This window comes from Rugamonas sp. FW305-51, from assembly GCF_058786935.1.
In genome coordinates this window covers 114155-170788 of sequence record NZ_JBYSZG010000002.1, presented here as the reverse complement: position 1 = coordinate 170788, position 56634 = coordinate 114155, and the positions used below count along the sequence as shown (strand labels likewise).

Genomic DNA, 56634 nt, shown 5'->3' with positions numbered 1-56634 from the left:
AAAGCCAGCAGCGCGCCGCCGCCGCCCAGGCCGCCGGCCTGTTCAACGCGGAAATCGTGCCGATGACCACCGTGATGGGCGTGGCCGACAAGGCCAGCGGCATGCTGCTGAGCCGTGAAGTGACCATCTCGGCCGACGAAGGCATCCGCGCCGACACCACCTATGAAGCCGTGTCCAAGATCCGCAGCGCCGTGCCCGGCGGCGTGGTCAGCGCCGGCAATGCCAGCCAGTTCTCGGACGGCGCTTCAATGGCCGTCGTGATGAACGCCAGGACGGCCGCCGCCAAGGGCTTGCAGCCGCTGGGCATCTTCCGCGGCTTCGCCGTGGCCGGCTGCGAGCCCGATGAAATGGGCATCGGTCCCGTGTTCGCCATTCCCAAGCTGCTCAAGCAGGCGGGCCTGTCCGTGGCCGACATCGGCCTGTGGGAATTGAACGAAGCATTCGCCGTGCAGGTGCTGTACTGCGCCGACAAGCTGGGCATCCCCATGGATCGCCTCAACGTGAACGGCGGCGCCATTGCCGTCGGCCACCCGTACGGCGTGTCGGGCGCCCGCCTGACGGGCCATGCCCTGATCGAAGGCAAGCGCCGCGGCGTCAAGTACGTGGTCGTGACCATGTGCATCGGCGGCGGCCAGGGTGCTGCCGGCCTGTTCGAAGTGGTCTGATCCGGCTCGACGGGCGCCTTGCGGGGCGCCCGTTTCGTATCGGCGTTATCGGCCACATCCGCCGTATTTGCCGCATTTGCTATCCAGCTTCGTTATCCGTTCACCGATAAAGGCACTGCGCCATGCAATCCACGATTTTGTCGCGCCGCGACATCGAGTTCATGCTGTACGAATGGCTCGATGCGCAGGCGCTGGGTCAACGCGCCCGTTTCCAGGACCATAACCGCGAAACGTTCGACGCGGCCATCGACACGGCCGAACAGATCGCCACCGACCTGTTCGCGCCCCACAACAAGAAGAGCGACCAGCAGGAACCGCACGCCATTGCTGGCGACGGTTGCCTGCGGGTGCAGATCATTCCGGAAGTGAAGACCGCACTCGACGCCTTTTCCGCCGCCGGCCTGATGGCGGCCGGCCAGGACTTCGAACGGGACGGCATGCAACTGCCGGCCGTGGTGGAAAAGGTGCTGTCCGCCTATTTCACGGGCGCCAACGTCAGCACGGCCGCCTATATCTTCCTCACCATCAGCAACGCCAACACCTTGCTCAAGCACGGCACGGCGCGCCAGGTGCGGCGTTTCGTCGAGCCCATGTTTGCCGGCAAGTTCTTCGGCACCATGTGTTTATCCGAACCGCAAGCCGGCTCCAGCCTGTCCGACATCACCACCCGCGCCGAGCCGGACCCCGTGGCCGGTGACGAAGGCGAGCGCCAATACCGCCTGACGGGCAACAAGATGTGGATATCGGCCGGCGAGCACGACCTGGCCGGCAACATCGTCCACCTGGTGCTGGCCAAGATTCCCGGCCCGGACGGCAAGCTGGTGCCCGGCGTCAAAGGCATCTCCCTGTTCGTCGTGCCCAAGTTCCTTGTCAATGACGACGGCAGCCTGGGCGAGCGCAACGACGTGGTGCTGGCCGGTCTCAACCACAAGATGGGCAACCGGGGCACCAGCAACTGCCTGCTCAATTTCGGCGAAGGGAAGTTCAAGCCGGAAGGCAAGGGCGGCGCCATCGGCTACCTGGTGGGACAGCCGGGCCAGGGCCTGGCCTGCATGTTCCATATGATGAACGAAGCCCGCATCGCCGTCGGCCTTGGTGCGGCCGTGCTCGGCTACACCGGCTACCTGCACGCGCTGGACTACGCCCGCAATCGGCCCCAGGGCCGCCATCCGGCGCAGAAAGATCCGTCCCAGCCCCAGCTGCCCATCATCGAGCACACGGATGTGCGGCGCATGCTGCTGGCGCAAAAGGCGTACGTGGAAGGCGGCCTGGGCCTGGTGCTGTACAGCGCCCGCCTGGTCGACGAGCAGCGCACGGCCGACACGCCGGGAGCGCGCGAGCACGCGGGCCGTCTGCTCGATTTCCTGACCCCGATCACCAAGAGCTGGCCCTCCCAGTGGTGCGTGGAAGCGAACAGCCTGGCCATCCAGGTGCACGGCGGCTACGGCTACACGCGCGAATACAATGTCGAGCAGTTCTACCGCGACAACCGGCTCAACGCCATTCACGAAGGCACGCACGGCATCCACGGCCTGGACCTGCTGGGCCGCAAGGTCACGCTGCAGGACGGCGCCCTGTTCAAGTCCTTCGCCGGCGAACTGCGCAAGACGGTACGCAAGGTACGCGGCAACGTGGCCGTGCCCAGGGAAGACCGCGCCAACCTCACGGTAGCGCAGGCGGAACGGCTGGCGGCGGACCTGACGGCCCACGCGGCCGCCCTGGAAGCGGCCTGGGCGCGGGTGGAACAAGTGACCCAGACCCTGTATGCTGCGGGCGACATGAACAAGACCCTGGCCAACGCCAGCGCCTACCTGGAAGCGGTCGGCCACGTGGTCGTGGCCTGGATCTGGCTGCAGCAAGCCTTGCTGGCGGCCAGCCGCCTGCCCGGCGCCAGCGGGGACGACGCCGATTTCTACAGGGGCAAGTTGCAAGCCTGCCGCTACTTCTTCCACTGGGAACTGCCCAAGGTGGAAGCCCAGCTGGTCTTGCTGGAAAGCCTGGACACCACCACCCTTGATATGCAGGACAGGTGGTTTTAACTAATTCGATACGAAAAACATATGATCAAGCACATCGTGATGTGGAAGCTGAAAGAGCACGCAGAAGGCGCCGACCGCGCCGCCAACGCGGCCCGCATGAAATCCATGCTGGACGGCTGCGCCGACCTGACGCCGGGCATCCTGGCCTTCGAGGCCGTGGTGGCCCAGCCGGGGCTGGAAGCGACCTACGACGTGATCCTGTACTCGGAATTCACGGACAAGGCCGCGCTGGACGCTTACCAGAACCATCCAGGCCATCAGGCACTCAAACCCTTTTTCGGCGCTGTGCGCGAAGCGCGCCAGTGCATGGACTACGAAATTTAACGCCTCAAACAACGATAGGACGATAAACTCATGCGTACAACTCAAGAATTGTTTTCCCTGGCCGGCAAGACGGCACTGGTGACGGGCGGCTCGCGCGGCCTGGGCCTGCAAATGGCGCTGGCGCTGGGCGAGCAGGGCGCGAAAGTGGTGATTTCCTCGCGCAAGCAGGCCGACCTGGACGAAGCGCTGGCCTTCCTGGCGCAGCATGGCGTGAGCGCCCACGCCATCGCCGCCGACCTGTCGCAGGACGCGGCGGCCGAGGCGCTGGTGACGGCCGCGCTGGCGCAGCTGGGCCATATCGACATCCTGATCAACAACGCGGGCGCCAGCTGGGGCGCGCCGGCCGAAGACCACCCCGTTGAAGCGTGGGACAAGGTGATGAACCTCAACATCCGCAGCATCTTCCTCGTGTCGCAACAGGTGGGCAAGCGTTCCATGATCCCGCGCAAGTACGGCCGCATCATCAACATCGCCTCGATCGCCGGCCTGAGCGGCAACCCGCCCGGTTCCATGCAGACCATCGCCTACAACACCTCCAAGGCCGCCGTCATCAACTTCACGCGCACGCTGGCGGGCGAGTGGGGCATGCATGGCATCACCGTCAACGCCATCGCGCCGGGCTTCTTCCCATCCAAGATGACCAAGGGCATCCTGGACAAGCTGGGCGCGGAAAAGCTGGCCAAGGGCGCGCCGCTGCAGCGTATCGGCGACGAGGAAGACCTGAAAGGCACGGCCGTCCTGTTTGCTTCCGACGCGGGCAAGCACATCACCGGCCAGACCCTGGCCGTCGATGGTGGCGTGTCGGCAGTCTGAGAGACGGCCATGACGAACTATCAACGCATCGTCCTGGCCGCCCGGCCGCGGGGCGAAGTCCAGGAGTCCGATTTCCGCCTGGAGACGGTCGCCGTGCCGGCATTGCAGGATGGCGAAGTACTGGTGCGCAACCACTACCTGTCGCTGGACCCGTACATGCGCGGCCGGATGAGCGCGTCCAAGAGCTACGCCGCCTCGCAGGCGCTCGATGAAACCATGATAGGCGGCACGGCCGGCGAGGTGGTCGCTTCGCGCCATCCCCGCTACGCGCCCGGCGATTTCGTGGCAGGCATGCTGGGCTGGGCCGAAATGGGCGTGGCCGAAGGCGGCCAGTTGCGCAAGCTCGATACGACCCAAATCCCGCTGTCGGCCTACCTGGGCGTGGCGGGCATGCCGGGGATGGCGGCCTGGTACGGCATGAACCAGATCCTGCAGGCCAAGGCCGGCGAAACGGTGTGCGTATCGGCGGCCAGCGGCGCCGTGGGCAGCGTGGTGGGTCAACTGGCCAAGCTGCGCGGCTGCCGCGCTGTCGGCGTGGCCGGCGGCAAGGACAAGTGCGACTATGTGGTCAACGAACTGGGCTTTGACGCCTGCGTGGACTACAAGGCCGGCAAGCTGGACGCCGACCTGGCCGCCGCCACCCCCAACGGCATCGACGCCATCTTCGAGAACGTGGGCGGCGCCGTGTTCGACGCGGCCCTGGCCCGTACCAATGCCTTTGCCCGGGTCGCCCTGTGCGGCGTGATCGCCGGCTACAACGGCCAGGAATTGCCGATCCGTAATTCGCGCCTGCTGCTGCTCAACCGCATAACGCTGCGCGGCTTCATCGTCACCGAGCACATGGAATTCTGGCCGCAAGGCTTGACCGAACTGGCCATGCTGGTGGCGCAAGGCAAGCTCAAGTACAGGGAAACGGTGGCGCAAGGCTTGGCCAGCGCACCGCAAGCGTTCAAGGGCCTGCTGCAAGGCCATAACTTCGGCAAACAACTGGTGAAACTGATCTAAATGAAAAATTTCGACGGAAAAGTAGCGGTCATTACAGGCGGTGCCAGCGGGTTGGGCCGTGAGTTTGCCAACGTGGCGGCCCGGCTGGGCATGAAGCTGGTGCTGGCCGACGTGCAGCGCGACGCCCTCGACCGGGCCCGCGACGAGCTGGCGGCCCAGGGCGTGCTGGTGCTGGCCCAGGTATGCGACGTGCGCAAGGGCGAGCAAGTCCAGGCCCTGGCCGACGCGGCCATCGCGGCGTATGGCGCCGTGCACCTCGTGTTCAACAACGCGGGTGTCGGTTCCGGCGGCCTGATCTGGGAAAACACGGAGGCCGACTGGGAGTGGGTGCTGGGCGTCAACGTATGGGGCGTGATCCATGGCGTGCGTATCTTCACCAAACTGATGCTGGAGGCGGCCGCCCGCGATCCCCGGTTCGAAGGCCACATCGTCAACACGGCGTCGATGGCGGGGCTGGTCAACGCCCCGGCGATGGGCGTGTACAACGTCTCCAAGCACGCTGTCGTGGCGCTGTCGGAAACGCTGTACCAGGATCTGCAGCTGGTGCAGGCCCCCATAGGCGCGTCCGTGCTGTGCCCGTACTTTGTGCCGACCGACATCAGCCAGTCGCACCGCAACCGGCCGGCTGACGTGCGCATGACGCAGGGGCCAACGGCCAGCCAGCTCGCTTCGCAAGCGATGACGGACAAGGCCGTCACGTCGGGCAAGGTGTCGGCGGCCGAGGTGGCGGAAACCACGTTCAAGGCCATCGCGGACGGCCAGTTCTACATCTATTCCCATCCTGGCGCACTGGCCGGCGTGCAGGAGCGGATGGAAGACGTGCTACAGCAGCGCAATCCGGGCGATCCCTACAAGGCCGCACCCCAGGTGCGCGACGCCTTGCGCGCCAAAATGCTGGCAGGTGCTACCCCCAAGTAGAGGCTGCATGTGACAATCGTGGCTGGTTCAACTATCATTCAAAAAATGAATAACATGACTAGCCACACGATACGCTTCGGTTCCTGGGATGCGCTGAGCAACGACGCCAAGGCGATCCGCTTTGAAGTGTTTGTGGCGGAACAGAACGTTCCCGCCGAAATCGAGCTCGACGATATGGACGCCGTCTGCCTGCACGCAGTAGCCTACGGTGCCGATGGCGTTCCCATCGGCACCGGCCGGCTGCTGCCGGACGGCCACATCGGCCGCATGGCCGTGCGCAAGGCGGCGCGCGGCAGCGGCGTCGGTGGCGCCTTGTTGCAGGCGCTCATGGCGCAGGCCCGCGCACGCGGCGACCGGCGCGTGGTGCTGAGCGCGCAGACCCATGCCGCACCGTTTTACGAGCGTCACGGCTTCAGCATCGCCGGTGACGAGTTTTACGAAGCGGGCATCGCCCACATCGATATGCAGCTGACCTTTGCCTGACCGAACTTTGCCTGACGAATGGAAGGGAGTTTGTCATGACTCAAATTGCAGATGACTACGATCCGGACCTGGATCTCGTGTTCGAACGCACGGTGGAGCTGCGCCCCGAACAGATCTGGGCCGCCTGGACTCAGCCGGAGCACGTGGTGCACTGGTTCACCCCGGCGCCATGGAAAACACTATCTTGCGACATAGAGCTGCGTCCGGGCGGCATCTTCCGCACCGTCATGTGTTCGCCCGATGGCGAGCAGCACCCGCACGTGGGCTGCTTCCTGGAGGTGACGGAAAACCGCCGCCTGGTGTGGACGGACGCGCTGGCGCCCGGCTACGGGCCCGCGGCCACCCCCTTCATTACGGCCTACATCACGCTCGAGCCCGATGGCAGCGGCACCCGCTACCATGCCCGTGCCCGCCACAAGAACAGCGAAGACATGCTGCGCCACGTCGACATGGGCTTCGAGCATGGCTGGGGCCTGGCCCTCGACCAGATGGTAGCTTACATGAAGGCGCTGTAACGGCGCTTACTGGATCAGCATTTCGTGCAACACGGCCGGCGCGTCCGCGTACAGCTTGACGACGGTCGAGGTGCGGGTGCCATAGCCCGGGGTTTCGATCCGCACGGCCGACAGCACCCGTTCCAGGTCCAGCGGCACGCCCGTTTCCGGCAGGCGCATGTCGGGGGCCGGCGTGGTATCGGCCAGCATTTCAAAGAACGCTTCATCCGGCGCCCCCAGGCACAGCAGGCTGGCGAATTGCGCCTTCGTCTTCAGCACCTTGGGCCAGGGCGCGTCCAGCAGCGCGTTCGACAGGCCGTAGATGCCCGGTTCCAGCGGCTGGCCGTTGCGCGGGTCGTCCTGGCCCTTGTTGGAGAACCAGATCAGGGTGTCGCGGTCGCCCAGCACCAGGTTGAACCCATTGTAGGCCTGGGAGTCGCCGCGGATGGCGTCCACGTAGTCCTGCGGCGACATGCTCCCGGCCAGGTAGTCGGATACCAGATGGCCGCGCGACGGTGCATCCTCGCGGTGCTCGGACGGGCAGCGGATGTTGGTGATGGCGGCGAAGCGGGGCGCAGCGCCATCCTGGCCGGACTGCGTGATGCCCATCCAGCTGCCGCCGGCCTTCAGGTCGCGGCCCGCGTAGATTTGCGGATGCTCGGGCCACACACCGGCCGGCGCCGTGGCACGTTCGTAGAATTCATCGCGGTTGGCGGCCGCGATCAGCGGCACGCCCGGCACCACCCGCCAGGCAAAGACGATCAGGCACATGGGATCACATCCATAAAGACTTCAACATGGCGCGGGCCGCTGGTAAGGGCCGGCACGCCTGCCTGTTCCACCGCCGCGGCCAACGCCGCGGCAAATTCATCGCCGGTGGATGGGTAGACTTCCATCCACGTCTGCAAGCCTTGCTTGGCTTCCGGCCTGCGCTTGAGCTGGCCGCCGATGCCATGCTGCCGCGCCAGCGCCGCCTGCATGGCCGACACGCGTTGCAGCAAGGCCGGTGCGTCCGCTTCCCGCACCTGGTAATAAATGTACAGATCGCGCATGTCAGAGGTCGAGCGCGTCCAGCAGGTAGGGCATGGGCAGGAATTGCAGTGCCACGCCATCGGCCGAACCGAGACACACGGCAGCCTGTTCAATGGCGTCCAGCTTCATCTCCACCAGCGCATCCACGCCGCCCAGGCCGTTGGGCGCGGCGTTGACGATCATGCCGCAAGGCTGGCCGGGATCGGCCACGGCAAACACTTCCATGCCGGCCACTGCCTGCGCATCGGCGATGCGCACCAGCGTGGCACGCCGCTTGAGCTTGCCCAGATACTGGCTGCGGGCCACGATTTCCTGGCCCGGGTAGCAGCCTTTCTTGAAGTTGACGCCGCCCAGCAGTTCGAAGTTGACCATCTGCGGCACGAACTGTTCCTGGGTGGCGGCCGTCACCAGCGGCACGCCGGCGTGGATGCTGGACAGCTGCCATGCATCGTTGCCGCCCACGGCCAGTTTGGCGGCCAGCACGGGCCACACGGCAGCGGCCGTCTCGGCGCTGGTCAGCCACTGGTAGCGCGGGGCGCCAAAGGCGTCGGCCATGCGGATCAGGGTGCCCATGGCATGGTCGAGTTTGCCATACGGCTGCGCGGGCAGGGCGTCGAACCAGGTCGACAGCACGGCATCGGCCTGCGCGCCGCCTACGCCCAGCACGACGGCATTGGCCGGCTGTTCGGTCGCGTCGCTCAGTTTGGTCTTGGCGCGCAGCACAAACATCTGCAGGCGCTTTTGCAGGGCCGGCTGGATGGCGCGCGGCAGTTGCAGGAAGATCGTTTCCGCATTGCGCCACATCAGGAAGGTGGCCAGCAGCCGGCCCTTGGGGGTGCAGTAGCCGGCCAGGCGGGCCATGTCCGGAACCAGGTGTTCCACATCGTTGGTCAACTGATTGTGCAGGAAGGAGGCCGATTCCTCGCCGTTCAGCGCGATCAGGCCAAGGTCCGTGAGCGGCGCGGCAAAGCCGTTCGCCAGCTCGGCGGCCGTCAACTCGCGGCCGAAATCGCGGAACTGCTGCGGGGCCGCTTCCGTGCCGCGCGCACCCTGCTGGGTGAGAAGTTGATTCCAAGTATTCATAATTTCCAGAAGTTTGACGATGAAAGCATTATCATTACGGGCTCATTATAGTGATCTCGCGAAATTCGCGCCGGAGCAGGCGCAAATTTCTCGTTCCCCGAGGCTGGCAAGCCGGGCGATTCTGGTCCACTATGCGGATATAACCTGTGACATATAGAAGATGGCGTTCATTAAAAAACTCATTAGCCTCAGCGTGATTGCTGCGATTGCGGCAGGCGGCTATTTTGCCTGGTGGTCCCAAAGCCCCATCACGCCGGACGACAGTCCGCCCGTGGAATTCACCATCGCGCCCGGCAGCGGTGCCCATGCGGCCGGCCTGCAGATGGCCGACGCCGGCGTGCCGATGGAACCCTTGCTGTTCAACTTGCTGGCGCGGGCCACCTCGTCCAGCGCCAGGCTGAAGGCGGGCGCTTACGAGCTCAAGCCCGGCACCACGCCGCTGCGCCTGATGGAACAGCTGGTCAAGGGCGAATTCGCCCAGGAAGCGCTGACCATCATCGAAGGCTGGACCTTCCGCCAGATGCGCCAGGCCATGGCAGCCAGCAAGGGCTTGAAGCACGATACGGCTACCCTGACCGACAAGGAGTTGATGGCGCAGATCGATGCCGATTTCAAGCGCCCCGAAGGCTTGTTCTTCCCCGATACCTATCTGTTCCCCAAGGGTTCCAGCGACCTGCTGGTGTTCAAGCAGGCCCATGCGGCCATGTTGACCCGGCTCGCCGACGCGTGGAACAAGCGCGACCCGGCGCTGCCCTACAAGACGCCGTACGAGGCCCTGACCATGGCCTCCATTGTTGAAAAGGAAACGGGCCAGAAATCCGAGCGCAACATGATCGCCGCCGTGTTCGTAAACCGTCTCAAACTGGGCATGCTGCTGCAGACCGACCCCACCGTCATCTACGGCATGGGCGAGAAGTACGACGGCAAGATCCGCAAGAAGGACCTGGAAACGGACACCCCCTACAATACCTACACCCGCGCCGGCCTGCCGCCTACGCCGATCGCCTTGCCGGGCGTGCAGTCGCTGACGGCGGCGCTGGCGCCGGCCAAGAGCCCGGCCCTGTATTTCGTCTCGCGCGGCAACGGCACCAGCCAGTTTTCCGACAACCTGACCGACCACAACCGGGCGGTCAACCAATATCAACGATAGGCAGTATCGCTACATGACTCAACAACGCGGCAAATTCATCAGTTTCGAAGGCATAGACGGCGCCGGCAAATCCACCCACATCGGCTTTGCGTCGGACTACCTGCGCGCGCGGGGGATGGAACTGGTCAGCACGCGCGAGCCGGGCGGCACGCCACTGGGCGAAAAGCTGCGCGAACTGGTGCTGCACGAAAAAATGCACCTGGAAACGGAAGCCTTGCTGATGTTCGCCAGCCGCCGCGAGCACATGGCCCAGGTGATCGAGCCGACCCTGGCGCGCGGCGCCTGGGTCATTTCCGACCGCTTTACGGATGCCAGTTTCGCCTACCAGGGCGGCGGCCGCGGCCTCGCGCGCGACAAGCTCGACGCGCTCGAGCAATGGGTCCATCCCCATTTGCAGCCCGACCTGACCCTGCTGTTCGACGTGCCGCTGGAAGTGGCCCGCGCCCGGCTCGACGCCACCCGCGCGCTCGACAAGTTCGAGCAGGAAAAGGCCGACTTCTTCGCCGCCGCCCGCAGCGAATACCTGCGCCGGGCCGCCCAGTTCCCGGGCCGCTTCCGCGTGATCGACTCGACCCAGACCATCGCCGCCATCCAGCAGCAGCTGGCGGCGCTGCTTGATGCATTACTTTAACTTTAAAAGCATTGCATAAGCGTTTGTTTTAAAACAAAATACTACTAATGAGCAATTCCATTTACCCATGGCAGGAAGACGCCTGGCGCCAGCTTCAGCTGCTGCGCCAGCGCATGCCGCACGCCATCCTGTTCCATGGCGCGGCCGGCATCGGCAAGTCCGACTTCATCGAACGCTTCGCCCAGGGCTTGTTGTGCGAGGCGGTGCTGCCGGACGGCCATGCCTGCGGCCAGTGCGTTTCCTGCGGCTGGTTCTCGCAGCAAAACCATCCCGACTACCGCCGCGTGCGTCCCGAGGCGCTGGAAGACGAACCGGTGGCCGAGGGCGAGGAGGGCGGCGACGCCGACAGCAAGAAGACGGCCAAGTCGTCCAAGGCGCCATCCAAGGAAATCAAGATCGAGCAGATCCGCAACCTGGCCGATTTCATGAACATTTCCACTCACCGCCAGGGATTGCGGGTGGTGGTGCTGTACCCGGCCGAGGCGCTCAACATGCCGGCCTCGAACGCGCTGCTCAAGACACTGGAAGAACCGCCGCCCGGCACCGTGTTCCTGCTCGCCTCGAACAGCCTGGACCGGTTGCTGCCCACCATCCTGTCGCGCTGCCGCAAGTTCGCCTTGCCCATGCCGTCCCACGAGCAGGCGCTGGCCTGGCTCAAGGCCCAGGGCGTGGCCGACGCCGACAGCTGGCTGCGCGAGCAGGGCGGTTCGCCACTGGCCGCGCTGGCCCAGGCCGAAACGGGCAACCGCGACGACATGGAAACGCTGCTGCAGCTGCTGGCCCGCCCCAGCGTGGAAGGGGCGTTGAAAACAGCCGACAAATTGCAGAAAGTCCCGCTGGCGGCCCAGGTTTCTTGGATGCAGCGCTGGCTTTATGACATGTTTTCCTACAAACTGGCGGGGAATATCCGCTACTATCCGCGCTACCGCAAGGAACTGGCGGGCCTGGCCGACAAGATCCACGTCAGCCGCCTGCTGGCCGCGCTGAAGGCGGCCAACGAGCGCCGGGCGACGGCCGACCATCCCCTGTCGCCCAAGCTGTTCATTGAAGACATGCTGCTCGATTATGCAGCTTGCTGTGCCTGAAAGGATATGAATGACCGGCAGCCCTGTTGACCCGAGCGCCGTGCCCATCGCACGGCCTACGGTATTGTCGCTCGCGATCAAGGAAAAAGCGGCCCTGTACGCTGCCTACATGCCGTTCCTGAAGAATGGCGGCGTATTCGTGCCCAGCCAGAAGCCGCACAAGATCGGCGACGAGATCTACCTGATCCTGGCGTTGATGGATGACCCCAACAAATACCCGATCGCCGGCAAGGTGGCCTGGATCACGCCGGCCGGCGCCCACAACAACAAGGCGCAGGGCATAGGCGTGCATTTCCCCGACGATGAGAGCGGCCAACGGGCCCGCCTGCGCATTGAGGAAATCCTGGGCGCCGCCCTGCGCTCGTCGCGCGCCACCCATACGCTCTGATTGCCTGATTTTTCACCCATGCCTGCTTTCCGTCACCGCCTGGCCACACTGGCCGACTTGCCCGCCATTGTGGCCATCTACAACAGCACCGTCGCCTCACGCGAAGTGACGGCCGATACGGAACCGGTCTCGGTCGAGTCGCGCCTGCAGTGGTTCGAGGAACACGAGCCGCAACGCCGTCCCCTGTGGGTGATCGAGGCGGCCGATGACAACGGCGCCAGTCCTGCCATGCTGGGCTGGATCTCGTATTCCAACTTCTACGGCCGCCCCGCATACTCGGGTACGGCGGAAGTGTCGATCTACATCGATGAAGCGTGGCGCGGCAAGGGCGTGGGCCGTTACGGCCTGGAGCAGGCCATCGCCTTTGCGCCGCGGATCAAGGTGCATACCTTGCTGGGCTTCATTTTCGGCCACAATGCGCCCAGCCTGGGGCTGTTCCGCAAATACGGCTTCGATACCTGGGCCAACTTGCCCCGCGTGGCCAACCTGGACGGCGTGGAACGCGACCTCATCATCCTCGGCAAGCGGGTGGACTGAATCCGCGCGGTGGACGAGGGCGGGCGGGGCTGACCGGGGCCGGCGTGACGCGGTACAATCACGCTATGTATATCGATTCCCATTGCCATATCAATTTCCCCGAGCTGGCCGCTCGCATGCCCGAGATCCTCGCCAAGATGGCGGAAAACAAGGTCAGCCATGCGCTGTGCGTGTCGGTCGACCTGCCCGATTTTCCGCAAGTGCTGGCGTTGGCCGAACAGTATCCCCACATCTACGCTTCGGTCGGCGTTCATCCTGACTATGAGGACACGCCGGAGCCATCCGTCGAAGACCTGGTGAAGCTGGCCGACCACCCGAAAATCATCGCCATCGGCGAAACGGGGCTCGACTATTTCCGCCTCACGGGCGACCTGGAGTGGCAGCGCGAGCGCTTCCGCACCCACATCAAGGCTTCAAGAATCACTCGTAAGCCCTTGATTATCCACACCCGCTCGGCCAGCGAGGACACCATCCGCATCATGCGGGAAGAGGGCGCCGGCACGGAAGCGGGCGGCGTGGCCGGCGTCATGCACTGCTTCACGGAGTCGCTGGAAGTGGCGCGGGCCGCCATCGCCATGGGCTTCTACATTTCCTTCTCCGGCATCGTGACCTTCAAGAGCGCCAAGGAGTTGCAGGCCGTGGCGCTGGAAGTGCCGCTGGAACGCATCCTGATCGAGACGGACTCGCCTTACCTGGCCCCTGTGCCCCATCGCGGCAAGATGAACGAACCGGGCTTCGTGGCCCACGTGGGGGAATTCATCGCCAAGCTGAAAGGCGTGCCGGTCGAGCAGGTGGCGCAACAGACGACGGACAACTTCTTCAAGCTGTTCAACGTCGCACCATGATCGTCCGCGCCCCATGGGCCTATGCCCTGGCGCCGGTCAAGTTCCATCTCGATAACTGAACGGCCGCGCCTGGTGGTAAGATCGGCAAGTTTCTACAATCGCCATCCGTATTCTCACCATCAGGTTTCCTCATGTTCCTATCCAAGCGCCGTTTTCTGCTGGCCGCGGCCATGTTGCCGCTGGCCGTATCCACCACTTTCGCTGCGGAGGATGACCGGGCGGTCGACTTTTTCCGCGCCGTCCAGCTCGATAACGTCAGCGTCGTCAAACGCACACTGTCCCAGGGCCTGGACCCCAACGTGCGCGAACCGGAGCGGGGCGAGACGGGCCTGATCGTGGCCATGCGCTACGACGCCATGAAAACGCTAGCTATCCTGCTGGCCCAGCCCGGCATCCAGATCGAGGCCCGCGCCCCCAACGGCAACACGGCGCTGATGATGGCCGCCTTCCGCCAGAACAAGCCTGCCGTACTGACGCTGCTGGGCAAGGGGGCGGCCGTCAATCAGCCCGGCTGGACGGCACTCCATTACGCCGCAGCGGCCAACAGCACCGACATCATCAACGTGCTGCTCGAGCACCACGCCGCCATCAATGCGCCGTCGCCAAGCGGCCTGACGCCGTTGATGCTGGCCGCCCGCGAAGGCCAGGAAGCGGCCGTCGCCCTGCTGCTGGAGCGGGGCGCGGATGCCACCCTGAAAGATGGCGCCTACCACCAGACGGCGGCCGAATTCGCCACCAAGGCGGATAAACCCTGGATTGCCAGCACCATCAAGCAATTCGAGGCCGGCAAGCGATGACTTATGCCGCGCGGCGTTTGCCGTAGACGAGCAGGCCCGCCAGACCCAGCACGAACATGCCCCACGTCGCAGGTTCGGGCACCGGCGCCGGATTGTTGGACACATTCAAATTGTCGAGCGCGATTCCGCTCCAGCCGTTGCCCCCTTGCTGGTCGATTTCGATGCCCGTGATGTTGTTGAAGGTCGAAAAATCGAAGTGATTATATGCAGCGCTGGTGCCATAGGTGGCGTAGTTGGGCAGGTTGTCGAGCGTGACGGTCTGGCTGATCGTGCCGCCGCCGCCCAGCGTCGCCTTGATCACGAAGGAAGTCTGGGCGGGCGAGGTGATGCCGTCGTCATGCGAATTGTCGAGATCGAGCCCGTTCAAATTGAAGGCCTGGCCATCCGTGCGTTTGATCGACAGATGGGAGCCTGTGATCAGGCCGTCCGTACCGTTGTACGCGCAATTGCTGGCCAGCCCGCCGCAAAAGGTCACGGTATTCCAGTAGCCCGTATACCAATGCCCGTAATTCTGGTCATCGAAGCTGTAGCTGCCAACGGTGGAAGGGCCGGAAAAATACGTGTACAGCTCAGGGAAAGAGGATTGCGAACCGGGCATGTTGGTACCGGCCAGCCCATTGAAGTCGATGACTTCCGCGTGAGCGCTCAAGCCCGTCAGAGCCGTAACGGCGCAGGCCACTAGCAGCCGGTGAAATTGGTTTGTCTTCATCTGTAACCCCTGGAAATATTGGTTAAAAAATATTATTCTAAATTGTCGCGATCATATTTGCTAGTTAATTTGACAACTCTTGAATTGAGTGACATTTCGGGGTCAGTTCTCGCCTTGGCTTGGTTCGAATCTTGACGATAATTGCGCAAGTGCATTGCCGCCAGACGCCATGCGCAATAACCAAGGACAACTATGCTGAACGAACGCGAGATCGAAAGCTGCTACCTGGGGCAGTTCATTCCAGTCCACTACCATCACAACATGTTGATGGATCAAAACCGCATGCATGGTTTCAAGTCGGCCATCGACTATGCGGTACAGCCCGGCGCCAAGGTACTGGAGCTGGGCGGCGGCACGGGCGTACTGTCCTGGTTCGCGGCAGCCAAGGCGGACAAGGTCTATTGCGTGGAATTCAATCCGGACATGGTCAAGGAAGCGCGCAAGATGCTGGCGCTCAATCCCAACGGCCAAAAGGTCGAGGTGATCCATGCCGATGCCTTCGAATACCTGCCGCCCGAACCGGTCGATGTGGTGATCTGCGAGATGATCCACGTCGGCATGCTGCGCGAGAAGCAGGTCGAAGTCATCGAGTCCTTCAAGCGCCGCTATGCCGCGCGCTTTGGCGGTCCGCTGCCCGTGTTCCTGCCGGAAGCGGTGATCATGGCCGTGCAGCCGCTGCAGCAGGAATACGATTTCGAAGGCTTCTACGCGCCCATCGTCCAGTTCCAGGAGACGACGGCCATCTATCCCGGTACGGTGGAAATGGCCCAGCCGGCCGTCTACAGCATCATCGACTTCAACCAGCCCAACGAGCTGATGTACAGCTGGCAGGGCAAGTTCGTCGTCGAGCGCAATGGCCAGATCAACGCCATGCGCTTTGTGACCAAGAACATCCTGGCCGTGGTGAGCGAGCGCTCGACCACCATCGACTGGCTCAACCATTACATGACGCTGCCGCTGGCCGTTCCCGTGCGCGCCTGCGAGGGCGACGTGCTGCAGGTGAGCTTCCAGTACCGTGCGGGCGGCTCCATTCCATCCCTGCAGGCGTCGCTGACGGCGGAAATTATGTACGAAGCGGCCCAGCAGCCGGCGCAGCGCATCCCGGCCTACGCCTGATCCGGGCCCGACGGGGCAGAAAAGTCCCCCGGATGGCGCCCGGGGGCGTATATTTCGTCTTTTACACTCAGCCAGCAAGACGAACAGATATGGAACAGCAGGAAAATAACGACCAGCGCTACCTCGTGCAGCAGAATAAGATCAGCGACGGCGAAAGCAAGCCGCCCGTGTTTGCCAAGGTCATGCGCAGCAAGACCGGTGTGTTTGAAGGCGTCTCCTTCATCAAATCGAAGGAAAAGGCGAGCGTGATGACGATCGCCGAAGCCAACCAGGCCATCGACTGGGCGACCAGGAAGAAACCGAACGCGCGCGAATACGTCACCAAGATCATTTGCGTCGGCCAGTAAGCTGCCCGGCGCCAGGCTGTACGTCCCGGCGGGGCGTGCGGCCTTCCCCTGCTTATCCCTCCGCTTATCTCGCGTTTTCCACCCTTTGTCGCATCCCGCCGCAGCCGGTCGCATGGCGATTGCCCGCGCTTGTGCGCTGGCCTACAGTAGCGCTGTCGTTTGATCCATTGCACTGGGAGCGTCGTCATGCTGAGTTTTATCTTGTGGTTGGTGTTGCTGGTCCTGTGCTGGCCGCTGGCCTTGCTGGCCCTGGTACTGTATCCGTTCGTGTGGCTGCTGATGCTGCCGTTCCGGCTGGTGGGCATCGGCGTGGAAGCCGTGTTCGAACTGTTGCGCGCCATCGTCATGCTGCCGGCCCGCATCTTGAAAGCTTGAGGGGTAGTGCCGGGCCTTGAATTTATGGGCGAGCGCCATACCTGAGTTCTCCATTGCTGTTAGAATTTCAGCACGACCTCGCCGTCGTCGGCAGTCGTCGTTCAAGGAGAATGTGATGACCCGCAAGACCCCCATCGAGCGTTACCGCAACATCGGCATCAGCGCCCACATCGACGCTGGCAAGACCACTACGACCGAACGCATCCTGTTCTATACAGGCGTCAACCACAAAATCGGCGAAGTGCATAATGGCGCCGCGACGATGGACTGGATGGAGCAGGAGCAGGAGCGGGGCATCACCATCACCTCGGCCGCCACCACCGCCTTCTGGAAGGGCATGGCGGGCAATTTCGCCGAGCATCGCATCAACATCATCGACACGCCCGGTCACGTGGATTTCACGATTGAAGTCGAACGCTCCATGCGCGTGCTCGACGGCGCCGTCATGGTGTACGACGCCGTGGGCGGCGTGCAGCCGCAGTCGGAAACCGTGTGGCGCCAGGCGAACAAATATGCCGTGCCCCGCATCGCCTTCGTCAACAAGATGGACCGGGTGGGCGCCGACTTCTTCCGCGTGCGCCAGCAGATCGCCGACCGCCTCAAGGGTGTGGCCGTGCCGATCCAGATCCCGCTGGGGGCGGAGGACAACTTCCACGGCGTGGTCGACCTGGTCAAGATGCGCGCCATTAACTGGGATGACGCCAGCCTGGGCGTCAAGTTCACTTACGAGGACATCCCCGCCCACCTGCAGGCGCTGGCCGCGGAATGGCACGAGAAGATGGTGGAGGCGGCCGCCGAAGGCTCGCCCGAGCTGCTCGAAAAGTACCTGAACGGCGAAGCGCTGACGGAGGAGGAAATCAAGTCCGGCCTGCGCCAGCGCACCATCCGCAACGAGATCGTGCCCATGCTGGCCGGCAGCGCCTTCAAGAACCGCGGCGTGCAGGCCATGCTGGACGCGGTGGTCGAATACCTGCCGTCGCCGCTGGACGTGCCCGCCATCACCGGCCACGATGTGCACGACAACGTGATCGAGCGCCATCCCGACGACGCCGACCCGTTCTCGGCGCTCGCCTTCAAGATCATGACCGACCCCTTCGTGGGCCAGCTGACCTTCTTCCGCGTCTACTCCGGCGTCGTCAATTCCGGCGACACGGTGTACAACCCGACCAAGGAGCAGCGCGAGCGGCTGGGCCGCATCCTGCAGATGCACGCCAACGAGCGCAAGGAAATCAAGGAAGTGTACGCGGGCGACATCGCGGCGGCCGTGGGCCTGAAGGCGGTGACGACGGGCGACACCCTGTGCTCGCCCGATCACATCATCGTGCTGGAGAAGATGTCCTTCCCCGAGCCCGTGATTTCCCAGGCCGTCGAGCCCAAGACCAAGGCCGACCAGGAAAAGATGGGCATCGCCCTCAGCCGCCTGGCGCAGGAAGACCCGTCGTTCCGCGTGCGCACGGACGAGGAATCGGGCCAGACCATCATGTCGGGCATGGGCGAGCTGCACCTGGAAATCCTGGTGGACCGCATGCGGCGCGAGTTCGGCGTGGAAGCGACGGTCGGCAAGCCTCAGGTGGCCTACCGCGAGACCATCCGCAAGGCGGTGCAGGATATCGAGGGCAAGTTCATCAAGCAGTCCGGCGGGCGGGGCCAGTACGGCCACGTGGTGCTGTCGCTCGAGCCGCTCCCGGCCGGCAAGGGCTATGAATTCGTCGATGCCATCAAGGGTGGCGTGGTGCCGCGCGAGTTCATTCCGGCCGTCGACAAGGGCGTGCAGGAGACGCTGCAGAACGGCGTGCTGGCCGGCTACCCGGTGGTGGACGTGAAGGTCACGCTCACCTTCGGCTCCTACCACGACGTGGACTCGAACGAGAATGCCTTCCGCATGGCCGGTTCGATGGCGTTCAAGGACGGCATGAAGCGGGCCGACCCCATCCTGCTGGAGCCGATGATGCACGTGGAGGTGGAAACGCCGGAGGAATTCATGGGCAACGCCATGGGCGACCTGACGGCGCGGCGCGGCATGGTGCAGGGCATGGACGAGATTCCCGGCGGCGGCGGCAAGATCATCCGCGCGCTGGTGCCGCTGGCCGAGATGTTCGGCTACTCCACCACCTTGCGTTCCCTGTCGCAGGGGCGGGCCACCTACACCATGGAGTTCCAGCACTACGCAGCCGTGCCGCCGCACATCCTGGACCAGGTGGCCGTGTCGTCGCGTTCGCGGCACTGACAATCAGGCGGACAACAAGCCGGCACGGTGCTGCGCGCACCGTGCCGGCTTTTTTGTGCGGCTACTCGAACACCTTCAATTTGAGCTGGACCGAAATGGCCCCGTACAGCCGGTCCTTGTAGGTCGGTACGATCGCCACGTTCACGCCCACGCTCTTGTATTCGGCGCTCAGGGTGGGAATGGCGGCCAGGAACCAGCCGCCGTTGCGCATCTTGGGGTAACCACTGAAGCCGCCGGCCACGGCGCCCAGCCGCACGGGCCCGATCGCGAACGGCTGGTAGTACACGCCCGCGTAATTGGAATAGAACCGGTCGCTGTTGTAGAAGCGGCCAGCCGTCACCGACGCCACGGTCGAAAAACGGTATTCCGCGCCCAGGCCGGGATTGCTGTCGTTCAGGCCCTTGTCGCGCTGGAAGTGGTAGGAATAGAAGCCGGGGTTGAGCCACACTTCCTTGAGCGGCTGGTTGGCTATGGTGCTGAACAGGTCATCCGCATGGACGGGCAGGGTGCCTGCCAGCAGCAGGATGGCGCAGGCATGGCGGCAGGCACGCAGGCCGGGGGTAGGGGTCATCGTTTCACTTTCGTTCAAATCGCTGTCGCGGGGGCGTGCTGATTATAGCCAATTGGCGAAAGATCACACCTCGCAGCCGTTGCCGCGCGCAGACTTTGATCTGGCTTAGACCGGCTTTGATTGCCGCATGGAAAATGGGTATTCCTTCATTCGGAGACACCACCATGAAACCTACCCGTCTGCGCCGCCATTTCCAGCTTGCCGCCGTGGCAGCCGCCATACTCCTCAGCGGCTGTGCCAGCACCACCAAACCGGGCGTGGTTGGCGTACAGCGCCAGCAACTGCTGCTCGTGTCGGCCGACACGGTCGAGCGCATGGCGCTGGTCAACTACACGCAACAAAACCAGCGGGCCAAGGCGGCGGGCCGGCTGGTGGCCAACGGTGCTGAGCTGGAGCGCATCAAGCGCGTCGCCGGCCGACTCGAGAAGCAGGTCAGCGTATTCCGTGACGACGCCGCGCAGTGGAACTGGCAGGTCACGCTGATCGACGCGCCCATCCTCAACGCGTCCTGCGGCCCCGGTGGCAAGATCACCTTCTACACGGGGCTGGTGCGCCAGCTCAAGCTCAATGACGACGAAATCGCCGTCATCATGGGCCACGAAATCGCCCACGCGCTGCGCGAGCACGGGCGCGAGCAGGTATCGAAGGCCTACGCCCAGAATGCGCTGACCCAGGTTGCGCTGACCGCCGCACCGGGCAGCGCCGCCCAGATCGAGGCCGCCAACCAGGTGGCGCACTATCTGTACGAGCTGCCCAATTCGCGCCAGAACGAGTCGGAGGCCGACGGCATGGGGCTGGAACTGGCCGCGCGGGCCGGCTACAACCCGAATGCCGCCATCTCCGTCTGGAAGAAAATGAGCGCGGCCAGCAACGGCAAGCAGCCGGCCGAATTCCTGTCCACCCACCCCTCCAACGACACCCGCATTGCCGATCTGGGCGCGCTGATGCCGAAAGTGACGCCGCTGTACGAAGCATCCCGCAAGAACTAGCGGGCGCAAGGCGGACGGCGAGGGGCTGGGCTAGCCTCCCTCGCCGTTGCGCTTCAGATGGTGATGCGCCAGCCGCGCCGTTCAAGGCCGTGCATGGCCAGCCAGAACAGGCCCGTAAATGCGGCAGCGAACAGCAGCGACGGCAGGAACGGCCCGGCCAGCGGCGTGAGCGGCAGGCGGAACACGGCGTCGTACAGCGGCTGCATGGCGCCGCTGCCCTCGAGCAGGCAGGTGGCCAGCCATGCGCCCGCGTAGGCGGCGATGGCGTTGATGCCCAGGCAGCGTCCCAGGTCCGGCCAGCCGTGGCGGTCGATCAGGCTATGCGCGAGGCCCACGGCCAGCATGCCCAGGCCGCCCATCCACAGCACGAACGACGAAGTCCACAACTGCTTGTTCAGCGGCAGCCAGAGCGACCACAGGGCGCCCAGCGCCGTCGCCGTCACGCCGCCCAGCAACAGCGCGCGCAAGTCCCGCGCCCGCAGCCAAGCGCCCGCGCGCATGCCGAGGATGACGGTGGCCAGCGACGGCAAGGTGCTGAGCACACCCTCCGGATCGTGGGCCTGGCCGGTGACGGGATTGAACTGGTAGGCCAGGCGGCCCAGCAGCGCCGTGTCGATGCGGTCGGCCAGGTTCAGTTCCGGCGCCAGCGAGCCGCCGGCCGTGAGCAGGGCACAGTAGCCGAGCAGGATGCCGGCCAGGATGGCCCATTGCGTCCGCGCGCGGGGCACGTAGATGGCCAGCAGGCCGGCCACCGCAAAACAGACGCCTATTCTTTGCAGTACGCCCAGCAAACGGAACTCCCTGCCGTGCAGCAGCAGCGCGGCGGCCGCGTGCAGGGCCAGGCCCAGCAGGACGATGCGCACGCCCCGCACCAGCACGGCCCGCGCCATGGGGGCGGCCGGCGCGCGCGCTTCGACCTTGCCGCCCAGCGCAAGCTGGAGCGAGATACCGACGATGAGCATGAAGAACGGGAAAATGAAATCGGCCGGCGTGGCGCCGTGCCATTCCGCGTGTTCCAGCCATGGATAGACGTGGGACCAGTCGCCGGCGTCGTTCACCAGCAGCATGGCGGCGACGGTCAGGCCACGCAGGGCGTCGATGGAAGAAATGCGGGAAGTAGGTGGCATGGGCAGGACAATCGGAAAGTGGAGGTGGAATTACAGCTGCAAGCTGATATGCAGGCGGTTGAGGGCCGGGATCAGCGCGACGACGGCGCAGGCGTAACCGAGCGCCGCCAGCATGCCGGGCCAGCCGGCGTTGAGAGCGTCCGGCAACGCTACGTGGAAAATCTGCATTACCGCATACACGACGTACGGCACGATATAGGCCAGCAGCGGATGGGCCGCGGCGGGGCGGAGCAAGGCGGTCCAGCGCTGCACCTTTTGCAGATCGACCAGCCAGTACAGCCAGCCGAACACGGCCACGCAGATGGCGGCGCTGTACAAGGCCCAGGCAGGCGTCGCCGCGATTTTTGAAACGTGAAAATACGGCCGCAACGCGCTCCCGCAAGCGAGCAGTATCGAGGCGAACAGCACGGCACCCCGGTAGCGGCCGGCCATGCCGGGCCGCTGTCCCGCATCGAAGAAGATGAGCGCCGTGAGCGCGCCGCACAGGGCGATGGCCGTATGGACCGCATTGCCCACCTGTCCGGCCAGCAGGGCCAAGGCGGGCGCGTGCTGCGCCAGGCCCGATTGCGCGGCGCAATAGAAGCCGATGCAGGCGGCCAGCGCGCCGGCCAGCGGTGCAATCCGGCCCCGGCCCCACAGAAAGAGCGCGCTGGCAAACAGATAGGCCCAGCCGATCAGGCCCAGGATGCCCCACCATTGCGGCGCCAGCCGCGCCAGGCCATCCGCTCCGCCGCGATACAGCAGTCCCAGCCCCACCAGCGTCGCGATACCGGCCACGCGCAGCGCGGCGCCCAGCTGCCGGCGTTCGAACGTCCGGCCGTTCCAGACCAGGATCGCCGCGCCGTAGAACAGCAGCGACCACAGATGGATGGACATGCCCATCGCTTGTTCGTTGTAGCCGCTTTCTGCATTGACCATGAACACGCCCAGCACCAGCAGGCCCAGTGTGCGGGCCAGCACGTGGCGGCCCAGCTGTCCGGCCGTATCGCCCGCCGCCAGGCGCCGCGCGCTCGCGAACGGAATCGACATGCCGACGATGAACAGGAAGGCCGGGAACACCACGTCGGCCAGCGTCATGCCATCCACGCCCGCGGGCGCGTGGTCCAGCCAGGCGGGAACGCCACGCACGCCGGCCAGCGCGTTCACGAAGATCATGAGCACGATGGTCAGGCCGCGAAAGGCATCGAGCGCCAGCACCCGCTGCCGGGGCAGGTCGGCGGCCATGGCGAACGCGGGCCGGCAGGGATGGCATGGCTGGCTGGCGGACGGCATGGATACTCCCTTTTCAATACGAGCCGCATGCGGGCGGCGCCGCGCATGGTTGACCTGCCCGGGTATTATCCCTACTCTTCCTTAACGCCTGCGAAACGCAACCTTAAGATTTCCTATAGTTTCAGGTGCCGGCAACGGTTGACAGGCGGCCGCCAGGATGCGTACATAGCCGCCTTCACGCGCAAGTGGAATACACAGATGAAAATATGCCTGGTCGAAGACGACCTTGAACTCGGCAAGGCCCTGCAATCGTCGCTCCAGGACGAGGGCCAGGACGTCATGTGGCTGCGGCGATCCGCCGACGCCCGCCAGCGGATCGCCAGCGATTCCTTCGACGCGGTGCTGCTCGACCTCGGTCTGCCCGATGGCAACGGGATCGACCTGCTGCGCCAGTTGCGGGCCGACGGCAAGACCCTGCCCATCCTCGTCATCACGGCGCGCGACAGCCTGGAAGACCGGCTCCATGGCCTGGACCGGGGCGCCGACGATTATCTGGTCAAGCCGTTCGCCGTCTCCGAGCTGCTGGCCCGGCTGCGCGCCGTGGTGCGCCGCGCGACCGGCTGGAGCGAATCGGGCGAACCGGTCTGGAAGATCAAGGACCTGGCACTGGACGAGCGCCGCCGTGTGCTCACGCGGGCCGGCGCCGCCGTGGACCTGTCCAAGACCGAATTCGCCCTGCTGCTGGCCCTGATGCGCTATCCGGAGCGGGTGCTGACCCGGCGCGAGCTGGAAACGCGCGCACTGCCGCAAGGCGAGGGCCAGACGCTGGACGTGCACATGTCGCACCTGCGGCAGAAGATAGGCGACGGCTACATCCGCACCGTGCGCGGCGTGGGCTACGTCATTGACAAATGAAGGGCCTGCCCGAACGCTCGCTGTTGCGGCGCCTGCTGCTGGGCTTTTCGGCCGTGGTGCTGGCCATCTGGCTGGCCAACCTGGGCTGGGACGTCTACGAAACGCGCACCACCAAGCAGCGCGACATGCAACGCGAGCTGCGCGCCAGCGCCTTGCGCATCCTGGTGCTGATGCAGACCATGGATGCCCGTCCGCCCGCCGAAGTTCGGCCGCTGGTGCGCCAGATGGAAGGACTGCACTACGCGCTGTACCGGGAACTGGGCTGGTACATTCCCGCGCTGCAGACGCAGGTGTGGCGGCGCGGCCAGCTGATGTACGCCTCCGGCGATGCCGGCCTGCCGCCCACGCTGCCGGACGTGGCGCCCCAGCGCCAGCCGCTGCGCGACGGCTGGGTGGCGGCCGTCGAAACGGATCCCGCCACGGGCGTCACCGTGCGCATGGCGACGGAAGTGATCGGCGAATGGCTGCTGCAAACGTCGAGCATCGGCTACTACCTGGCGCCCTTGCTGTTCAGCCTGCCGTTCCTGTTGCTGCCGGCCTGGTACATCGTCCGGATCGGCCTGCGGCCGCTGCGCACCATCGTGGCCGAGATCGAGGAACGCCCGGCCACCGACCTGACGCCGCTGGCGCCGTCGCCGTTCCGGGAACTGTCGCCGCTGGTCGGTTCCGTCAACCGTCTCATGAAACGGCTGGCCGAACGGCTGGAACGGGAACAGGAATTCCTGGCCGACGCGGCCCACGAGTTGAAGACGCCGCTGTCCATCATCCAGATCAACGCCGAATCGCTGGCCCATGCCCACACGCCCCAGCGCGTGCAGGAGGCGGGCGCCGGGCTGCGGCAAGGCGTGCAGCGGGCCACGCACACCGTGCACCAGCTGCTGGCCCTGGCCAGGTCCGGCCCCGACAGCGACGCCGCGCCGCTGCAGCCGCTGGACCTGGTCCAGCTGGTGTGTGACCGCCTGGCCCTGGCCGGCCAGCTGGCCGCCGCGCGCGGCATCGAGATCGAATTGCAGGCGCCGGAGCTGTGCGCCATGTGCCTGCACCGGGAAAGCATGGCGGCGCTGGTCGATAACCTGGTCGGCAATGCGGTCAAATATTCGCCCGACGGCGGGCAGGTCACCGTGCGGGTGGCCGCCGATGGGGGCCTGATCACACTGTCCGTGCGCGACGAGGGACCGGGGATAGCGCCCGCGCTGCAGCGCAAGGTATTCGAGCGCTTCTACCGGCTGCCGGACCAGGACCAGCCCGGCAGCGGCCTGGGCCTGGCCATCGCCGAGCGGGCCGCCAGCCGCAACCGCGGCCGTATTTCGCTGGGCAACCGGGAAGACGGCCCAGGCCTGTGGGTGCAGGTGGTGTTCGATGCCACAGCGGCCATCGGATGATGTTGCGAATAAGCAAATTCCACTATAATCGTTCCGCACCTACCACCTCACCAGAAGCCCCGACACCATGAGCCGTTTACCCCGCTGGAGCACCTCGCTGATCCTGACTTTGCCGCTGCTGCTGGCCGGCTGCCAGGCCACGATGGAACGTATCGCCGACTGCAAGGCCGGCGACTGGAACAGCATCGGCCACAAGGACGGGGTATCGGGCGAAGTGCAGAATTTCGCCGAACGCAAGGATTTCTGCGACAGTCACGACGCGGGCAAGGGGCAGGGCGATGCGGCGGCCGGCTATCTGGCCGGGTGGGCGCAGGGCAACTGGGACTTCTGGTCCGGGCGCGGCATGGGCGATGGCCGCCAGGCGCTGCCGCCATCCAATTTCGACCGTCACGCGGCCAGCGCCGAAGTGCAGAAGCAGCACACGCCGCTGAACCGCGCCGCCTACGACGCCGGCTGGGCGATCGGTAACGCCGACTACTGGAACGGCGTGGGCAAGCGCGACGGCACCGAAGGCAAGCCCGCGTCGGCCAAGGACGCGGCCCGCAATGACGCGGCCCAGCGGGGCATGCGCTTTGACGACGCCAGCTATGCCAGTGGCTGGCAGACGGGCAACCGCACCTACTGGCAGGACGCCGGTTTCACGGACGCGCGCAACGGCGTGCCCGATACGGAGTTCAGGTCGCGCGCCGCCGCCGCCCGCAGCGCCGGCGTGCAGGTGCAGGAAGACGCTTACCGCACCGCCTGGACCGGCGAGATTGTCAATTACTGGAAGAACCTGGGCACGCAGGACGCCGTGTCGGGCAAGGACTTCAACCTGCGCCGCGCCGAGGCGCACAAGAAGGGCCTGAAGATCTACGAGACCGAATATCGCCAGAGCTGGGAAAACCGCCTGACCGAATACTGGCGCAAGGCCGGCCAGGACGACGGCTACGGCCGTCCGTTCCAACTGGAGGACCGCATCGCCAACGCCGCGCGCGACGGCGTGTTCGTCATCCCGCGCACGCGCGAGCTGTACACGGCCGCCTGGGATGAACAGAACGCCCGCTACTGCAATCCCGACAACGCCTTCGACCTGGGCCGGCGCGGCGCCGGCATGGCCTTCGACGTGTGCCGCGATCAGGTACGCAACCAGATGAAGCGCGCCTATCTCAGCGGCCAGGATTACGAAGTGGCGTCCATCAAGTACAACCGCGCCGTCAGCGACGTGGACGGGCTGTCCGGCCGGGTGCGCGAAGCGCGTGGCCGCCTGGGCCGCATCGAACGCGACATCCGCGCCAACCTGGACAACAAGGACCGTCCCGTCAACGAGGAGACCCAGAAGCAGGACCGCCGGAGCGAGCAGGAACGGCGCGAGGTGGTCGAATACCTGCAGCGCATGGAGCGCCAGCTGGACGACGCCCGCCGCTGGGCCGAGCGTCACCAGCAGCAGATGGAGCGGCTGCGGCGCGACATTTACCTGAACTGATCCGGCTGAACCGGGTTGCAGCCAGGGCGCGGCCATGCTGCACGCCTGCCTCGCTAGGCGCGCAGGATGGCCGGGAAGGCCCGCTGCGGACAGTCCCTGCGCTCGCACACCTTGCAGCCCGTCCCGATGGGCGTGGCCACGCTGGGGTCGTGCAAGTCCAGGCCCTTGGCATAGATCAGCCGATGGGCCTGCGAGATGTCGCAACCGAGGGCCACGGCGAACGACTTGCTCGGCGCGTTGAAGCCGGTCGGTCCGCTGCTGACCTGCCTTGCGATCCAGAGGTGGGTGCCGCCGTCGGGCATGCGCGCGATCTGGCGCAGCACGCGGCCCGGCTGGCTGAACGCTTCGTAGACGATCCACAACGGACAGGTGCCGCCGACGCGCGAGAAATGGAATGCCGTCGCCGACTGGCGCTTGGAGACGTTGCCGGCCCGGTCCACCCGCATGAAGAACATGGGCAAGCCGCTGTTGCCGGGCCGCTGCATGGTGCTGAGGCGGTGGCAGACAGCTTCGAAGCCGACACCGAAGCGGTGGGCGAGCAATTCGATATCGTACGCATGCGCCTCGGCTGCCTGCAGGAAGGCGCCATATGGCATCAGCACGGCCCCGGCAAAATAGTTCGACAGCGCCAGCCGGGCGCCGGTGCGCGCCGCATCGCCCGATAGCCCTGCCTGGTCGACGATCGCATCGATCAAGCCGGCGTGTTCCAGCAAGCCCAGTTGGGCCGCCATCTGGAACGCCTGCTGGCCGGCGTTCATCGCATCGGACAGCCACAGCACGCCTTGCTGCGCGTCGTAGCGCCGCTTGCGCAGCAATATCCCTTCGCCCGGTTCCGTCAACACGGTCACGCCGTGGGCCTGATGCAGCCGCTGGCGCAGCGCTTCCGCACTGTTGGCGCCTATGCGCTCGGCCAGTTCGTCCAGTTCGCCGATGTAGTTCTGGCGCCGGTTCAGGTAATCGCGCACTTCCTCGTCGGCGGAGGGCTGCAAGGCCCGGTGATGGGCGTCCGTGCTGTCGAACTGCACCTCCAGCGATTCGGCCCGCTCCGCCATCATGCGGTAGCGCCGCTGCAGCTGCAGGATGGCGCGTGCCATGCCGGGCATGTTCTCCACCAACATCTTGAGCTCGGCCAGCGACGCCGGCTCGGCGCCGGGCAGGTCGCTCAGGACGTCGCGCACATCGGCCACCAGGCTGGCGCTGTCGTGTTCCGAAAAAATCTGGGGATCGACCTCCAGCACGCTGCCGATGCGCAGCAGGATGGGCACAGTCAGCGGGCGCTGGTTACGCTCGATCTGGTTCAGGTAGCTGGGCGAGATGGCCAGCGCCTTGGCCAGCGCCGCCTGGGTCAGGTTGCGCTGTTCGCGCAGGCGCTGCAGCCGCACGCCCATGAATACCTTGCTCATGACCGATCACCGCTGCGTTCTTGGCAATCTTCGCAATCTTCGCAATCCACCGCAGAAAGCTTCGCAATTCCTCGCATTTTTACTCCTTCACGCGCATTTCGATTGAGCGAATAATGCAAACAAATAGCAATAAATGCAAGTTGAACCTGCTTTGTACGCCAACCCGAGGAGACTGAACATGACCGCAAGGAATACCGCCATCCCCACTGTACCGCTGCTGATCAATGGCGAGTGGGTGCACTCGACCACCACCGTCTGGCGTGACGTCGTCAACCCGGCCACGCAGGAAGTGCTGGCCCGCGTGCCGTTTGCCACCCAGGCGGAAGTGGCGCAGGCCGTGTCGTCGGCCCAGCGTGCCTTCAAGACCTGGCGCAAGACCCCGATCGGCGCCCGCGCCCGCATCTTCCTCAAGCTCCAGCAGTTGATCCGCGAGAACATGGCCGACCTGGCCGCGACCCTCACCGCCGAACAGGGCAAGACGCTGGTCGATGCGGAGGGCGATGTCTTCCGCGGCCTGGAAGTGGTGGAGCACGCGGCCAATATCGGCACCCTGCAGATGGGCGACTATGCGCAGAACGTGGCCGGCGGCGTCGATACCTACAGCGTGCTGCAGCCGCTGGGCGTTTGCGCCGGCATCACGCCGTTCAACTTCCCCGCCATGATCCCGCTGTGGATGTTCCCGATGGCCATCGCCTGCGGCAATACCTTTGTGCTCAAGCCGTCCGAGCAGGATCCGCTGGTGACGGAAAAGCTGGTGCGCCTGGCCTTGCAGGCCGGCGTGCCGCCCGGTGTGCTCAACGTGGTGCATGGCGGCGAGGAAGTGGTCAACGCCCTGTGCGACCATCCGGACATCAAGGCCATCTCCTTTGTCGGCTCGACCCGGGTCGGCACCCATGTCTACCAGCGCGCCACGCTGGCCGGCAAACGGGCCCAATGCATGATGGGCGCCAAGAACCATGCCGTGGTGCTGCCTGACGCGAACAAGGAACAGACCCTGAACCAGCTGCTTGGCGCAGGTTTCGGCGCCGCCGGCCAGCGCTGCATGGCCGCCTCGGTGGCCGTGCTGGTGGGCGAAGCCCAGGCATGGCTGCCGGAGCTGGTGCAGAAGGCTCGCGCCTTGACGGTGGGCGCGGGCAAGGACAATCCGGACCTTGGGCCGCTCATTTCGTGCGCCGCCCGTGAGCGCGTGCTGGCACTGGTGGAGCAGGGGCTGGCGCAGGGCGCTACCCTGGCGTTGGACGGACGCGGCATCCAGGTGCCGGGCTACCCGGACGGCAATTTCGTCGGCCCCACCATCCTGGCCGGCGTCAAGCCCGGCATGGCCGTCTACGACCAGGAAATCTTCGGCCCGGTGCTGGTGGTGGTGGCCGCCGACACGCTGGACGACGCCATCGCCCTGGTCAATGCCAACCCGAACGGCAACGGCACGGCGCTGTTCACGCAAAGCGGCGCGGCGGCACGCAAGTTCCAGGAAGATATTGACGTGGGCCAGGTCGGCATCAACGTGCCGATTCCCGTACCGGTGCCGCTGTTCAGCTTTACCGGCTCGCGTGGCTCCAAGCTGGGCGACCTGGGCCCGTTCGGCAAGCAGGTGGTGCTGTTCTACACCCAGACCCAGACCATCACCCAGCGCTGGTTCGCCGATGCCGCCTCGGTCGGCCAGGTGAACACCACCATCAGCCTGAAATAGCGCCATGGAATTCGATCTCAGCGACGAACAGCGCGCATTCCAGCAGGCCGCGCGCGACTTCGCCCAGGGCGAACTGGCTCCCCACGCGGCCCGCTGGGATGCCGACGGCTATTTCTGCCGCGAGACCATCGCCAGGGCCGGCGAGATGGGCTTTTGCGGCCTGTACACGCCGCAGCACTGGGGCGGCCTGGGCCTGTCGCGCCTGAATGCGGCCATCGTGTTCGAAGAACTGGCGGCCGGCTGCACCTCCACCACGGCCTACCTGACTATCCACAACATGGCGACCTGGATGGTGTCGCGCTGGGGCGGCGAGGCGCTGTGCCGGCAATGGGTGCCGCGGCTGGCCAGCGGCGCCAGCCTGGCCAGCTACTGCCTGACCGAGCCGCAAGCCGGTTCCGACGCGGCGGCCCTGCGCACGCAGGCCGTGCGCCATGGCGAGTACTACGTCATCGACGGCGGCAAAGCCTTCATCTCCGGCGGCAGCCGCACCGACCTGCTGGTGGTGATGGCGCGCACCGGCGCCACGGGCGCGGGTGGCATCTCGGCCTTTGCCGTGCCAGCCGATACGCCCGGCATCAGCTTCGGCAAGCTGGAGGCAAAGATGGGCTGGAACAGCCAGCCCACCTGCGCCATCCACTTCGACGCGGTGCGGGTGCCGATGCACCACCGGCTCGGCGAGGAAGGCCAGGGCTTCGCGATGGCGATGAAAGGGCTGGACGGCGGCCGCATCAACATCGCCGCCTGTTCCATCGGCACGGCGCAGGCGGCGCTGAACCGGGCCCAGCTCCACCTGAAGGAGCGCGTGCAGTTCGGGCGCGAACTGGCGCAGTTCCAGGCGCTCCAGTTCAAGCTGGCCGACATGCTCACCGAACTGGTCGCGGCACGCCAGATGGTGCGGCTGGCGGCCTGGAAGCTCGACACGGAGAGCCCCGACGCCAGCGCCTACTGCGCCATGGCCAAGCGCTTCGCCACCGACGCCGGCTTTAACGTGGCCAACGACGCCCTGCAACTGCACGGCGGCTACGGCTACATCCGCGAGTATCCGCTGGAGCGCCACGTGCGCGACACGCGGGTGCATCAAATCCTTGAAGGTAGCAACGAAATCATGCGCCTCATCATCGCCAGGGCCATCCTGCGCGACGGCGCCACGGAGATCATCAAATGAAAAACAGTTATACCAACCTGTCTGTCGAACGGCACCAGCACACGGTGCAGGTCACGCTGCACAACCCGCCGGCGCACACCTGGACCGAAGACAGCCTGGCGGCGCTGACCGAATTGGTCAACGACGTGCAGCAGGACCGCCAGATCTACGCGCTGGTGATCACCGGCGACGGGCCGAAGTTCTTTTCCGCCGGCGCCGACCTGAAAGTCTTTGCGGACGGCGACAAGGCCACGGCGCGCCGCATGGCGCAGCGCTTCGGCGAAGCGTTCGAGGCGCTGGCCGCCTTCCGCGGCGTGACCATCGCCGCCATCAACGGCTACGCCATGGGCGGCGGACTGGAATGCGCGCTGGCCTGCGACATCCGCATCGCCGAGGCGCACGCACAGATGGCGCTGCCGGAAGCGTCCGTGGGCTTGCTGCCGTGTGCCGGCGGCACGCAGAACCTGGCGCGCCTGGTGGGCGAGGGCTGGGCCAAGCGCATGATACTGTGCGGCGAACGGATCGACGCGGCGCAGGCGCAGGCGATCGGCCTGGTCGAGGAAGTGGTGCCGAGTGGGGAGGGGCTGGCGCGGGCGATGGCCCTGGCTGCCAAGGTGGCGCGCCAAAGCCCGAGCAGCGTCGCCGCCTGCAAGACCCTGATCCAGGCCGGCCGCACCATGCCCACGCAGCACGTGCTGCCGCTGGAGCGGGAACGCTTTGTCAGCCTGTTCGATACGGCAGACCAGAAAGAGGGTGTGCAAGCCTTCCTGGGCAAACGTGAAGCGAGCTGGCGAAATGCGTGAAATGAACAGCCCCGACCACCTGGCCGCCCCGGTGCGGCTGGAAGAGCGCGCCGCTGCGGGCGGCAAACGGATAGCCGTCGCCACGCTGGATGCGCCCAAGTCGCTGCATGCGCTGACGCTGGAAATGATACGACTGCTGGACGCGGCCCTGCAGCGCTGGGCAGCCGATCCCGCCATCGCCTGTGTGGTGCTGCAATCGAGTACCGACAAGGCATTTTGCGCCGGCGGCGACGTGCGCGGACTGCGCGACGCCATCCTGGCCGCGCCGGAAGTGGTGCCCAATCCCACTGCGCTAGCCTTTTTCAGCGAGGAGTACCGGCTCGACCATCGCATCCACACCTACGGCAAGCCTTTGCTGGTGTGGGGCGGCGGCATCGTCATGGGCGGCGGGCTGGGTTTGATGGCGGGCGCCAGCCACCGCGTCGTGACGGATACCACCCGCATCGCCATGCCGGAAATCACCATCGGCCTGTTCCCGGACGTGGGCGGCAGCTGGTTCCTGCCGCGCATGCCAGGCCGCAGCGGCCTGTTCCTGGGCCTGACCGGCGCACCGTTGAACGCGGGCGACGCCTTGTTCACCGGCCTGGCGGACTATTTCGTGCTGCAGCAGGACCGCGACCGCGTGATCGCGGCCTTGTGCGAAGCCGACTGGCAGGCTGGCAGTGCGGATTTGACGCTGGACCATGTGCTGCGTGGCTTCCGTGCTCCGGCGGAGGTGCTGCCTGCGTCCGAAGTACGGGCCAATTTCGACGCCATCCAGCAGCTGACGGATGCGCGATCGCTGGACGAAGTGCTGCGCGCCATCCGGAGCTATGATGGCGAGTCCTTGTGGTTGCAGCGGGCCGCGAAGTCGCTGGCGGCCGGCGCGCCGTCGTCGGCTGCGCTGGTGTGGGCCATGCAGGACAAGGCCCGGCATCTTGGCCTGGCCGACGTGTTCCGCCTGGAGCTGGTGGTGGCGTTGCGCTGCTGCGCCCACCCCGACTTTGCCGAAGGCGTGCGCGCGCTGTTGATCGACAAGGACAACGCACCGCAGTGGCAGGCGGCGAGCGCCGACAGCACCGCACTGCACTTTGTTCCGCCGTGGCCGCGGCATCCGCTGGCCGACCTGACCAATGACTAAGGAGTATCGCATGCAAACAATCGCATTTATCGGACTGGGAAACATGGGCGCGCCGATGGCGCGCAATCTGCTGCGCGCCGGCTATGCGCTGACGGTGCATGACCTGTCGGCGGCGGCCATGGACGCGCTTTGCTCCGCCAGCGCCCGCAGCGCGCCAACGGCGGCGGACGCCGTGCGGGAAGCGGACATCGTCATCTCCATGCTGCCGGCCAACGAGCACGTGCGGGAGCTGTACCTGGGCAGCGGGCGCGTGCTGGAATGCGCCCGGCCGCAGGCGCTGCTGATCGATTGCAGCACCATCGCCGCCGACGTCGCGAAGGAAGTATCGGACGCCGCAGCGGCCCGCGGCTACGCCATGCTCGATGCGCCGGTGTCGGGCGGCACGGCGGGCGCCGCGGCCGGCACGCTCACCTTCATCGTCGGCGGTGACGATGCGGCGCTGGACCGCGCCCGTGCCGTGCTGGGCGCCATGGGCAAGAACATCTTCCACGCGGGCGGCGCGGGCGCGGGGCAGGTGGCCAAGATCTGCAACAACATGCTGCTGGGGATACTCATGGCCGGCACGGCCGAAGCGCTGAACCTGGGCGTGGCGCACGGCCTGGACCCCAAGGTGCTGTCTGACATCATGGCCAAGAGTTCCGGCCGCAACTGGGCGCTGGAGCTGTACAACCCGTGGCCGGGCGTGATGGAGGCGGCGCCCGCGTCGCGCGGCTATAGCGGCGGCTTCGGCTCGGCGCTGATGCTCAAGGACCTGGGCCTGGCGCAGCAGGCCGCGCTGAATGCGCAGGCGGCCACGCCGCTCGGTGGCCTGGCGCGCCAGTTGTACCAGTTGCACCAGCAGGGCGGTCACGGCCAGCTGGACTTCTCCAGCATCCTGCAGTTGTACCGGCCGCAGGCTTAGCGGCCGGCGCCCGGAGGCGCCGGCGCGTCGCCAGTCCGGGCAAATTTCCCTTGACGATCCATAACTGCTTGGCTATAGTTAAATCCATAACCTGGCAGCTATGGATTCAAATGGACACCTCTCATGACGCGCTCTTCCGGGCCCTGGCCGATCCTACGCGGCGGGCCATCTTTGAAAAGCTGTGCAGCGGCGGCGAACAGACCGTCGGTGTGCTGACTGGGCAGGGCCAGGTTTCACAGCCGGCCGTCTCCAAGCATCTCGCCGTGTTAAAGCAGGCCGGCCTCGTACAGGACCGGCACCAGGGGCGCCAGACCCACTACAGCGCACGGCCCGCCGCGCTGGCACCGCTGTTGGACTGGACCACCCAGATGACGCACTTCTGGGAAAGCCGGTTCGACGACCTCGAAAATTTACTGCAAAGGATCGACCAATGAACCAAACTGCACAACAATTGCGCACCGTCGTTGTCGAGCGGGAGTTTGCGCATCCGCCCGAAAAGCTCTGGCGTGCACTGACCCAGCCGCACCTGATCGAGGCATGGCTGATGAAAAGCGACTTCCTGCCCAAGGCGGGCCACCACTTCAAGTTCAGCGCCGACTGGGGCGCCGTCGATTGCGAAGTGACGGAAGTGGAACCGCAACGCACGCTGGCCTATACCTGGGCCGCCTACGGGCTGGAAAGCGTGGTCACCTGGACGCTGGAGCCGTCCGGTAAGGGTACGCTGCTGCGCATGGAGCAGTCGGGATTCCGGCCGGACCAGGAGCAGGCTTACCAGGGCGCCCAATATGGCTGGCAGAAGTTCTTCAACTCGCTGGAACAGGTATTGGAACGGCCGGAAGCCTGAGCGGCGATGGGATGACAGGTGTCCAGCTTGGGCTGGGCCCCTATCATCCTGGGAGTTCCTTTTTGCGGCCACATGGGGCGTTCGTTTGTTCCGCGACAGGATCGGATGCCTGCGATACGCTGTGTATCCCCGCTGGCAGTGAAGGCGGCAGCGTGGACATAGAAATGGGGCTCGCACAACAATTACCCACCAGGAGGACTGCATGAACAAACCGGATTCGGACGACAGCCAGCCCGCGTCGGCCCAGATCGACCAGAAAATCGCCCGCCTGGACGACTGGCGCGGCGCCACATTGAGCCGGATGCGCACGCTGATACACGAGGCGGTGCCGGAGGTGGTGGAAGAAGTAAAGTGGATGGGAACGCCGGTCTGGTCCCACAACGGCATCCTGTGCACCGGCGAAACCTACAAGTCCGTGGTGAAGCTGACGTTCCTGAAGGGCGCATCATTGGACGATCCGGCAGGGTTGTTCAACTCCAGCCTGGAAGGCAACGCGCGGCGCGCCATCGACATTCATGAGGGCGAGGTGCTCGACGCGCAGGCATTCAAGGCCTTGATTTGCGCGGCCGCGGCGTTGAATGCCGAGCGGGGCACGACGAAACGGCGCGCCAAGGCGGCTGTGTAACCGGCACACGCACCATGCGGGCGTCCACTGGCAATACCGACGGCGACGGCTACGGCGCCGGTTGCTATCCTTGGATGCCGACGCTTTTGGCGCCCCCGTTCGGACCTTGCCAGCATCTGCCTTCCGTTTCCGCCAGGTATTATCGCTATTCGTGCCTGGCGATGAAGGCCTCGACGGTATCGTGCAGCAATTCGGGCTGCTCCAGGAAGATCAGGTGACCGCCATTCAGTGTGGCAAATTCGGCACCGGGAATCCGCTCCGCGAGTTCCTGGCTGAAGTAGGGTGGGGCGCAAAAATCGCGCTCGCCTACCAGCAGCAGCGTCGGCGTGGTGATCGCGGGCAAGGCATCGTAGGCATCGTGCCCTGCGATCATGTCGATACGGGCCAATGCAATTTCCATTTCGAACGGTACGGTCGCTGCGGCATCGACCCACGCCTGCACCCGCTCCGGATGCTCGCGCATGAATTTTGGATCGAACAGGAACAGGGCGTTCGCTTCCGTGGCCGCCCGCAAACCGGAATCGCGCAGCATACGCCGTCGCATGTCGAACTGGCGGCGATAGTAGGCGTCGGCCTTTGCGATCGAGGAAATAATGGTCGCGCTGCGCAGCAAGGTGCGATGTTCTATTGCCAGCAACTGCGCGATGGCGCCGCCGGTCGACGAGCCAACAACATGTACCGGGCCGCATTCTGCCGCCTCGACGACCCTTGCCATATCCCGCGCATGTTGGGCGATCGTCATGCCGAGCACGGTGTGCCCGGAAGCACCCGTGCCCCGATGGTCTGGCACGATCACCCGGTGGCGCCGGGCGAACAGATCGATTTGCGGCCCCCAGGAAGCGCCAACTCCCGCCAGCCCGGCCAGCAGCAGCACGGGCGAACCCTGGCCCTTGATGTCGTAGTGGATTGAAATGCCTCCGGATGTGATGTATGCCATCTGCTTCTCCCGTTGCTAAGCGACGCGCCAGAAACCTTGCCGTGACATCCTATCTACAGGCTTGTCATTGTGCGCCTACTTCACGAGAGCGTACGCACTGCAGGCTACCGCGAATCGGAAAATTATGCGGGTAAGGGCGGCGCACAAGTGCAAGGCCGGAGCGGTCGCATCGCCGGCTGGCCGCGAAGAGCTGGCGTGGCGCCGGTCAACGGCCTTTGCTGCAAGGCCAAAAGGGCGGATAATCGCGGATTATTTTGCGCAAAAATTGGATATTCCCCATGGAAATTAAGGTCAACTTTCTCGATAAGCTACGTCTTGAAGCCAAGTTCGATGACTTCACCGTCATAGCCGACCAGCCTATCCGCTACAAGGGCGATGGTTCCGCGCCAGGTCCATTCGACTATTTTCTGGCTTCTTCGGCCCTGTGCGCCGCTTACTTCGTGAAGTTGTATTGCACTACACGCAATATTCCGACCGAAAATATCCGCCTGTCGCAGAACAATATCGTTGATCCGGAAAACCGTTACCAGCAGATATTCAAGATTCAAGTCGAGTTGCCAGCGGATATCTCCGAAAAAGACCGCCAGGGCATCTTGCGCTCCATCGACCGTTGTACCGTTAAAAAAGTGGTACAGGCCGGGCCGGAGTTTGTGATTGAAGAGGTGGAAAATCTGGATGCCGACGCCCAGGCGTTGCTGACCTTGAATCCGGCTGCGGAAGCGAGCACCTATATTGCGGGCAAGGATTTGCCGCTGGAACAGACCATCGCCAATATGTCCGGCATATTGGCTGGCCTGGGGATCAAGATCGAAATCGCATCCTGGCGCAATATCGTCCCCAATGTGTGGTCGCTGCATATCCGCGATGCACATTCGCCGATGTGCTTCACCAACGGCAAGGGCGCGACCAAGGAAAGTGCCTTGGCGTCGGCCTTGGGCGAGTATCTCGAGCGCCTGAATTGCAATCACTTCTACGCCGGTTCGTTCTGGGGCGAAGACATCGCCGACGCGCCATTCGTCCATTATCCGAACGAGCGCTGGTTCAAACCTGGCCCGGATGATGCACTGCCGCCGGAAATTCTCGATGAGTACAGCCTGGACATCTATAACGCGGACGGCGAATTATGCGGCTCGCATCTGTACGACACCAACTCGGGCAATGTGCAGCGCGGAATTTGCGCGCTGCCGTTTGTGCGCCAGTCGGATGGCGAGGTGGTGTATTTCCCGTCCAACCTGGTCGAAAACCTCTACGGCAGCAACGGCATGAGTGCCGGCAATACGCTGGCCGAAGCGCAGGTGCAATGCCTGTCGGAGATATTCGAAAGGGCGGTCAAGCGCGAAATTATTGAAGGCGAAATCGCGTTGCCCGACGTGCCGGACGAAGTACTGGCGAAATACCCCGGCATTCTGGCCGGCATCAAGGGATTGGAAGAGCAGGGCTTCCCGGTGCTGGTGAAGGATGCGTCGCTGGGCGGCACCTATCCGGTCATGTGCGTCACATTGATGAACCCGCGCACGGGCGGCGTATTCGCCTCGTTCGGCGCGCACCCCAGCCTCGAAGTGGCGCTGGAACGCAGTCTGACGGAATTGCTGCAGGGCCGCAGTTTTGAAGGCTTGAACGATCTGCCGCGGCCCACCTTTGTCAGCAACGCCGTGACCGAGCCAAACAACTTCGTCGAACACTTCATCGATTCCAGCGGCATCGTATCCTGGCGGTTCTTCAGCGCCAAGGCCGATTACGAATTCGTTGAGTGGGATTTCTCCGGCCAGGGCGAAAACTCGAATGCAGAGGAAGCCGCGACTTTGTTCGGCATTCTGCAAGAGATGGGCAAGGAAGCGTACATGGCGGTGTATGAGCATTTTGGCGCCACGGCCTGCAGGATACTGGTGCCCGGTTATTCGGAAATCTATCCGATTGAAGATTTGATCTGGGATAACACCAATAAATCGCTGTTGTTCCGCGCCGACGTCCTGAACTTGCATCGCCTGGACGATGCCGGCCTGGAAGCGCTGCTTGACCGTCTGGAAAACAGCGAACTGGATGAATACTCCGATATCGCCACCTTGATTGGCGTCGAATTCGACGAAAACACGGTCTGGGGGCAGCTGACGGTGCTGGAGTTGAAGCTGCTGATTCAACTGGCATTACAGCAATTTGAGGAAGCACACGAGCTGGTGGGCGCGTTCCTGCAGTACAACGACAATACGGTCGAGCGCGGATTGTTTTATCAGGCCTTGAACGTGGTGCTGGAGGTGCAGCTGGATGACGACCTGGAACTGGACGATTACGTGGTCAATTTCCGCCGCATGTTCGGCGACGAGCGGATGGACGCCGTGCTGGGATCGGTGGATGGCAGCGTGCGCTTCTATGGCTTGACGCCAACCAGCACGAAACTGGAGGGGCTCGAACGGCACCAGCGTCTGATCGACAGCTACAAGAAATTGCACGTTGCGCGCTCGAATGTGGCGGGCAAATTCCACCAGGGCTGAGAGTACCGGCTGGATCCCCGGCTGGATCCGCAATGATGACGCCCGTTCCTGGTATGAACGCTTGTTCGATGCCAGGGCGGGCGTTTACGCTTGATTTCAAGAAGACGGCCATGGGCACGGAAATTGTCGCAGATGCGCAATGGTCACGTAACTTCGCTATTTCGTAGTCTTGGTACATAAGGCAGGTGTTGCGTCAAATTTGTCCTAGCCTTGACTGCATATTCTTAATTTTATTGTTCTCTAGCTGTTGCTCACTCAGTTCGCCAAGGTCCCTTTGGGCATTGAGATCCGCTGCGCGGCTTCCTCTAGCGTCAATTCCTGCGCCAGTACCAGTTTGACCGCCTCGGCCCGGAACTCCGGCGTGTATGTAATTGATTTCATGTGTGCACTCCCTTTGACAAGTTTATCAAATGGAAGTGTCCGAAAATGTCAGGCTACCTCATCCCGGCCGACCCTCATTTTGATAGTGTTGCGCCCGATTAGCGGATTTGCGGGGCAATCCGACAATAGTGCAAATGAATGTACTAAAATTGCCAACACTCTTCGCGGTGGAGCGTGCATATGGCGAGCAAAATCTTTCCCTTCGGCGTAGGCAACCCGCTGGACAACAGCTTCAAGCTGATCCTGGTTGCAGAAGGTTTCACGGCGGCCCAGAAGGCTGATTTTGCCACCCTGTGCCAGGACTTGCTGGACGCCTTGCTTGCCAGCACGCCCTTCAATGTCACGCGCGCGCACCCGGGCTGGCTCACCGTGCTCAAGGTATTTGCGCCCAGTGCCAACGTCGGCCCGCGCATCGGCGCCGGCGGCGGCCATTCAACCGTGCTCGGCTCGTTCGTCGACAGCAGCACCAACCGGCTGGTGGTCGACCATGCCTTGCTTTACGCGCTGCTGAACGTGCAGGTCGTGACCGACAGCGCCGGCCCCCGCAAGCTGAGCGAACTGGTCAGCCCCGGCGACATCATGATAGGGCCAACCGGAGCGGTGATCGCCGTCATCACGCCGGCCACGGCCAATCCGGCCCAAGGCGCGGACGACCACGTGCGGCCCATCGACGACACCACCTACCATCTGGTGGCCACCACCGCCAATGGCCTGTGGCATCAAGTGGTGCTGCGCGGCATAGCTGCCGCGCTGGGCCTGGCCGATGAATTCGAGCGGCCCGACGCCGCCTATGCCAGCGCCTCGGACAGCAACAAGGAATTCCTCAACACCCCCAACGTGATCTTCCGCGACACCCCGCCCACCCTCAATTCGGATGTGCCGGCCTGGCGCCACGTCATGTCTGGCATGGAATGGCTGGCGCCGGCCGTGGTGCACGCCCATCCACCCAATGATCTGCCCAACACCGCCACGCCGGCCGCGCCGTCGGTGGCAGGGAAGATCGAATTCTGGGAGGGCGGCGCCGGCTACCGGCGTAAGAGTTACCGTTCCGCCGAGGATTGCCTGATGCGGCGCGCGCCCGGCCTCGGCTACCTGCCGGCGCGCAATCAGGCTGTGGCGTTTTGCCCGGTGTGCCTGGTCCATCTGCGTTCCATGCTGAGGTGAACCATGGCTTATACCGGCGGCAAAACCCTGGCCACGCAAACCACCATGTTCGAGGAAATCACCTGGGAGGAAGGCCCGGCCTCGGACTGGGTGCGCGATGCGGACGTCGGCGTCGCCGGCGCGCCGCCCGGCGCGAGCATGGGCTTGCCGGCCACCTCGGAAGAAGCCATCGATGGCCGCACGCCGTACTGGGAGTTCACCTACCGCATCGACAGCACCGAAGGGCTGGTGATCACCAATGCGGTGGCGCGCGGCACCCAGCACTCGACCAGCGGCACGCTCAGTACGGAACGGGTGTTCCAGCGCATCGACTTCACCGACCTGGTGCTCACCTTTGCCGACAACAGCACCGCCACCTTCAACGTGGGCCGCGCGCTGACGGACACCCGCTCCAGTTTCCAGTTCCGCCGCAACGGCGCCCGCCACACCGTCACGCCGAATGACCGCCTGATGCAATACGGCCTGTGCCTGACCCTGTTCGACAATGTGCTGAGCGGCAGCGGCACCTGCGATGTGCGGCTGGAAATGGTGGTGGTATTCCGTGGCGCGATCAACGATTTCGATCCCGGCGGCGTGCCGGTGGCCATGGGCTGCTACCCGCAGCTGGCCTGGACCTGGTCGGCCGAAAACGCCAGCAAACGGGTCGAGCGCTTCCGTGGCAGCGTGCGTCTCACGGTCGACAACGTGATGGCCGGCGAGCACACCGGCCACGGCGGCGGCCACGCGCCGGCCGCCAACATCGCCGGGCTGTACGCCGACAGCAATGCCTCGTTCATGAACCTTGGCAAGATGTTCTCGCTGGACGACGCCATCTTCAACAGCCGGGCGTCGGTCTACGGCCTGACCACCATCGGCGGCCGGCTGATGGGCTTGCCCGCATCGTGGGGCATGGTGTTCGACTACATCAAGGCCAACTTCACCACGGAAAAAGAGGTGGTTGGCGTGTACGGGCCGAACGACGGCAATTTCTACCGCGCCACCACGCTGCGCCGCGCCAATTACGTGTGGCCGGCCGGACCGGTGCTGTTGCAGTACAACGCCTTCGTGGTCATCAAGGTCGACCGCCAGGGTCAGTACGACAATATCCACCTGCACGCTGACATGGGACGACCCGACAAGCAAGGCAACATCCAGATCCATGCGCCGTTCTGCGGCCACAGCTGCGTGCACATGCACTGGCGCTGGTCCGGCATCGCCGGGCGCGGCGGTGGCGACCGCGCCTGGTACTACAACGGCTGGTCCAATCCGGCGGGCGGGGTGCCGGCCGCGCACACCACGCCCGGGGCGCCGCTGATTCCACCCAACCAGCGGCTGCACGTGGCCATTTGCGCGCCGCGCGCGGCCCGTTTCAGTGTCGAGCACATCATCAATCCGGCCGCGCCGGCCGCGCTGCCGGCCCGTAACAAGGTGATCTGGTATTGCTCGGATATCCTGCAACCGGCGGCAGGGCAGAAGCAGGTGATCTGCGAGCATGGCATGGGCTGGGCCTATCGCTATGCGATGCAGAACGAATCGGCGGCGGTGGATGGCATGACCGGCATCACCGCGTTCCGGCCGCTGCTGGTGTCGGCGCCTGCAACCCAGGCCGAGATGTCGGATTTCTTTGAGGAGTACATCTATCCCGGCTTCCGCTACTACAACTCGGCCGGCACCATGATCAACCAGGTTCCCGACGGCACCTACGACCGCACCCACGTCTGGGGCGGCACCACGCCAGCCACGCCCATCAAAGGGGAGGACTTATGAACGACCTGCTGATCGCGGTGCTGCGCGAATTCCTCAATATCGTCGCGCCGTTCCGCACCGCCATTTCCGCTCCGGCCGAAATCGAGGCCTTGCTGGCGCGCTACGGCTGGGACGTGGAGGTGGGCGGCAACCAGCTCAATCCGCTGTCGGCCGCGTTCGCGCTCGATCCGCTGATCCAGCAACTGGCCTCGCGCACCGACCAGCTGATCAGCGGCACCGACCAGCAGCGCCTGCATGCGCTGGTCGACGTGCTGCAATCGATCAAGGACACGGCCGCGCGTTTCTCCTCGCTGCAAGGCGCTTCGGTGGGCAGCGCGCCGTTCAACCAGCCAAGCTTCTGGTCCGAACTGGCCGAAGCCATGCTGGACGATCTGCTGGCGGTGTATCTGGAGCGCCACCAGCCGTTGATCTTCTCCATCCTGCACGCCTTCGGCATCCAGCGCTACGAGCGCGTGACGCCCGCCGGCGCCAACCGCATGCCGTGGACCCGCAGCGTGCTGGATCTTGGCCAACTAGGCAAGCTGTTCACCAATCCGGGTGGCGTGCTGCGCGATTTGTACGGTTGGGGCGATCCCAGCCTCAAGCATGCGCGCCTGCTGGCCACGTTTGAACGCATCGCCCTGGCGATGGGCGGCCAGGCCACCTTGCTGCCGCCGCGCCGCACCCTGGCCGACGGTCAGATCGATCTGGCATTGGCGGCCGGCCAGCACGTCCAGCAGCTGGACTGGATGCTGCTCGATGGCGTGGACAGCGCCACCCAGTCGCGCTGGCGCGTCGGCGTCTCAGTATTGCCGGTGCCGCCCAGCGCCGGCGCCGGTGTGCCGGGCGGCTTGCTGTTCGCACCGGTACTGGACGGCGCCGCCGGCCTGACGCTGCCGGTGGGCCAGGCTGTCACGCTGAAAATCGATGGCGCGTTTGGCGCCGGCGATGCGATCCGGCTGCGCCTGTTCCCCAACGATGTCCATGCGGTGGCCGATGCGGGCGCGGTGGAGCTGGCCGGCAAGCTCAGCGTACGCGGCGCGCCGGACGAGCCGTTCCTGCTGTTCGGCAAGCGCGACAGCACCCGGCTGGAACTGGACGGTTTTCTGGTGGAGGGCGGCTTTGCCGGCACGCTGGCCAATCCGGAGCTGTTCTTCCGCGCCAATACCGGTGCGGAGCAGGGCAAGCTGCGGCTGTTCGTCGGCTTTACCGAGGCGGACGGCTTCATCAAGCAAGTACTGGGCGACGGCTTTAGCGCCGATTTCGGCATGGACTTGCTGTGCTCGTCGCGTTCCGGCGTCAGTATCGCCGGCAGCGGCGGGCTGGAATTCCAGCTGCCGCTGAATATCGACCTCAGCATCTTCAAGCTGGCCACGCTGTACGTCAGCGCGCGCGGTGGCAACAATGGCGTCGAGCTGTCGCTGGGCGCCGGCTGCGCGCTGCATCTGGGGCCGCTGCAGGCGATGGTGGAGAACATCGGCATCAAATTGTCGCTGGTGCCGGCGCCGGCCGGACGCGGCGCCATCGGTCCGTTCGACCTGGCGGTGGCCTTCAAACCGCCGAATGGCATCGGCCTGTCCATCGACGTCGGCGTGGTGCGCGGCGGCGGCTACCTGTTCATCGACGCCGACCGCGGCGAGTATGCCGGCGCGCTGGAGCTGACGTTTGCCGGCTTCCTCAGCCTGAAGGCGATCGGCATCCTCACCACCCGCATGCCGGACGGCTCGGACGGCTTCTCGCTGCTGCTGATTATCAGCGCCGAATTCGGCACCACCGGCATGCAGCTGGGCTATGGTTTCACCTTGCTGGGTGTCGGCGGGCTGGTCGGGCTGAACCGCACCATGCAGCTGGAGGCGCTGGTGTCCGGCGTGCGCACCGGCGCCGTCAACAACATCATGTTCCCGCGCGATATCGTCGCCAACGCGCCGCGCATCATTTCCGACCTGCGCGATTTCTTCCCGCCGGAACTGGGCATCTTCCTGATCGGGCCGATGGCCAAGCTGGGCTGGGGCACGCCGACGCTGGTGTCGCTTTCGCTGGGTGTGATCATTGAAATTCCCGGCAACATCGCCATCCTGGGCGTGCTGCGGCTGGCGCTGCCGGCGGAAATCGCGCCGGTGGTGGTGATCCAGGTCAGCTTCATCGGCGCGCTGGAGTTCGACCGCCAGCGCATCTATTTCTTTGCCACGCTGTACGACTCGCGCGTGTTGTTCATCACCATCGACGGCGACATGGGCCTGCTGGCGGCCTACGGCGAGGATGCCAATTTCGTGCTCAGCGTGGGCGGCTTCCATCCGCGCTACACACCGCCGCCCTTGCCATTCCCGGTGCCGGCGCGGCTGGGCATCACCATCCTCAACGAAAGCTGGGCGCGGGTGCGGGCCGAGGGTTATTTCGCGGTCACCTCCAACACGGCGCAGTTCGGTGCGCGGGTGGAGATTTACTTCGGCTTTGAAGTGCTGAGCGTGGAAAGCACCACCAGCTTCGACGCCTTGCTGCAATTCTCGCCGCTGTATTTCGACGTCGAGATTTATTCCAACTTCTCGGTCAAGGTTTTCGGGCTCGGCGTGTGGGGCCTGTCGATCCGCGTGCGGCTGGAAGGGCCGACGCCATGGCATGCGCGCGGCGAGGCCAGCATATCGCTGCTGTTCTTCGATGTCGACGTCTCGATCGACGTGACCTGGGGCGAGCCGCGCGGCGAACCGCTGCCCGACGTGGATGTGCAGCCGCTGCTGGCGGCCGAGGTCGGCAAGCTGGCCAACTGGCGCGCCTTCAATCCCACCGGGCGCGCCGGGCTGGTCACCATGCGCAGCATCCCGCCGGAAGAGGCGGGCCTGATCCTGCATCCAAGCGGCACTTTGCAGATCGCGCAGAAACTGGTGCCGCTGGACGTCCCGGTCAGTAAGCTGGGCGGCAGCAAGGTGCGCGACGGCAAACGCTTCACGCTCTCGATCGCCGGCAGCGCCCTGCACAAATCGGCCGACGTCAAGGAACGCTTCGCCGCCGCCCAGTTCAACGACCTGTCGGACGCCGACCGCTTCGGCGCCCCGGCCTTCGAGCCGATGAACGGCGGCGTGGAGCTGACGCCGGTGGGCCAGACCTCGTTCTCGTCGACCGCCATCAAGCGTTCCAACCGCTACGAGCTGCTGACCATCGACAGCACCGGGCCCAAACCGCTGCGCAAGCTGCGCGGTCTGCATCTGCTGCTGTCGCAGCGCCTGTTGTCGGGGGCGGCGGTGTCGCGCTCCACGCTGTCGGCCCACCAGCAGCGCGCGCTGACGCCGTTCAAGGAAAAAGTGGTGGCCAAGGGCGAGGGCTATGCCGTGGCCTCGGCCGCCAACAACACCCGCTACGGCGCCGTTGAATTCGGCAGCGAGGCCGAAGCGCGCGCCCATCTGGCTGGCCTCTTGCAGGCCAACCCTGCGCTGCACGGCCAGTTGCAGGTGCTGCCATCGTTCGAGCTCGCCGCATGACGGATATCCAGCCATGACCAATGCTTGCTACAGCTTCCTGCCCTGGTACCGGCGCGGCCTCGGCGGCCTGGTGAGCGGTGTACCGCCCGCCGGCGCCCAGCGTCCGACGGTGCAGGTGATCGTCAATGTCGGCGTCGAGCCAACCGGTGGTGGCGCCGTGCCGGAAATGGCAGTGCCGCAAACCCTGTCGCTGTATGGTCCCGGCGACGTGACCGGCATCGATCCGCACGCCGTCATCCGCTGCGAGCCCGGCAAGGGCATCAGCAATGTCGAACCGAATTACCTGGCCAGCATCGAGTTCTACGATGAAGACCTGCCATGGCGCTACTCGCCGGAGGGACCGACCAACGGCGGCTTGCGGCTGGCGCCCTGGCTGACGCTGGTGGTGCTGGCCGAGGGCGAATGCAAGGATGGCCGCGACTTGCGCGGGCGGCCGCTGCCGTTTGTGGAAGTGGCCGGCTTCGATCCCTTCCCGCCACGCAGCGAGCTGTGGGCATGGGCCCACGTCCATGTCAACGCCTCGCTGTCCGGCACCGATGCGGAGTTCGTTTCGGCCGACATGGCGCAAGTGCTGCCCAGGCTGGACGCCTTGCTGGCCAAGGATGCCGACGCCGCCTATTCGCGGCTGGTCTGTCCGCGCCGGCTGGAGCCCAACACCGGCTACACCGCGCTGCTGATTCCGGCCTACGAAACGGGCCGCCTGGCCGGCCTGGGCCATCCGCCCACGACGGCGCCATCGGCCAGCGCCATCGCCTGGGACAGCTATCCCGGCCGGCTGGAACCGCTGCTGGTGCCGTATTACTACCGCTGGCAATTCCGTACCGCCGAGGTGGGCGATTTCGAAACCCTGGTGCGGCGCCTGAAAGCGCGCGTGGTCGATGCCAAGGTCGGCTACCGCGATATTGATGTGCAGCGGCCCGGCTTGCAGCTGCCGGGGATCGCCAGCGAGGAACTGGGCGGCATCCTCAAGCTGGGCGGCGCCTTGCGCGCGCCCGAGTCGGCACTCAACGCGGCCCAGCTGGCGTTGCGCAAGAAATACGAGGAATGGGATGTGCCGCCGCATGCCTTCCAGGCCGCGTTGGCCGGCCTGGTCAATCTGGGCGACGACTACCTGCTCAAGCCGGCGCCCGAAGCCCACGCCGCCAGCGGCGCCGAACTCGGCACCCGCGCCGAGGACGGCACCGAGGAAGAAGTTTCGCCCGATCCGCTGGTGCTGCCGCCGCTGTACGGCCGCTGGCACGCCGCCGTCGACCGCCTGCTGACACAGGCCGATGGCAGCACCGTGCCGCATCCGCACAACTGGGTGCATCACCTCAACCTGGACCCGCGCCACCGCGCGGCGGCCGCCGCCGGCACCACCGTCATCCAGAAAGGGCAGGAAACCTATATGGACGCGGCCTGGGAGCAGGTCGGCGACGTGCTCAAGGCCAACCGCAAGCTGCGGCACGCGCGCTATGCGATTGAGATTTCAGCGGTGTGGCATGAACGCCGCTTCGGCAGCGCCGCCAAACGGCCCGAGCGCTACCTGCGGCTGACGCGGCCCGTGCACCGGCGCGTGATCAGCGGCGTCGCCAGCGTGCGCGCCCAGCTGGAACGCAGCCGCGTGCGGCCGGCGCTGCTGTCGTACACGGCCAGCCGCCTGCTGCGGCCGGGAGGGCGTCTGCTGCGGCTGGCGTCGATCAAACAAGGGCTGGACCGCGAAGCGCTGCTCAAAGCCGTCAACGACGGCAGCCTGCGCATCGCCAGCATCAAGGCGGCGCCGCGCGGGCTGTACACCACGCTGGTGCTGGTCGAGAAATCGCTGCCGCGCGCCATCGAGCGCCAGCAGGTGCCGGCCGGGCGCGCGGACGCCGCGCTTGCCATGGCGCGGCTGCTGTCCGACCGCAAGGCCTCGGCCCAGGCCTTCGGCAAGATCAAGCTGGACCAGATCAGCATCATGGAACCGGGCCAGCGCGATCCGGGACGCGGCAAGAATCCGGAAAAGGAAACCCACGACCTGGGACTGGCCGCCAACGCCTGGTTCGACCTGGTCGGCGCCAGCTACGCGGCCGCCGAGCGCACCGAGTTGCAAGCCATCGATATCGAAGGCATGGGCAAGGACTTGCACCGCGCCCTCGATCCGCGCATCGCGCTGCGCAACCGTACCCTGCGCGGGCTGGACATTCCGCAACGGGTGCTGGATGCCATGCCGGAAGAGTTCGACGAAATCTGGGCCCATCCGGTGATCGATACGCCGATGTACCAGCCGCTGCAAAAAGAATCGACCGAGTTTCTGATGCCGGGCCTGCATCTGGTGGAGCCGGACAGCATTACCGCCGTCACCACCAACCAGGCCTTCATCGAAGCGTATATGGTCGGCCTGAACCACGAGTTCGCGCGCGAGCTGCTGTGGCGAGAATATCCGACCGACCAGCGCGGCTCGGTGTTCCGCCAGTTCTGGGACGTGCGCGGGCAGGTGGCGCCGCCCGGCGCCGATCCCGACGTGTTCCGCGACAGCCTGCGCGACATTCCCAAGATCCATCAATGGCCGCGCGCCTCCACGCTGGGCGAGCACGACAACCGCGAAGCGCCGGGCGGGCAGAAGGAAAATGTGGTGTTGCTGATCCGCGGCGAGCTGCTGAAAAAATGTCCCAACGTGGTGCTCTACGCGCAACGCGCCAAGTGGGGGCTGAACGGCAGCAGCCAGCCCGATGTGACGCTCGAACGCGAACTGGTCGAGGTTCCGGAAGCCCAGATGGACCACCCGCCGCACGATCTGCTGCGCTTCCCGCTGTTTGAAGCCAAGGTCGAACCCGACGTGTATTTCTTCGGCTTCGACCTCGACGAAGCCGAGGCCAAAGGCCGCGTCTCCGGGGCGCCGACCGCCGACAACGCTGGCTGGTTCTTCGTGCTGAAGGAACGGCCGGGCGAGCCGCGCTTCGGCTTCGACACCAGCCGCAGCGGCGGGCCGCAAACCGTCAACGACATCATCTGGAGCGATCTGATTCCGTCCGGCTCGACCCGCCAGTTCATCGATCCCGCCGTGCCGGCGCCGGTACTGGCGCCTTTGGGCGGGGCCGACCACGAAAAAGACTTGCAACGCGCCGACGATGCGATCGTGCTGACCGCGCAGGTATCGGCCGCACGCTGGGCCTATCTGTTGTACCAGGCGCCGATGATGGTGGCCATCCACGCGGCCGAACTGCTCAAGCGAACCTGACAAGGAGAAGCCATGCCAGATCCCCATGCCGATCCACGCGAAGCGGTGCGCCTGTTGCCGGACCGCGATCCGCTGCTGCTGTTGCCGCTGCGTCTGGAAACCCGCTTCGTCCAAGGGCGGCAAGGCAAGGAGCTGCTGGTGCGCGTGTATCCGGACAGCTGCCTGGTCGACAGCCACGACGAGCGCCTGAGCGAGGCCGAACTGGCATCGGCCAAGCGCTACTGGGCCGAACGCTGGTGCGCGGCCGGGCAGCGCACCGCCCATCTGGCCGCGTGGCGCGAACTGGTCAACAGCCATGGCGCCGGCCGCGCGCGCCACATCCTGCAAGCCTGGCAACCGCTCAATCCGGCCGACGAGCCGGTGGTGGCCGGCGATGCCATCGTGCTGGTCATTCCGGTGGCGGCCTTGCCGCCCAAGGCGCACGAAGTGGCCGGCTACTGGACAGCCGTGTGGCTGGCCGATGGCGCGCCAGCCGGCGTGCAGGCGGCCTACGACCAGCTGGTGGCCGCGCTGGGCGAGGACCAGGCGGCGCAGGCCATTGCCACCTATGTGCCATGGCGCTTCACCGAACGCGGTTCCGCCGGCGGCACGCGCACGCTGGCCGGCATCGCCTGGCTGCAACTGCCGCCCGATCCGGAAACACGGCCATCCTCGTGGAGCGGTTCGGCAGTGGCCGATCCCATGCCAGGGCGCTTTGTGCTGGTGCTGTCGCGCGGCGCGGTGCGGCGCGAAGTGCTGGGCAATGAGGTGCGCCAGCCGCTGTATGTCAGCTTCGATCCGTCCGGCCTGCTGGGCGGCAGTCCGCCAGCCGCCGATGGCGCCAGCCTCAAGTTCCCGGACGAGACCCTGTGGTTGGCCGATTTCGAGGTGGCGCTCAAGTTCGGCATGGGCTTCCGCGTGCCGCTGGCGGCGGACGAGGAAGAGGGCTTCGACCGCCTGTACGTGGTGGGGGTGGTGATCGAGCCCGAAGCCAAGCGTGGCCGGGCGCGGCTGGAAAACTTCCTGACCCACCGCCTGCACTCGCGCGCCGACGTTGAACTGGTGCCGCTGGGCACGCCCACCAACAACACCGAGGAAGAGGGCGCCGGCTTCACCGGCCGCCCCGACCCGGAGCGTCTATTCGATACGCTGATGGGCCCCGGCCTGTTCCAGCCGGCCAGCGATCCGCTCGACAAGCGCGACGGCCAGCGCCTGGCCGAGGCGCTTGGCATCGATCCGGCGCTGATGACGCGCGTGTTCAATGCCGACGGCAGGGACCAGGCCATCGCCCACGCCATGCGCACCGCGCTGTGGCCCGGCACCATCGGCTATCTCCTGTCGGCGCTGCTGGAGCCGGCGCTGTCGCGCACCACGATTGCCAACACACGGCGCCACTTTATCGACGAGGTGTGTGGCGGCGGCCGGTTGCCGTCGATACGCATCGGGCGCCAGCCTTACGGCATCCTGCCGGTGACGGCCTTCGACCGCATCGCCTGGCTCAAGCCACGCTCGCGCTGGGGCGCGCGCGAACCGTTGCTGGCGAAACTGCTGCCGTTGCTGCAAACCATGCGCGCGCGCTGGCGCGATTACGCGAACAGCGTCAAGCAAGCCGGCGGCGATGGCGACGCAGGGGCGCAGTTGCTGGACGTGCTGGGCCTGAATCCGGTATCGGCGGAATTTCACTTCCGCTACGCGCAGGGCGACAAGCACCTGCTCAACCTGTTCCGGCTGGTGAGCACCCAATGGGCCGACCTGCCCGAACCCAAGGTGGTGGAAAAACAGGTGATGGATTACCTGGCCGGTCTAGGCGTGGTGCCGGCCGAAGTGCCGCAGATCGCGCGCCTGCTGCTGCATCACCTGCAAGGCGTGCTGGATGGCGGCACGGTGGCGTCCGAGCCGCTGCAAGCCGGCTACCAGAGCGAGCATCAGGCCTACATCGGCTGGCTGATCGAGGCCGCCCACAAATCGGTCAGCGCGCTGCGCTTGCAGCAGGGCTCGCCGGGCGGGCAGATTCCGCATACGCTGCTTTACATCCTGCTGCGCCACGCGCTGCTGCTTGCCTACAGCGATGCTGCCGTGGCCAGCAAGCTGGCGACCCTGACGCCAGAGGACAAGCCAGAAGTCTGGACCCGCGCCTTGCAGCGCGAGGAGGGACTGCCGCACATTCAGGTCAAGCCCGGTCCGATTCAGGAAAGCCGCTGGGGCCTGCTGTTCGGCCAGTTGCCGGCACAGAGTATCACCATGGCCGATTATCTGACCGCCAATATCGGCAAGATCAAGGAAACCGCCGCGCTGGCGGAGCAGCTGCGAGCGCTGAAGCTGCTCACGCAATCGAGCCGCATGCAGGCCGACCGCGCCTTGCGCCACCATCTGGATACCTGTTCGCACCGACTGGACGCGTGGCTGCTGTCCATCCCCAACGCCCAGCTGGCGCGGATGGAACGTTCCGGCATTTATCTGGGCGCCTACGGCTGGCTGGAAAACATCCGTCCCAAGCACGCCGTGCTCAAGCCGGCCGACATCGACGACGCCGACCAGAAGCGCCTCGATCCGGAACAGCAGCTGCCGCCGCTGATGACGGACTCCAGCAATGGCGGCCTGATACACGCGCCGTCGATGGACCAGGCGGTCACCGGCGCCATCCTGCGCAGCGCCTACCTGACCGCGCACAACGACGACGAGCGCAGCGCGCTGGGCGTTAACCTGTCGTCCGAACGGGTGCGCAACGCCCTGGCCCTGATCGACGGCATGCGCAGCGGCCAGAGCCTGAACGCCTTGCTCGGCTATCGCATGGAGCGCGGCCTGCACGAGCGCTACGCCGAAGCGGAAACCGACGCCTACATCCTCGACCTGCGCCAGGCCTTCCCGCTGGTGGCGGGCAATCTCAGCGAGACCGCGCCGGCGGCCGGCGAGGAAGGGCTGGTGGCCACCCGCAATGTGCTGGACGGCGTGCGGCTGGTGGCCCACATGCGCCGCACCGGCCAGCGCGACTATCCGTTCGGGCTGGCCTTGCCCGGCGCCTCGGCCACGCAGATCAAGGTCATCAGCGAGGAAGCGCAACGGCTGGAGAACCTCAGCGACGCCGTCAGCGATCTCATCATGGCAGAGTCGGTGTATCAATCCGTGCAGGGTAATTTCGACCGCGCCTCGGCCGCGTTGGACGCTTACGCCAAAGGCGAGCTGCCGCCGGTGCCGGACGTGGTGCAGACACCCAGCACCGGCATCGCCCTGACCAGCCGGGTGGCGGTGCACCTGCACAGCAGGCTGACGGCGGCGGACGGCGCCTCGCCGCGGGCTCAGGCCGAGCCGGAACTGAACGCCTGGCTGACCACCATCGTGCCGCCGCTGGACCGCATCGGCTGCCGCATTGCCTGGGACGATCCGGTCAGCGCCCAACATGAAGACCATCCGCTCACGCTGGCGGCGCTGGGCCTGGCGCCGATCGACCTGGCCTACCTGTGGCAATCGGCCCAGCCCGACGCGCCGTTCGCCGCCATCGCCAGCCTGGCGGCCGAATATGTGTGGAGCCAGCATGCGGCGGCGTTCCGCGCCGACGCCACGCTGTCGCTTTCCTTCGCCACGCCGCCCGCCGCCGATACCCTGAGTCTGGTGGAGGCGGGCGCCTTGCTGCATCATGTGGCGGCCGTCGTCAAGCAAGCGCGGCCTTTGCGCCCGACCGATCTGGTGCCGGACCAGGCCGCCACGCTGGACATGACGCGCTGCGTGGACGGCGACGTCACAGCGCTGAGCGCACCGCTGGCCCAGCTGGGCGCGCTGCGCGCGCAAGCCCAGACGCTCTCGGTCGTCTGCAATACCGCACTGGCCGATCCGGCGCCGCGCAATGGCGGCGCGCTGGCCGCGCTGGATGACCTGCTCGCCCAAGCCGTGGCGCTGTACGTGCAGGCAGGGCGCTTCGGCATCGAGCACAGCAGCCCGGACCGCTTGCGCGACATGCAGCGCCGCCTGCTGGCCACCGTGCAAGGCGAGACCGCCAGGCTGCGCGACGACTGGTTCCAGCGCCTCGTCCGCTGCGACAGCGCGCTGGCCCGGCTGGCCGGCGCCAGTGCGGATCAGCGCGCCGCCATTCTCAGCGCGGCCGATCTGGAACTGCCGGCCACTGTGCCGGCCGCCGGCGTCGACAGTGCCGCCCTCGAAACCGCCATCCGCGCACGGCGCGACGCCTTCGCTGTGCTCGCCGCCAACCTGGACGCGCTGACCAAGGTGCGCAGCAGCGGCATTGCCGCCGCCGTGGCCGGGCTGGAGGCGGCGCTGGCCCAGCCCGACTTCCGCACCGAACTGGTCGGCACCGACACCTTGCGCAACGAAATCGCCGCCGGCGTGGCGGAGCTGGCGAGCGGCGCGTTGGCGTTGGCGGGCGTGGCGGCGGCGCGCGAACAGGCCGTCAACAAGGAACTGGCCAAGCTGGCGGCCACCGCCGATGCGGCGAAGTACGCCGACCTGGCCACGGCCGCCGCGCAGGCCCTGTTTGGCGAGGGTTTCCTGCACCTGCCACGCTTCCAGTTGGCGGCGCCGGTGCTCGACGCCTTCAATAAAGCGCTGGCCGACGCCCAAAGCGGCGTGACACTGAACTACCTCACGCAGCAGGCCAAGATCCCGTTCCCGGTCGACGAATGGTTGCACGGCGTCGCGCGCGTGCGGCCGCCGGTGCAATCGCTGGAAGGCGCCATGCTGTATGGCGAAGCGCTGGGCGTGGCGGAACTCAGGCTGCTGCCCCTGCAACTGCCCTACAAGGAAAACGACAGCTGGCTGGGACTGGAATTCTCCGACACCTACGACATCGACGGCGCGCGCCTGCTGCATACGCTGCACCTGGCGGCGCCTCCCGACGCCAACGGCCATTTCAAGGGCCTGGTGCTGGATGAATGGACCGAGGTGATACCGGGCGCGCGCCGCACCGAACACACCGCCAATGCCGACCTGCACAGCGCCAATACCGGCATCGCCTTCCACTTCGACCGTCCAAACGCGGAAGCGCCGCAATCGTTCCTGCTGGTGACGCCGGCAACATGGGACGGCGCCTGGCATTGGGAAGACATCGTCGGCGCCCTCGATTCGACCTGGGAACTGATGCGCATCCGCGCGGTGGAGCCGGAGCACCTCACCGACCCGGCCCTGGGCCAGATGCTGCCGGCCACCTACATGGCGGCGGCCTCGCGCGACATCACCATTTCCGCCGTGCTGGCGGCAAATATCCAGGTTGCCAAATACATGAAGGTAGCGCCATGAACGACCGCTTCGTCATTCCCAAGCTCGAAAGCGAGCTCACGCTGCGCGAGTTTCCCACCATGGTGGGCTGGAACCGGCTGGAGGGCCGGCCGCGCACCGACGATCTGAAGGATGCGCTGCGCGCCGAAGTGCACGATGCCCTCTTCATGTGCACGCGCCAGTGGCAAATGGGCGAATACAAGGGCGACGATGCGGGCTCGCCGATCGCCGTGGCTTCGCTGGCGTCGGCCGCGCCGCTCACGCGCTACCAGTGCGGGCAGGCGGCGCCGGCCGATCTGCAAGGCGGCATGCCGCTGGAAGCGCGGGTGGAAGCGCGGCCGATTCCGTTCGAAGCGGCGGGGAGGGCGGTGGCGCTCGACTTGCGCCTGCAAATCGGTCGCTACTGGCTCAAGCTGGCGGCCGGGGCGGGCGACTTCGCGGCCGATTACATCCGGCTGTATCCTGTCGATGCACGCGATCCCGCCGACCCGCGCGACGCCACCGCCTGCGCCCATGCCGACGTGGTGCAAAGCTTTGCCGCCGCGGCCGGGCGCGCCATGGACGGCTGGAAGCTGCTGCGCCATCTGGATGGCGCTGGCGCCAGGGCATCGGACGGCATCAACGTGGCGCAGGCCGACAAGGACCAGCTCGACGCCCTGGCCGAGGTGCTGCTGACGTGGTACGCGCGCCAGTACGTGGCATCGGCCACGCCGGAGGAGGATGCCTGGTCGCCGGAGCAGCTGGAGTATCGTTTCAGTTGGTCGGGCACGGCGCAGGCGGGCGAAAAAGTGCTGGCCGCCGACGGCTACGCCAGCGGCCATCTGGACTGGTACAGCAGCGACATCGACCGCGACGCCGCCAGCCTGGGCGCACCGGCCGACGTGACGCAACTGTCCAGCGCCGGCGTGCCGGTGCCGATCCAGTTTCCCGGCATGCCCAACACGCGCTGGTGGGCGTTTGAGGACGGCCGCGTCAACCTCGGCTCGCTGGACGTGTCGACCACCGACCTGGGCCGCATGGCCTATCTGGAATTTGCGCTGCTGTTTGCCAACGACTGGTATATGCTGCCCCTGACACTGCCCAGCGGCAGCCTGGCGCAGGTGCGCGGCATCGCCGTCACCACCGTGTTCAACGAGCGCTACTGGGTGCGTCCGACCGGCAGCGGTATCGATGACGACTGGCAGCGCTGGACCCTGTTCACCAACAGCATCCGCGGCAACGAGCGCGAAATCGCCGACACTGGGCTGTTGCTAGCGCCGGTCAGCCCCAAGATCCAGCAGGGCGCGCCGCTGGACGAAGTCCTGCTGACGCGCGACGAAATGGCCAATCTGGTGTGGGGCATAGAACGCAACGTGGCGCTGCCGGATGGCCGGGTGCGGCCAGGCGCCGAGGTGGCGCGCGAACTGCGGCGCTATTTCGAGCAACTGGCCGGCGCCGTGCCGCCGGCACCGGTGACGCCGGCGGCGCGCTTGCGCTATCAGGTCATGTCATCGGTGGCCGAGCACTGGATACCGTTCCTGTCGGCGCGCAGGAAGGATTCCAACCGCGAGACGCTGCTGCAACGCGGTTCCATGCTGCGCCATATCGAAGGCGACGCGGGCAAGCCGCGTCGCATCACGCCACGCACGCCGACCCTGCGCGAAGGACTGGACCAGCAAGAGCCATACTTCATTAACGAGGAAACCGTGCCGCGCGCCGGCGTCGTGGTCAAGCGGGCGTTCCGGCGCGCGCGCGGCTACTTCGGCAAGACCTATGTGTGGCTGGGCATGCAGAAGCAAAGCGGGCGCGGCGAAGGACAAAGCGGTCTGGCGTACGATCAACTGCTGCCGCAGGAGTACCAGCGCTAAATATCGAGATACTGTTGCAGTAGATTTCTAATCCACGCAACACTACAACAAGTACTAGGCTTTCGCATAATTTATATTATGTAAAATCGCATTAATAATCGCCGCGCTCTTCAACGGGCAATTTCGGTATGGTTTACGTCCGGTGAAGTAAAAGTGCCCGATTAGCTGAAGTAAAAGTGACAATCCCCGTAGACTATGAAGTAAATCTGCCCGCATCTGCCTCACCGTCCGGTCTCCCAACCGACTGGCCGCCCGTTATCTTCGCCAGATTAAAGACATTCATCCAGATGGCGGCTATGGGCTTGCCGGCCATCAGCGCCGCCTGCTCCACGGCCTATAAATGCAAACGGCGCCCCTAATGAGCGCCGTGAGTATTTCACATTATCCAGGGATGTGCATGATCGGTATCACGAGAATCTGAGGATCAGATGGGAATGGTGTGAAGCCATATTTCTGGTAGAAACTCGATGCTTCGCCGTCCTTGGCGTCAACGAACAGCGCAAAGCCCCCTACTTCGTCTGCTACAGCTTTGGCTTTAGCCATCGCTGCCATCAACAATGTTGCTCCGTGCCCTTTGCCTTTTTGCGTCTCTGAAATCGCCAGGCGCGCTAAGGTAAAGCCGGGTATCGTGTTTGGCAGTCTCTTTACCAAACTTGGCAGCATGTCGCCCTTGGGCGTCATTGGACGAATTGCCATCGTGAAAAACCCTATGACGAGCGTAGGGTCTTCATCGTCCGTCAACACGTAGGTCTTGGAGATGTTTTTGCTTTGGTGCTGCCTTGCCGTCGCTTGCAGGTAGATATCAAGCTCGGGTTTACCACAGGAGAACCGATTTACTTCATGCGCTGCTTCCAGCGCGGATATTGAGTGTGCCATTTTCTACCTTGGTTTTATACTGCGCGAACGCCTTCGCTAGCGCCGGGTTTGGCGATGGCGGGGAGTCGAGCAAATTTATCAGCA

At 65.3% G+C, this 56634-nt stretch carries 49 protein-coding genes and 1 pseudogene (2 of these 50 only partly in view); 38 read left to right on the top strand and 12 right to left on the bottom strand.

Features of this window, described 5'->3' with window-relative positions; translation table 11 throughout:
- The 8 genes from AC3WOS_RS02020 to AC3WOS_RS01985 all read left to right on the top strand — a co-directional run.
- A protein-coding gene (locus tag AC3WOS_RS02020) for an acetyl-CoA C-acyltransferase (RefSeq protein ID WP_492714154.1) crosses the window boundary here: on the top strand, positions 1–665 show its 3' portion. The gene continues 514 nt to the left of window position 1, outside the view; the window shows 665 of its 1179 coding nt (coding positions 515–1179); its start codon lies off the left edge, out of view; its stop codon occupies positions 663–665.
- Between the two features lie 122 nt (positions 666–787).
- Positions 788–2704 (top strand): acyl-CoA dehydrogenase, encoded by a 1917-nt coding sequence (locus AC3WOS_RS02015; RefSeq protein ID WP_492714153.1) that lies wholly within the window; start codon positions 788–790, stop codon positions 2702–2704.
- Positions 2705–2725: 21 nt separating this feature from the next.
- Positions 2726–3028, top strand: coding sequence for a Dabb family protein (locus AC3WOS_RS02010; protein ID WP_492714152.1), 303 nt, complete (start codon positions 2726–2728; stop codon positions 3026–3028).
- Positions 3029–3058: 30 nt separating this feature from the next.
- The gene (locus tag AC3WOS_RS02005; protein ID WP_492714151.1) at positions 3059–3841 is read left to right on the top strand and encodes an SDR family oxidoreductase; all 783 of its coding nucleotides are present in this window, start codon (positions 3059–3061) and stop codon (positions 3839–3841) included.
- Between the two features lie 9 nt (positions 3842–3850).
- Positions 3851–4846, top strand: a complete 996-nt coding sequence (locus AC3WOS_RS02000) for an NADP-dependent oxidoreductase (protein ID WP_492714150.1) — start codon at positions 3851–3853, stop codon at positions 4844–4846.
- Positions 4847–5764, top strand: a complete 918-nt coding sequence (locus tag AC3WOS_RS01995; RefSeq protein WP_492714149.1) for an SDR family oxidoreductase — start codon at positions 4847–4849, stop codon at positions 5762–5764.
- A 45-nt stretch (positions 5765–5809) separates the two neighbouring features.
- Positions 5810–6247, top strand: coding sequence for a GNAT family N-acetyltransferase (locus tag AC3WOS_RS01990; RefSeq protein ID WP_492714148.1), 438 nt, complete (start codon positions 5810–5812; stop codon positions 6245–6247).
- Between the two features lie 35 nt (positions 6248–6282).
- Positions 6283–6762, top strand: coding sequence for an SRPBCC family protein (locus AC3WOS_RS01985; RefSeq protein ID WP_492714147.1), 480 nt, complete (start codon positions 6283–6285; stop codon positions 6760–6762).
- A gap of 6 nt (positions 6763–6768) precedes the next feature.
- Here AC3WOS_RS01985 and AC3WOS_RS01980 read toward each other — a convergent pair whose 3' ends face one another.
- Genes AC3WOS_RS01980 through ygfZ form a run of 3 tightly spaced genes read right to left on the bottom strand, consistent with a single transcriptional unit; the run spans position 6769 to position 8856 of the window.
- Positions 6769–7512, bottom strand: coding sequence for an NRDE family protein (locus AC3WOS_RS01980; protein ID WP_492714146.1), 744 nt, complete (start codon positions 7510–7512; stop codon positions 6769–6771).
- Positions 7503–7793: a DUF4936 family protein gene (locus tag AC3WOS_RS01975; protein WP_492714145.1), complete on the bottom strand. Its 291-nt coding sequence runs from the start codon at positions 7791–7793 to the stop codon at positions 7503–7505. Before AC3WOS_RS01975 ends, AC3WOS_RS01980 begins: the two co-directional genes overlap by 10 nt.
- A 1-nt stretch (position 7794) precedes the next feature.
- Positions 7795–8856: a CAF17-like 4Fe-4S cluster assembly/insertion protein YgfZ gene (ygfZ, locus tag AC3WOS_RS01970; RefSeq protein ID WP_492714144.1), complete on the bottom strand. Its 1062-nt coding sequence runs from the start codon at positions 8854–8856 to the stop codon at positions 7795–7797.
- Between the two features lie 160 nt (positions 8857–9016).
- Here ygfZ and mltG point away from each other — a divergent pair, with 160 nt between their 5' ends.
- The 7 genes from mltG (at position 9017) to AC3WOS_RS01935 (ending at position 14289) form a co-directional block, all read left to right on the top strand.
- Positions 9017–10006 (top strand): endolytic transglycosylase MltG, encoded by a 990-nt coding sequence (gene mltG / locus AC3WOS_RS01965; RefSeq protein WP_492714143.1) that lies wholly within the window; start codon positions 9017–9019, stop codon positions 10004–10006.
- 13 nt (positions 10007–10019) lie between these two features.
- Complete coding sequence (gene tmk, locus AC3WOS_RS01960; RefSeq protein WP_492714142.1) at positions 10020–10637, top strand: dTMP kinase; 618 nt, start codon at positions 10020–10022, stop codon at positions 10635–10637.
- 47 nt (positions 10638–10684) lie between these two features.
- Positions 10685–11722, top strand: coding sequence for a DNA polymerase III subunit delta' (locus AC3WOS_RS01955; protein ID WP_492714141.1), 1038 nt, complete (start codon positions 10685–10687; stop codon positions 11720–11722).
- Positions 11723–11732: 10 nt separating this feature from the next.
- Positions 11733–12110 (top strand): PilZ domain-containing protein, encoded by a 378-nt coding sequence (locus tag AC3WOS_RS01950; protein ID WP_492714140.1) that lies wholly within the window; start codon positions 11733–11735, stop codon positions 12108–12110.
- 18 nt (positions 12111–12128) lie between these two features.
- The gene (locus AC3WOS_RS01945; RefSeq protein WP_492714139.1) at positions 12129–12647 is read left to right on the top strand and encodes a GNAT family N-acetyltransferase; all 519 of its coding nucleotides are present in this window, start codon (positions 12129–12131) and stop codon (positions 12645–12647) included.
- A 65-nt stretch (positions 12648–12712) separates the two neighbouring features.
- Positions 12713–13492 (top strand): TatD family hydrolase, encoded by a 780-nt coding sequence (locus tag AC3WOS_RS01940; protein WP_492714138.1) that lies wholly within the window; start codon positions 12713–12715, stop codon positions 13490–13492.
- Between the two features lie 131 nt (positions 13493–13623).
- The gene (locus tag AC3WOS_RS01935) at positions 13624–14289 is read left to right on the top strand and encodes an ankyrin repeat domain-containing protein (protein WP_492714137.1); all 666 of its coding nucleotides are present in this window, start codon (positions 13624–13626) and stop codon (positions 14287–14289) included.
- Between the two features lies 1 nt (position 14290).
- On the opposite strand, the gene AC3WOS_RS01930 is transcribed toward AC3WOS_RS01935, so the two are convergent.
- The gene (locus tag AC3WOS_RS01930) at positions 14291–14998 is read right to left on the bottom strand and encodes a PEP-CTERM sorting domain-containing protein (RefSeq protein WP_492714136.1); all 708 of its coding nucleotides are present in this window, start codon (positions 14996–14998) and stop codon (positions 14291–14293) included.
- Positions 14999–15190: 192 nt separating this feature from the next.
- Between AC3WOS_RS01930 and AC3WOS_RS01925 the strand changes: the two genes are divergently transcribed.
- The 4 genes from AC3WOS_RS01925 (at position 15191) to fusA (ending at position 19063) form a co-directional block, all read left to right on the top strand.
- Positions 15191–16114 carry a class I SAM-dependent methyltransferase gene (locus AC3WOS_RS01925; protein WP_492714135.1) on the top strand — a complete coding sequence of 308 codons (924 nt, stop codon included), beginning with the start codon at positions 15191–15193 and terminating at the stop codon, positions 16112–16114.
- A gap of 89 nt (positions 16115–16203) precedes the next feature.
- Complete coding sequence (locus tag AC3WOS_RS01920; protein WP_492714134.1) at positions 16204–16461, top strand: hypothetical protein; 258 nt, start codon at positions 16204–16206, stop codon at positions 16459–16461.
- Positions 16462–16647: 186 nt separating this feature from the next.
- Positions 16648–16836, top strand: a complete 189-nt coding sequence (locus tag AC3WOS_RS01915; protein ID WP_492714133.1) for a hypothetical protein — start codon at positions 16648–16650, stop codon at positions 16834–16836.
- 115 nt (positions 16837–16951) lie between these two features.
- A complete protein-coding gene (gene fusA / locus AC3WOS_RS01910) occupies positions 16952–19063 on the top strand; it encodes an elongation factor G (RefSeq protein ID WP_492714132.1) in 2112 nt (703 codons plus the stop codon).
- A 61-nt stretch (positions 19064–19124) separates the two neighbouring features.
- Here fusA and AC3WOS_RS01905 read toward each other — a convergent pair whose 3' ends face one another.
- Positions 19125–19634: a hypothetical protein gene (locus AC3WOS_RS01905; protein ID WP_492714131.1), complete on the bottom strand. Its 510-nt coding sequence runs from the start codon at positions 19632–19634 to the stop codon at positions 19125–19127.
- A 164-nt stretch (positions 19635–19798) separates the two neighbouring features.
- Between AC3WOS_RS01905 and AC3WOS_RS01900 the strand changes: the two genes are divergently transcribed.
- Positions 19799–20623, top strand: coding sequence for a M48 family metallopeptidase (locus AC3WOS_RS01900; RefSeq protein WP_492714130.1), 825 nt, complete (start codon positions 19799–19801; stop codon positions 20621–20623).
- 53 nt (positions 20624–20676) lie between these two features.
- On the opposite strand, the gene AC3WOS_RS01895 is transcribed toward AC3WOS_RS01900, so the two are convergent.
- On the bottom strand, positions 20677–21750 hold the full coding sequence (locus tag AC3WOS_RS01895; protein WP_492714129.1) for an acyltransferase family protein: 1074 nt from the start codon (positions 21748–21750) through the stop codon (positions 20677–20679).
- A gap of 30 nt (positions 21751–21780) precedes the next feature.
- Positions 21781–23022: a DUF5009 domain-containing protein gene (locus AC3WOS_RS01890; protein WP_492714128.1), complete on the bottom strand. Its 1242-nt coding sequence runs from the start codon at positions 23020–23022 to the stop codon at positions 21781–21783.
- A gap of 198 nt (positions 23023–23220) precedes the next feature.
- On the opposite strand from AC3WOS_RS01890, the gene AC3WOS_RS01885 reads away from it, so the two are divergent.
- The 3 genes from AC3WOS_RS01885 to AC3WOS_RS01875 all read left to right on the top strand — a co-directional run bounded on the left by AC3WOS_RS01885 (position 23221) and on the right by AC3WOS_RS01875 (position 26724).
- Positions 23221–23877, top strand: a complete 657-nt coding sequence (locus tag AC3WOS_RS01885) for a response regulator transcription factor (RefSeq protein WP_492714127.1) — start codon at positions 23221–23223, stop codon at positions 23875–23877.
- A complete protein-coding gene (locus tag AC3WOS_RS01880) occupies positions 23874–25259 on the top strand; it encodes a sensor histidine kinase (protein WP_492714126.1) in 1386 nt (461 codons plus the stop codon). Before AC3WOS_RS01885 ends, AC3WOS_RS01880 begins: the two co-directional genes overlap by 4 nt.
- A 67-nt stretch (positions 25260–25326) precedes the next feature.
- Positions 25327–26724: a DUF2799 domain-containing protein gene (locus AC3WOS_RS01875; protein ID WP_492714125.1), complete on the top strand. Its 1398-nt coding sequence runs from the start codon at positions 25327–25329 to the stop codon at positions 26722–26724.
- A gap of 53 nt (positions 26725–26777) precedes the next feature.
- Here the strand turns inward: AC3WOS_RS01875 and AC3WOS_RS01870 are convergent, their stop codons facing one another.
- A complete protein-coding gene (locus AC3WOS_RS01870) occupies positions 26778–28127 on the bottom strand; it encodes a short-chain fatty acyl-CoA regulator family protein (RefSeq protein ID WP_492714124.1) in 1350 nt (449 codons plus the stop codon).
- A 178-nt stretch (positions 28128–28305) separates the two neighbouring features.
- On the opposite strand from AC3WOS_RS01870, the gene AC3WOS_RS01865 reads away from it, so the two are divergent.
- From AC3WOS_RS01865 to AC3WOS_RS01830, 8 genes are all read left to right on the top strand, one after another.
- Positions 28306–29817, top strand: coding sequence for a CoA-acylating methylmalonate-semialdehyde dehydrogenase (locus AC3WOS_RS01865; protein WP_492714123.1), 1512 nt, complete (start codon positions 28306–28308; stop codon positions 29815–29817).
- 4 nt (positions 29818–29821) lie between these two features.
- Positions 29822–30982, top strand: coding sequence for an acyl-CoA dehydrogenase family protein (locus tag AC3WOS_RS01860; RefSeq protein ID WP_492714122.1), 1161 nt, complete (start codon positions 29822–29824; stop codon positions 30980–30982).
- Positions 30979–31764, top strand: coding sequence for an enoyl-CoA hydratase (locus tag AC3WOS_RS01855; RefSeq protein ID WP_492714121.1), 786 nt, complete (start codon positions 30979–30981; stop codon positions 31762–31764). The genes AC3WOS_RS01860 and AC3WOS_RS01855 overlap by 4 nt, the downstream gene beginning before the upstream one ends.
- Positions 31757–32884 (top strand): enoyl-CoA hydratase/isomerase family protein, encoded by a 1128-nt coding sequence (locus AC3WOS_RS01850; RefSeq protein WP_492714120.1) that lies wholly within the window; start codon positions 31757–31759, stop codon positions 32882–32884. The genes AC3WOS_RS01855 and AC3WOS_RS01850 overlap by 8 nt, the downstream gene beginning before the upstream one ends.
- 10 nt (positions 32885–32894) lie before the next feature.
- Positions 32895–33785, top strand: a complete 891-nt coding sequence (gene mmsB / locus AC3WOS_RS01845; RefSeq protein ID WP_492714119.1) for a 3-hydroxyisobutyrate dehydrogenase — start codon at positions 32895–32897, stop codon at positions 33783–33785.
- A gap of 110 nt (positions 33786–33895) precedes the next feature.
- A complete protein-coding gene (locus AC3WOS_RS01840; RefSeq protein WP_492714118.1) occupies positions 33896–34219 on the top strand; it encodes an ArsR/SmtB family transcription factor in 324 nt (107 codons plus the stop codon).
- The gene (locus tag AC3WOS_RS01835; protein WP_492714117.1) at positions 34216–34629 is read left to right on the top strand and encodes an SRPBCC family protein; all 414 of its coding nucleotides are present in this window, start codon (positions 34216–34218) and stop codon (positions 34627–34629) included. The genes AC3WOS_RS01840 and AC3WOS_RS01835 overlap by 4 nt, the downstream gene beginning before the upstream one ends.
- 202 nt (positions 34630–34831) lie before the next feature.
- Positions 34832–35254 (top strand): DUF1801 domain-containing protein, encoded by a 423-nt coding sequence (locus AC3WOS_RS01830; protein WP_492714116.1) that lies wholly within the window; start codon positions 34832–34834, stop codon positions 35252–35254.
- Between the two features lie 145 nt (positions 35255–35399).
- On the opposite strand, the gene AC3WOS_RS01825 is transcribed toward AC3WOS_RS01830, so the two are convergent.
- Positions 35400–36191, bottom strand: coding sequence for an alpha/beta fold hydrolase (locus AC3WOS_RS01825; protein ID WP_492714115.1), 792 nt, complete (start codon positions 36189–36191; stop codon positions 35400–35402).
- A 278-nt stretch (positions 36192–36469) separates the two neighbouring features.
- Between AC3WOS_RS01825 and AC3WOS_RS01820 the strand changes: the two genes are divergently transcribed.
- A complete protein-coding gene (locus AC3WOS_RS01820; protein WP_492714114.1) occupies positions 36470–38680 on the top strand; it encodes an OsmC domain/YcaO domain-containing protein in 2211 nt (736 codons plus the stop codon).
- A 258-nt stretch (positions 38681–38938) separates the two neighbouring features.
- Here AC3WOS_RS01820 and AC3WOS_RS01815 read toward each other — a convergent pair.
- Positions 38939–39061: pseudogene (locus AC3WOS_RS01815) on the bottom strand (transposase); the annotation flags it as partial.
- Between the two features lie 180 nt (positions 39062–39241).
- On the opposite strand from AC3WOS_RS01815, the gene AC3WOS_RS01810 reads away from it, so the two are divergent.
- From AC3WOS_RS01810 to AC3WOS_RS01785, 6 genes are read left to right on the top strand one after another with little or no spacing between them, the layout of a single operon-like run.
- Positions 39242–40225: a M64 family metallopeptidase gene (locus AC3WOS_RS01810; protein WP_492714113.1), complete on the top strand. Its 984-nt coding sequence runs from the start codon at positions 39242–39244 to the stop codon at positions 40223–40225.
- A 3-nt stretch (positions 40226–40228) separates the two neighbouring features.
- On the top strand, positions 40229–41971 hold the full coding sequence (locus AC3WOS_RS01805) for a hypothetical protein (protein ID WP_492714112.1): 1743 nt from the start codon (positions 40229–40231) through the stop codon (positions 41969–41971).
- Positions 41968–45423, top strand: a complete 3456-nt coding sequence (locus tag AC3WOS_RS01800; protein WP_492714111.1) for a DUF6603 domain-containing protein — start codon at positions 41968–41970, stop codon at positions 45421–45423. The genes AC3WOS_RS01805 and AC3WOS_RS01800 overlap by 4 nt, the downstream gene beginning before the upstream one ends.
- A gap of 13 nt (positions 45424–45436) precedes the next feature.
- The gene (locus AC3WOS_RS01795) at positions 45437–48622 is read left to right on the top strand and encodes a hypothetical protein (protein WP_492714110.1); all 3186 of its coding nucleotides are present in this window, start codon (positions 45437–45439) and stop codon (positions 48620–48622) included.
- Between the two features lie 12 nt (positions 48623–48634).
- Positions 48635–53848 carry a hypothetical protein gene (locus tag AC3WOS_RS01790; RefSeq protein ID WP_492714109.1) on the top strand — a complete coding sequence of 1738 codons (5214 nt, stop codon included), beginning with the start codon at positions 48635–48637 and terminating at the stop codon, positions 53846–53848.
- Positions 53845–55674: a hypothetical protein gene (locus AC3WOS_RS01785; RefSeq protein WP_492714108.1), complete on the top strand. Its 1830-nt coding sequence runs from the start codon at positions 53845–53847 to the stop codon at positions 55672–55674. Before AC3WOS_RS01790 ends, AC3WOS_RS01785 begins: the two co-directional genes overlap by 4 nt.
- 381 nt (positions 55675–56055) lie before the next feature.
- Here the strand turns inward: AC3WOS_RS01785 and AC3WOS_RS01780 are convergent, their stop codons facing one another.
- Positions 56056–56550 (bottom strand): GNAT family N-acetyltransferase, encoded by a 495-nt coding sequence (locus tag AC3WOS_RS01780; RefSeq protein WP_492714107.1) that lies wholly within the window; start codon positions 56548–56550, stop codon positions 56056–56058.
- Positions 56513–56634: the final stretch of a type II toxin-antitoxin system TacA family antitoxin gene (locus AC3WOS_RS01775; protein WP_492714106.1), read on the bottom strand. 190 nt of this gene lie beyond the right edge of the window; only the last 122 of its 312 coding nucleotides appear in the window; its start codon lies off the right edge, out of view — the gene reads right to left on this strand; its stop codon occupies positions 56513–56515. The genes AC3WOS_RS01780 and AC3WOS_RS01775 overlap by 38 nt, the downstream gene beginning before the upstream one ends.

What these genes read in the sequence shown, in the direction of transcription:
- AC3WOS_RS01800 (WP_492714111.1), top strand. Translation starts at nt 41,968, where the DNA reads ATGAACGACCTGCTGATCGCGGTGCTGCGCGAATTCCTCAATATCGTC.
- AC3WOS_RS01785 (WP_492714108.1), top strand. Translation starts at nt 53,845, where the DNA reads ATGAACGACCGCTTCGTCATTCCCAAGCTCGAAAGCGAGCTCACGCTG.
- AC3WOS_RS01805 (WP_492714112.1), top strand. Translation starts at nt 40,229, where the DNA reads ATGGCTTATACCGGCGGCAAAACCCTGGCCACGCAAACCACCATGTTC.
- AC3WOS_RS02010 (WP_492714152.1), top strand. Translation starts at nt 2,726, where the DNA reads ATGATCAAGCACATCGTGATGTGGAAGCTGAAAGAGCACGCAGAAGGC.
- ygfZ (WP_492714144.1), bottom strand. Translation starts at nt 8,856, where the DNA reads ATGAATACTTGGAATCAACTTCTCACCCAGCAGGGTGCGCGCGGCACG.
- AC3WOS_RS01995 (WP_492714149.1), top strand. Translation starts at nt 4,847, where the DNA reads ATGAAAAATTTCGACGGAAAAGTAGCGGTCATTACAGGCGGTGCCAGC.
- AC3WOS_RS01855 (WP_492714121.1), top strand. Translation starts at nt 30,979, where the DNA reads ATGAAAAACAGTTATACCAACCTGTCTGTCGAACGGCACCAGCACACG.
- AC3WOS_RS02015 (WP_492714153.1), top strand. Translation starts at nt 788, where the DNA reads ATGCAATCCACGATTTTGTCGCGCCGCGACATCGAGTTCATGCTGTAC.
- AC3WOS_RS02005 (WP_492714151.1), top strand. Translation starts at nt 3,059, where the DNA reads ATGCGTACAACTCAAGAATTGTTTTCCCTGGCCGGCAAGACGGCACTG.
- AC3WOS_RS01930 (WP_492714136.1), bottom strand. Translation starts at nt 14,998, where the DNA reads ATGAAGACAAACCAATTTCACCGGCTGCTAGTGGCCTGCGCCGTTACG.
- AC3WOS_RS01790 (WP_492714109.1), top strand. Translation starts at nt 48,635, where the DNA reads ATGCCAGATCCCCATGCCGATCCACGCGAAGCGGTGCGCCTGTTGCCG.
- AC3WOS_RS01920 (WP_492714134.1), top strand. Translation starts at nt 16,204, where the DNA reads ATGGAACAGCAGGAAAATAACGACCAGCGCTACCTCGTGCAGCAGAAT.
- tmk (WP_492714142.1), top strand. Translation starts at nt 10,020, where the DNA reads ATGACTCAACAACGCGGCAAATTCATCAGTTTCGAAGGCATAGACGGC.
- AC3WOS_RS01890 (WP_492714128.1), bottom strand. Translation starts at nt 23,022, where the DNA reads ATGCCGTCCGCCAGCCAGCCATGCCATCCCTGCCGGCCCGCGTTCGCC.
- AC3WOS_RS01975 (WP_492714145.1), bottom strand. Translation starts at nt 7,793, where the DNA reads ATGCGCGATCTGTACATTTATTACCAGGTGCGGGAAGCGGACGCACCG.
- fusA (WP_492714132.1), top strand. Translation starts at nt 16,952, where the DNA reads ATGACCCGCAAGACCCCCATCGAGCGTTACCGCAACATCGGCATCAGC.
- AC3WOS_RS01830 (WP_492714116.1), top strand. Translation starts at nt 34,832, where the DNA reads ATGAACAAACCGGATTCGGACGACAGCCAGCCCGCGTCGGCCCAGATC.
- AC3WOS_RS01820 (WP_492714114.1), top strand. Translation starts at nt 36,470, where the DNA reads ATGGAAATTAAGGTCAACTTTCTCGATAAGCTACGTCTTGAAGCCAAG.
- AC3WOS_RS01900 (WP_492714130.1), top strand. Translation starts at nt 19,799, where the DNA reads ATGAAACCTACCCGTCTGCGCCGCCATTTCCAGCTTGCCGCCGTGGCA.
- AC3WOS_RS01880 (WP_492714126.1), top strand. Translation starts at nt 23,874, where the DNA reads ATGAAGGGCCTGCCCGAACGCTCGCTGTTGCGGCGCCTGCTGCTGGGC.
- AC3WOS_RS01945 (WP_492714139.1), top strand. Translation starts at nt 12,129, where the DNA reads ATGCCTGCTTTCCGTCACCGCCTGGCCACACTGGCCGACTTGCCCGCC.
- mltG (WP_492714143.1), top strand. Translation starts at nt 9,017, where the DNA reads ATGGCGTTCATTAAAAAACTCATTAGCCTCAGCGTGATTGCTGCGATT.
- AC3WOS_RS01835 (WP_492714117.1), top strand. Translation starts at nt 34,216, where the DNA reads ATGAACCAAACTGCACAACAATTGCGCACCGTCGTTGTCGAGCGGGAG.
- AC3WOS_RS01850 (WP_492714120.1), top strand. Translation starts at nt 31,757, where the DNA reads ATGCGTGAAATGAACAGCCCCGACCACCTGGCCGCCCCGGTGCGGCTG.
- AC3WOS_RS01895 (WP_492714129.1), bottom strand. Translation starts at nt 21,750, where the DNA reads ATGCCACCTACTTCCCGCATTTCTTCCATCGACGCCCTGCGTGGCCTG.
- AC3WOS_RS01990 (WP_492714148.1), top strand. Translation starts at nt 5,810, where the DNA reads ATGAATAACATGACTAGCCACACGATACGCTTCGGTTCCTGGGATGCG.
- AC3WOS_RS01865 (WP_492714123.1), top strand. Translation starts at nt 28,306, where the DNA reads ATGACCGCAAGGAATACCGCCATCCCCACTGTACCGCTGCTGATCAAT.
- AC3WOS_RS01925 (WP_492714135.1), top strand. Translation starts at nt 15,191, where the DNA reads ATGCTGAACGAACGCGAGATCGAAAGCTGCTACCTGGGGCAGTTCATT.
- AC3WOS_RS01875 (WP_492714125.1), top strand. Translation starts at nt 25,327, where the DNA reads ATGAGCCGTTTACCCCGCTGGAGCACCTCGCTGATCCTGACTTTGCCG.
- AC3WOS_RS01940 (WP_492714138.1), top strand. Translation starts at nt 12,713, where the DNA reads ATGTATATCGATTCCCATTGCCATATCAATTTCCCCGAGCTGGCCGCT.
- AC3WOS_RS01905 (WP_492714131.1), bottom strand. Translation starts at nt 19,634, where the DNA reads ATGACCCCTACCCCCGGCCTGCGTGCCTGCCGCCATGCCTGCGCCATC.
- AC3WOS_RS01825 (WP_492714115.1), bottom strand. Translation starts at nt 36,191, where the DNA reads ATGGCATACATCACATCCGGAGGCATTTCAATCCACTACGACATCAAG.
- AC3WOS_RS01780 (WP_492714107.1), bottom strand. Translation starts at nt 56,550, where the DNA reads ATGGCACACTCAATATCCGCGCTGGAAGCAGCGCATGAAGTAAATCGG.
- AC3WOS_RS01950 (WP_492714140.1), top strand. Translation starts at nt 11,733, where the DNA reads ATGACCGGCAGCCCTGTTGACCCGAGCGCCGTGCCCATCGCACGGCCT.
- AC3WOS_RS01810 (WP_492714113.1), top strand. Translation starts at nt 39,242, where the DNA reads ATGGCGAGCAAAATCTTTCCCTTCGGCGTAGGCAACCCGCTGGACAAC.
- AC3WOS_RS01915 (WP_492714133.1), top strand. Translation starts at nt 16,648, where the DNA reads ATGCTGAGTTTTATCTTGTGGTTGGTGTTGCTGGTCCTGTGCTGGCCG.
- AC3WOS_RS01935 (WP_492714137.1), top strand. Translation starts at nt 13,624, where the DNA reads ATGTTCCTATCCAAGCGCCGTTTTCTGCTGGCCGCGGCCATGTTGCCG.
- AC3WOS_RS01980 (WP_492714146.1), bottom strand. Translation starts at nt 7,512, where the DNA reads ATGTGCCTGATCGTCTTTGCCTGGCGGGTGGTGCCGGGCGTGCCGCTG.
- AC3WOS_RS01955 (WP_492714141.1), top strand. Translation starts at nt 10,685, where the DNA reads ATGAGCAATTCCATTTACCCATGGCAGGAAGACGCCTGGCGCCAGCTT.
- AC3WOS_RS01860 (WP_492714122.1), top strand. Translation starts at nt 29,822, where the DNA reads ATGGAATTCGATCTCAGCGACGAACAGCGCGCATTCCAGCAGGCCGCG.
- AC3WOS_RS01870 (WP_492714124.1), bottom strand. Translation starts at nt 28,127, where the DNA reads ATGAGCAAGGTATTCATGGGCGTGCGGCTGCAGCGCCTGCGCGAACAG.
- AC3WOS_RS02000 (WP_492714150.1), top strand. Translation starts at nt 3,851, where the DNA reads ATGACGAACTATCAACGCATCGTCCTGGCCGCCCGGCCGCGGGGCGAA.
- mmsB (WP_492714119.1), top strand. Translation starts at nt 32,895, where the DNA reads ATGCAAACAATCGCATTTATCGGACTGGGAAACATGGGCGCGCCGATG.
- AC3WOS_RS01985 (WP_492714147.1), top strand. Translation starts at nt 6,283, where the DNA reads ATGACTCAAATTGCAGATGACTACGATCCGGACCTGGATCTCGTGTTC.
- AC3WOS_RS01840 (WP_492714118.1), top strand. Translation starts at nt 33,896, where the DNA reads ATGGACACCTCTCATGACGCGCTCTTCCGGGCCCTGGCCGATCCTACG.
- AC3WOS_RS01885 (WP_492714127.1), top strand. Translation starts at nt 23,221, where the DNA reads ATGAAAATATGCCTGGTCGAAGACGACCTTGAACTCGGCAAGGCCCTG.
- AC3WOS_RS01795 (WP_492714110.1), top strand. Translation starts at nt 45,437, where the DNA reads ATGACCAATGCTTGCTACAGCTTCCTGCCCTGGTACCGGCGCGGCCTC.